The organism is Micromonospora sp. NPDC047548 (assembly GCF_040642975.1).
Lineage (GTDB): Bacteria > Actinomycetota > Actinomycetes > Mycobacteriales > Micromonosporaceae > Micromonospora.
This window is the reverse complement of record NZ_JBEYTI010000028.1, coordinates 1-56637: the sequence shown is the minus strand read 5'-3', so window position 1 is coordinate 56637 and position 56637 is coordinate 1. Positions and strand designations below refer to the sequence as shown.

Genomic DNA, 56637 nt, shown 5'->3' with positions numbered 1-56637 from the left:
ACTTCAGCGACGTCAACGGCGACGGCATCCAGGATCTGGTCAACGGCGCCAGCGTGCTGTTCGGCCGGGTGGGCACCAACGGTGTCCCGGTCTACGGGGTCAGCGGCGACACCCCCGTCCCGGTCGGCCAGGGCGAGGTCGACCCGACCGGCCTGTTCGACGGGTTCACCACGGACCGGGACCGGATGACCGACTCGTTCCCGCTGCTGGACAGCGTCCGCCGGTGGGTGGCGCCGTACGACGGCACGGTCAAGGTCGAGGGTGCGGTGCAGCTCTCCCCCGGCACCGCCGCCACGCGTGCCGAGTCGCGTACCGCCGACGGGATCCGGGCGGCGATCCAGAAGGAGGGCACCGAACTCTGGTCGGCGCGGATCGAGGCGGACGACGACGACGCGCACCCGCCGACCGGCGTGGACGCGGTCAGCGTGTCGCGCGGCGACCGGCTCTACTTCCGGGTCGGCTCGGCCGCCGACGGCGGACTGGACGAGGTCACCTGGGACCCGAAGGTGAGCTACGTCGGCGTGGGCGACCCGCTGGACGTCAACGGCCTGCCGTCGTACCGCTTCCAGGCCTCGCGCGACTTCACCCTGGGCGGCCGGGCCGCCACGGTGAAGGTGCCGCTGACCGGCACCATGCACCTCTCCGGCGACCTGGTGAAGGCCGGCGCCACCTCCGACGACGTGACCGTGCTGATCACCCGCAACGGCACGCCGGTGCTGGAGGAGACGCTGCCCGCGGCCACCACCGGCAGCGTGCCGGTGGACCTGGACGTGGACGTCCAGCAGGGGCAGACGCTGCAGTGGCGGATCCGGGTCGACTCCCCGGTCGACGTGGACCAGCTGACCTGGACCCCGCGCGCCTACTACACCGCCGCGCCGGGCGTCGACCGGCTCACCGACGCCAACGGCAAGCCCTTCATCGACGTGCACCCGCCGTACGCCCTCGACCTGTACCCGGTCGACGAGCTGACCGCGCCGCAGGCGGCGTACCCGGTCACCAGCGGCGGGACGCTGAGCGTCGAGCCGGCGCTGAGCTTCGCCTTCGGCGCCGAGCACCCCACCGCCCGGGTGGCGTTCACCGTCAAGCGCCGCGGCGAGCTGGTCGCCAAACGGGACTTCCAGGTCACCAACGGGGTGCTGACCTCGCCGGGGGCCTTCGACGTCAGCGCCGACACCGGCGACGAGCTGTGGTTCGACTTCAGCACCACCGACCCGAAGCTGCGCGCGTTCCTCACCGGCCAGTCCGTCACCGTGGGCGGGTCGAGCGCGCCGAGCGCCTTCCACAGCGCCGCCGAGGAGGGCGCCTTCCCGCAGCCGTACCGGGGCTGGGGCGCGGTCGGTTACAACGGCAACAAGGACCGGGCCACCCAGCCCATCGCCCAGGACGACCTGGTGGTCGACGAACACTACGGCGACCAGTTGCCGGACAGCGTCGACCCGCAGGCGCAGCAGGACGACTTCGCCGCCGACCCCCGCGTCGACCCGCCGAAGGTCACCCCGTTCACCCCGTCCCCGCAGGACGGGCGCTGGGGCGCCGGCGAGCACTCGTGGATCGCCCCGAGCAGCGTCAGCAGCTCCCGGCTGGGCGTGGACTCGATCAACCTGCCCCGGCCGCAGGACTTCGCCGGGGCGACCGCGGTGCCCCGGCTGTCCCGGTCGCAGCAGGTGTCGCTGACCGGCAGCGTCGGCGGCGGCATCGGGTCGATCGGAGGCAGCCTGGCCACCGGCGACAGCACCGGGCAGGTCGACTTCCTCGACCTCAACGGCGACCAGTTCCCCGACGTCGTCGGGGCCGGCGCGGTGCAGTACACCGACCCGGACGGCGCGCTGGGCGACACCCGGGGCACGCTGCCCGACGGGGCGGTGCGGCGCAGCACCAACGTCTCCGGCAACGCCAGCGCCGGCAGCGCGGCCCGGACCATCTCCACCGGCCGCGGCTACGACAGCCCGCCCGGCACCTCCGCCGCCACCAGCGCCCAGTCCGGCAACGACATGCCGCCGCTGGGCGTGGGCGGCAGCTTCGGCGGCACCCGCTCGGACGGCGCGTTCGACCTGCTCGACGTCAACGGCGACAGCCTGCCCGACCGGGTGTACGACAACGGCAGGGTCGCGCTCAACCTCGGGTACGCGTTCGCCGCCGCCGAGCAGTGGCGCAACCCGGCCGGCCTGAACAAGGGCAGCGGCACCAACGCCGGTCTGAACATCGGCTTCAACACCGACTTCTACGGCTTCGCCGGCGGCGCCTCGTTCAGCCAGGGCCGATCCTCCTCGGCCAGCACCCTCGCCGACATGAACGGCGACGGCCTGCTGGACCAGGTCCTCTCCGGCAACCCGATCCGGGTCGGCTTCAACACCGGCAACGGATTCGAGCCTCCGGTGCCGTTCCACGGCAGCCTCACCGACGTCAACGGCGACCGCAACGCCAAGCTGGGCGGCGGCGTCTACTTCACCTTCGGCATCTGCTTCACCGTGGTCTGCGTCGTGATCAACCCGGGCGCGGACATCGCCACCGGCGCCAGCCGCACCGAGCAGGCATTGCGGGACATCAACGGCGACGGCTACGCCGACCACCTCTCCTCCACCCGCGACAACCAGCTCGTGGTGGCCGAGAACCGGACCGGGCGGACCAACCTGCTCGCCGCCGTGGACCGGCCGCTGGGCGGCCGGATGGACTTCGACTACACCCGCGACGGCAACACGTACGGCCAGCCGCAGTCGCGCTGGGTGCTGTCGAAGGTCTCCGTGGACGACGGCCGGCCCGGCGACGGCCAGGACGTGCAGCTGGTCAGCTACGACTACGACGGCGGCGTCCACGACCGGCGCGAGCGGGAGTTCCGCGGCTACGGCACCGTGGTGGAGAAGCACCGCGACCACGGCAACGGCGATGCCGTGGGCCGCAGCGTCACCCGCACCTACCGCACCGACAGCTTCTACACCAAGGGGCTGTTGCAGAAGGAGCTGACCACCGACGGCACCGGCAAGCCGTACCAGGAGACGGTGCAGACCTACACCGCCCGCAACGTGTCTTCACCGGGCGCGCCGGCCGACCTGGCCAGCACCACGGCGACGCTGTTCCCGCAGCACACCCGCACCGACGTGAAGTACCACGAGGGGGCCGCCAGCCCGGGCAAGACCACCTACATCACCCGCGAGTACGACGAGGTCGGCAACCTCACCCGGCAGTTCGACGCCGCCGACACGGGCGCCGCCGACGACCTCGACGCGAGGATCGTCTACACCTCGCAGGACCCGGACTGCCAGGCCGCGTACCTCGTCGGGATGCCGAACCTGATCGACGTACGCGGCGACGGCACGCTGATGCGGCACCGCGAGTCGACGATCAACTGCGTCACCGGCGACCTCACCCAGGTGCGGGCCGCGCTCGCCGACGGCACCACCGCCACCACCGACCTGGAGTACTTCGGCGACGGCAACCTGAAGTCCGTGACCGGCCCGGCCAACAAGGCCGGCCAGCGGTACCGGTTGGACTACACCTACGACGACGTGGTCCACACGCACGTCGAGTCGATCACCGACAGCTTCGGCTACCGGTCGACGGCCACCCACAACCTCAAGTTCGGCCTGGTGGAGACCACCACCGACTTCAACAACCAGCAGATCCGCAACACCTACGACGCGGTCGGGCGGATCGACTCGGTCTCCGGGCCGTACGAGATCCCGGAGAGCCGGTTCACCATCGACTTCGAGTACCACCCGGAGGCGGCGTACCCGTACGCGGTCACCCGGCATGTGGACCGGCAGGCCGACGGCAGCGTCCGCGACGACACCATCGACACGATCACCTTCGTCGACGGCCTGAACCGCACCACCCAGACCAAGAAGGACGCCGCCGTGCCGGCCACGCCGGACGGCGCGCCCCAGGACGTGATGGTGGTCTCCGGCCGGGTGGCGTACGACTTCCTCGGCCGGGCGGTGCGGAGCTGGTACCCGGTCACCGAGCCCAAGGGCCCCGGCAACGTCACCTTCAATCCGGCGTACGACCCGGTCACCCCGACCGAGGTGCGCTACGACGTGCTGGACCGGACCACCCGCACCACCTTCCCGGACGGCACCGCCACCACCATGGAGTACGGCTTCGGCGCGGACCGGGACGGGGTGACCCAGTTCGAGACGGTGGTCACCGACGCCAACGGCAAGTCCAAGCGCACCTACACCGACGTCCGGCAGATCACCACGGCGGTCAAGGAGTTCAACCCGGCCGGCGGCCAGCCGGTCATCTGGACCAGCTACCGCTACAACCCGATCGGCGAGTTGATCGCGGCGACCGACGACAAGGGCAACGTCACCCGGTCGACGTACGACAACTTCGGCCGGCGGACGTCGCTGACCAGCCCCGACTCGGGCACCGTCTCCTCCACCTTCGACCTGGCCGGCAACCTGGTCGGCAAGGTCACGTCCAAGCTGGCGGCGGTGTCGAAGGCGATCGAGTACGACTACGACCACACCCGGCTCAAGGCGATCCGGTACCCGGTCTTCCCGGCCAACAACGTCAGCTACACCTACGGCCCGCCCGGCGCACCGGAGAACGCGGCCAACCGGATCACCGACGTGGTCGACGGCGCCGGCAAGGTCAACCGCCGGTACGGCCCGCTCGGCGAGCTGGTCAAGGAGACCCGCACCACCCCGGCCCAGGGCAGCCACATCCAGACCTTCACCACCGAGTACCGGTACGACTCGTTCAACCGGATGCTCTCGATGACCTGGCCGGACGGGGAGAAGCTCTCCTACCACTACAACAGCGGCGGCCAGGTCGACTCGGCCCGCGGCGTCAAGGGCGAGTTCAGCTACGACTACCTCAAGCGGCTGGACTACGACAAGTTCGAGCAGCGGATCCTGCTGGACACCGGCAACGGCACCCGTACCCGCTACTCGTACAACACCGAGGACCGGCGGCTGAGCAACATCCAGGCGAACCTGTCCAACGGCTACGTCTTCCACAACCTGGACTACAGCTACGACAACGTCGGCAACATCATGTCCGTCGTCAACGACACGGTGGCCCCGAGCGGCCCCGAGGTCGGCATGCAGGTCGGCGGCCCGAGCACCCAGAGCTACACCTACGACGACCTCTACCAGCTCACCCACGCGGAGGGCAGCTACCAGCCGCGCACCCCGCAGACCGACCGCTACCGGGTCGACCTGAGGTACGACAGCCTGCACAACCTCACCAGCAAGAGCCAGACCCACGAGCTGGTCAGCAACGGCAACACGATCGTCGAGGGCAAGCTCAGCTACAACTACGGGTACGCCTACGGCAGCGCGAAGCCGCACGCGCCGACCACCATCGGCATCTACACCCTGGCGTACGACGAGAACGGCAACCAGATCAGCCGGGAGCAGCAGCCCCGGCCGCGCCGGCAGATGATCTGGGACGAGGAGAACCGCCTCGCCTGCAGCCACGAGAACGTGCAGAGCAAGACCCTGCCGCAGACCCCGGCGTCCTGCGACAACGCCGGCGGCACCCCGAACAGCGCCCGCTACTACTACGACGACCAGGGCAGCCGGGTGGTCAAGGACGGGGCGCAGTTCCACATCTACCCGAACCAGAACTACTCCACCCGCGGCAACCAGGAGTACAAGCACGTCTACATCGGCCAGGACAAGCTGATCACCAAGCTGGTCGAGCCGCAGTTCCGCCGCGAGGACCGGCAGTACTACTCGCACAGCGACCATCTCGGGTCGACCGGGTTCGTCACCGACGACCAGGGCGGCATGACCGAGCACCTGCAGTACTTCCCCGGCGGCGAGACCTGGGTCAGCGAGCACTCGTCGCAGCCGGTGCCGCACCGGTTCACCGGCAAGGAGTACGACCAGGAGACCAACCTCTACTACTTCGGTGCCCGCTACTACGACCCGCGTACCCAGGTCTGGCAGACGCCCGACCCGGTGCTGGCGAACTACCTGGAGGGCAGCCCCAACGGCGGCGTGTACGCGTCGATGAACCTGGCGCTCTACACGTACGCCTACAACAACCCGATACGCCTGGGTGATCCCGACGGGAGGTTCCCCTGGAACAGGGTGCTCGGCGGGGTGAAACTCGTCGGCGGCGTCGCCGAGGCCGCCGCGGGCGTGGCGCTCGGGGCCGCCACGAGCTGGACGGGGGTCGGCGCGGTCGCCGGTGGTGCGGTCGCGGTGCACGGGGTCGACGTCGCCATCAGCGGCGCCCGGCAGTTGTTCAGCGGCGAGGAGACCAGCTCCTTCACCAGTTCGGGCCTCCAGGCGGCCGGGGTCAGCAAGTCGAACGCCGAACTGATCGACGCGGGCATCTCGATCGTCGGCAGCGCCGGCGCGAGCGTGGCCACCTCGGCGATCAAGGGCGCGGCCACCGCGGCGCCCAAGGTCGCGGCCCGCGCGGCGCCCAGCGCCACCGAGAAGGTGGTCGAGACGGCCGCCAAGATCCCCTGTGTCGGCAACAGCTTCGCCGCGGGCACCCGGGTGGTCATGGCCGACGGCAGCACCAAGCCGATCGAGGACGTCCGGACCGGCGACCTGGTCCTCGCCGAGGACCCGGAGACCGGTGAGCGCGGGCCCCGGGAGGTCACCCACCTGATCATCGGCCAGGGCGTGAAACACCTGGTCGACGTCGAGGTCAACGACGAGGTCATCACCGCCACCGACAAGCACCCGTTCTGGGTGGTGGGCGCCGGAGCCTGGGTCGACGCCCGGGACCTGACGGCCGGGGACACCGTCCGGCTGGCCGACGGGCGCACCGCCACGATCAACGCGGTCCGGCATTACACGCAGGTGGACCGGGTGCACAACCTGACCGTCGACGGCATCCACACGTACTACGTGGTGACCGGCGACGGCGGGGCCGGCGACGCCGTCCTGGTGCACAACGCCAACTGCTCCACCAACGCGAAGGTGCTGGCGCAGAACCTGTCGGCGGCGAACGTGGTCCGGCCGGCGGAGACCGCCGCGCACCACATCGTGGCCAGCGGCGCCAAGGCGGCGGCGCCGGCACGGGCGCACCTGGCCAGCCTCGGGGTGGGCATCAACGAGGCGGCGAACGGCGCCTACCTGCCCCGGTTCGTCAGCTCGGCCAACCCGCTCGGCGCGGCCGTGCACTCCACCACCCACAGCCCGGCCTACTACGCCGAGGTCAACCGGTTGATCCTGCAGACGAAGACCGCGGCCGAGGCACGCAACGTGCTGGCGTACATCGGTAGGCAGTTGGCGGCGGGGCCGTGGCCGTAGGCCGACCCACCGACGCCCGGGCCCGCGCCGTCGGGTCCGGGCGGGCAGGATGACGGCATGACCCGACGACTGCCGATCGAAGCCGCCGAGGCCGCGTTCCGCGACCTCGGCGGCTTCGCCGCGCAAGACCCCACCGTCCCGCCGCCGGCCCGGCTGCTGGACGCCGTGCGGCGGTTCGCCGCCGTCGAGTTCGAGGTGTCGACCGACCTGCCCGAGCAGGACGGCCTGCTGTTCCAGTACGCGGCGGTCGGCGCGGACGGCGACGCCGCGTTCGTGCTGAGCGTCGTCCGCCAGTTCGAGGTGGTCGACGCCGACGGCGACCACGAGGATTACGTCCAGCTGCACGCGGAATACCGGTTCGCGCCGGACCCGGAGTGGACCGGGCACCACGAGGACTGGTGGTTCCGGGACGGGCCGGAGCCGTTCGACGCCTGGTTCGCCCGGATCTCAACCCACCCGGTCTGGGGCCGCTTCCCCCGGTCGGCGCCGACCGGCTTCGAGATCTGCCAGGAGCGCGTCTGAGCGGCGTCCCCGGGCGGTCGACGGCCACCCCGGGGACGCGGCGGGACCGTCAGTCCAGGTCGGTGCAGACGTTGTGCGTCGTGCCTGGAGCATCGACACGGGCGCCTGCCTGACCCCCGGCCGCGCACCGTCGCCGTCTGGCAGGCTGGCCGGATGGAGGCAGCCGCGGTCTCCCCGGCGGTACGCCACGGGCCCGTGAACCGTGGACCGGCACTCATACCATCCGTGGGCATGGGTCGTGACCAGGTGGAACCACCATCCAGGAGCTCGGCCGGCAGCGGTGTCGGCTGGCAGGCGGGTCTCACGATCGCCGGGTTCTCCGGCTTCCTCGTTCCTGGAGGAACGCCCCGCCGGCCCGGTCGCGGCGCGGGTCGTCGACCGGCGTTCCGACGAGGCCTGGATCCCGAGCCTGGTGCCGCTCACCGCCGGCGGTGGCGGTCTGGCGTTCCTGGGCATGGCGGGGTGGGTCGTCTGCGGGGCGTTGCGCCCCGGCGACCCGGAGAAGAACCTGTCGAAGTGGGCCCGCCGGCGCCTGGAACGGCAGCGGCGGGTCCCGGCCGGTCCGCCGCAGCTGGGCAACCGGGCCCGCAGCCGACGCCGCAAGCCGCGCCGGTCCTCGACGTGACACGGTCCCCCGGTGCACGCACCGGGGGACCAATCAGGAAGGGATCAGAACACGGAAACGCCGTACTTGCTGAGCGCCTCCTTGACCGGCTGGAAGAAGGTCTGGCCGCCGGTGCGGCAGTTGCCACTGCCGCCGGAGGTCAGGCCGAGCGCGGTGCTGCCGGCGTAGAGCGGGCCGCCGCTGTCGCCGCCCTCGGCGCACACGTTGGTGGCGATCATGCCGCGCACGGTGCCCTCGGCGTAGCGGACGGTGGCGTTGAGGCCGGTCACCGTGCCGCCGTGGGTGCCGGTGGTGCTGCCCCGGCGGGTCACCGACTGGCCGACGTACGCGTCACCGGCGGCGGTGATGTCCTGCGAGCCGACGGAGCCGTCGATGGCGATCGAGGTGTTCGTGTAGCGCACGATGCCGTAGTCGTTGCCGGGGAAGCTGGTGCCGGTCCGGTCGCCGAGCTTGGTGCTCAGCGCGGAGTTGGCGTACCAGCTGGCCGACAGGTTGGTGCAGTGCCCGGCGGTGAGGAAGTAGTAGGTGCTGCCGCTGCGCACGTTGAAGCCGAGCGAGCAGCGGTAGCCTCCGCCGTAGATGGCGTCCCCGCCGGAGATCCGCATGCTCAGCGTCCCGGCCAGGTCCGTCGTCCGCGCGCTGCCGCCGGAGGCGGCCACGGCCGCCCGGATCCGGGCCCGGTCGGCGGCGTTGACCGTGCTGTCCACGCCGACGACGACCTGGTTGCTGACCGGGTCGACGTACGTCGCCGTGCCGGTCACGCCGAGGTCCACCCGGGACTGCGCGCGCTCCAGCGCGGCGGTGCTGCGGCCGACCAGGCGGGCCTGCCCGCCGGCGGCCCGGACCGCGGCGGCGGCCCGCGCGTCGGTCACGGCGACGACAGTACGCCCGGTGGCGTCGACGTAGGAGCCGGCGGTGCGGTCGGCGCCGAGCGAGGCCGTGAGGGTGGCGGCCCGTTCGGCGGACAGGGGTGCGGGGGCGGCGTGCGCCGGTGACCCGGCGACGGCGCCGGTGACCAGGGCGACGGTGACGGCGGACATCACACCACGTCGAGTGAGTCTCACGCGTTTCCTCCCAGGGAGGGCTGGACGGCCGGGTTTCGGCCGATCGATGAGTGCACATGCTTCTACCGGTGCCCGCCCAGATCCAGAGGCCGCAGCGCCCTTGTTCACCCCGGGCCGGACCGGACGTCGCCGCGTAACGCGCCGACATCGATCGACGCTGAACGAAGTAGGGCCCTCCTGCCGCCACGGCGGCAGAGGCTCCGGACCGCTTCCCTACGGATGGTCGACCTCGCCACCCCGGTCGGCTACTCTGCCGGCCATGACATCGACGCTGACCGAGGCGAGCGATCCGTACTGCCTGCGCGACGGGGAGAGCGCGGAGCTGCTCGCCGGCCATCCGTGGCGCCGGTTCACGGTGCTGGGCGACAGCGTGGCCGAGGGGATGTGCGAGCCGGTCGACGGGTACCCCGACCTGCAGTGGGCGGACCGGATCGCCGCCGAGCTGCGCGCGGCCCGCCCCGGGCTGGCGTACCTCAACCTGGGCCGGCGTGGGCTGCGGGCGCACGAGGTGCGCGCGGCGCAGCTGGACGCGGCGCTGGCGTTCGCCCCCGACCTGGCGCTGGTGGTCTGCGGCGGCAACGACGCGTTCCGTCCGGCCTTCGACGCGGACGTGGTGGATGCCGAGCTGGCCGCGATCGTCACGGCGTTGCAGGGTGCCGGCGCGGACGTGATCACGGTGGGCATGTTCGACGTCTCGCACAGCCCAGCCGTGCCCGCGCCCCGGCGGCCCGGACTGAGTGAGCGGATGCGACGTCTCTCATCCCACACCGGCCGACTGGCCGCGCGGCTGGGGACGGTGCACGTGCACCTCACCGACCACCCGGCCGGCGCGGACCCGACGCTGTACAGCAGCGACGGCCGGCACGGCAGCGCCCGCAGCGACGCCATCGCCGCCGCGGAGACCGTGCGCCGCCTCGGGGCTCACCTCGCCTCGCGCCGCCCGCTCGGCTGACGAGCCGGCCGGTGGCGGTGGCCGCGGCGGGCGGCCACCGCCACCGGAGTCGGTGCGGAGCGGGTCAGTCGGTGAGCAGGATACCGGTCATGAGGACGCCGCGGGCGAGGTTGAGCACGCCCTCGCAGCCCGGGTAGCCGACCCGGGCCAGGGCACCGGAGCCGGTGCGACCGAAGAGGTACGGGGCGACGCTGTACGGCACCTCGGCGGTGACGACCTCCCCGGTCTCGATCTGCACGAAGTCCATCGCCACCCGGTCCGCCGGCATGTACCGCTGGAGGATGTTGCCGCCCCGCGCCACGGCCGCGCGCACCCCGTCGGCCCAGGCCGCCGCGCTCATCTCCGGACCGATCAGCACGTCGTGACCGGCGGAGCCGCCGGCGGGCTTGGCCACCAGGTGCGCCTGCTCGAGCAGGGCCCGGTCCAGCTCGGCCTCGGTGAGCACCACCGTGTGCGGCACGTACCGGCGGATCAGTGCCTGGTCGTCGGCGGGCAGCTGGTCCAGGTCCTCGTAGAGCCAGGCGAAGTTGACCTTGTTACCGAGCAGCCACGCGGCGGCGCTGACGAACATCGGCAGGGTGCCCGCGGCGAGCGCCCCGGCCACCGCCTCCAGGCCGGCGCTCGGCGTGACCCGGTTGGGCACGAGGAGCCGGAACAGCGCGTCCACCGGCGCGCCGCCCACCACCAGCCGCCGGTCGGCGTCCAGGGTGGCGGTGGCGACCGGGGCGATGACCAGGTCGATGCCGAAGTGCCGGGCCCGGTCGGCGAGCGGGGAGAGGATCCGGATGAACGTCGCCGGGTCGTCCAGCCCCGGGTACTCGTCCTCGAAGTCCATCAGCAGCGCCACCCGGGCCCCCTCGGCCAGGCCCAACTCCTCACGGATCGCCACGAACCGCTGGTCGAGCAGGGACGGGGCGGGCCGGGCCGGCACGCCGTCGAGGAGACCGCGCTCCCGGTAGAGCTGGGCGAACCGCTGGATCACCGTGTCCGCGTCGAAGCAGCCGCCGAGGCTGCTGTCGATGTTGTACTCGACGATCCGCGGTTCCCCGCCGGAGAACAGCACGTCCGGCCGGTACGCGGCCAGCAGCGCCTCGGACAGCGGTTCGTCCTCGTCGAGCAGCCGGGTCTCCCCCACCGGCACGCCGAGCAGCCGGCGCAGCTCCCCCGCCGTGCGGGCGCGCCGCCAGCAGGCGTCCAGGATGAGCTGGGCGATCCGGTCGCAGACCTCGTTGAGCTCGCGGAACGAGTCAGCGGTCAGCACCGGCGGCCGGGCCAGCCGCCACTGCTTGTTGTACGTCGCCCGGCCGTGGAAGATCCGCTCCCACTCCTGCGCCCCGGCGGCCACCATCGCCCGGCGGGTGGCCTCCGGCAGTTCGGCCCACGCCCGGCGGGCCTCCGGCCACGGGTAGTTCACATCAATCATGATCCCTCCTTGGTCACGTGGTGGATGGCGGCGGCGAGAGCCTCCCGGCCGGGCTGCACGGCCCGGTCCAGCGCGGGCGCGAAGGGCAGCACCGCGCCGTCCGGGCGGGTCACCCGCCGGGGCGGGGCGGTCAGCGACACCCGCTCCACGACACTGGCGATGATCTCCCCGGCGATGCCGCAGGACCGGTTGGAGTCGTCGAGCACCACCAGCCGGCCGGTCCGGGCCACCGAGTCGACCAGCCCGTCGAGGTCGAACGGATAGAGCGTGCGCGGGTCGAAGACCTCCACCGACACCTGGTCGGCCAACTCCCCGGCGACCGCGAGCGCGTCGTACACCAGATGCCCGACGGCGACCACGGTCACGTCGTCGCCGGCCCGGCGCACCACGCCCCGCCCCAGCGGCACCGGGGCGAGGGTGGCGAAGTCGACGTCCTGCCGGACGTCGAGCGCGCCGGCCGGGGCGAAGACCACCACCGGATCGTCGTGCCGGATCGCCGTGACCAGCAGCCCGTACGCGTCGGTCGGGGTGGCCGGCACCGCGGTGACGATCCCGACGTGGGCGAAGAGCGAGTACGGGTGGTCGGAGTGCTGCCCCGCCCAGCCCGTCCGGGAGCCGGACCCGGGCACCAGGTAGGTGACCGGTGCGGCGCACTGCCCGCCGGTCATCAGCGGGAACTTGTGCGCGTGGTTGACGATCTGCTCGAAGACCAGGAACAGCAGCGACGGGATCTGGAACTCCACCACCGGGCGCATCCCGGCCAGCGCCGCGCCGGTGGCGAAACTGGTGAACGCCTGCTCGGACAGGGGCGTGTCCAGGACGCGCTCCGGCCCGAACCGCTTGAGCAGACCGGCGGTGATGTTCGACGCGCCCACCCGGATGTCCTCCCCGAGCAGGAACACCGCCTCGTCGCGGGCCAGTTCGTCGGCGAGCGCCCTGGTCAGGGCCTTGCGGTAGGACAGCCGTGGCATCAGCCACCTCCCGTCCGGGCGGTCAGCCCGCTGGCGTACAGGTGGTCCAGCGCGCCGGCCGGGTCCGGCTCGGGGCTGGCCAGGGCGAACGCGACGGCCGCGTCGAGCGTCGCCTCGACCGCCGCGTCGACGGTGGCCCGGGCCGCCGGGACGAGCCTGGCGCCCTGAATGTGCACCGGGTCGCGGGAGCGGCCCTCGGCCACCTCCTCGGGCGGGCGGTAGTCGAGGCGTACCGCGTGTTCGAAGGTGTGGTGGGCGTCGAAGCGGTAGGTGCGGGCCTCGACCAGCTCCGGGCCGCCGCCGGCGCGCATCCGCGCGACGGCGGCGGCCGTGGCGTCGCGTACCGTCTGCGGGTCCTGGCCGTCGACCACGGCGGCCGGCATGCCGAACGCCGCGGCCCGGCCGGCGATGGTGCCCGCGACCGCGCCGGCCACCGGCATGGTGGTGGCGTAGCCGTTGTTCTCGCAGACGAAGAGCACCGGCACCCGCCAGAGCGCGGCCAGGTTGAACGCCTCCAGCAGCATCCCCTCGTTGACCGCGCCGTCGCCGAAGAAGGTCACCCCCACCACGCCGTCGCCGCGCCGCCGGCGGGCCCAGACCGCGCCGGTGAGGATCGCCCCGGACGCGCCGACGATGGCGTTGGCGCCGAGCACCCCGACGGAGAAGTCGGCGGCGTGCATCGAGCCGCCCCGGCCCCGGTTCAGACCGGTCTCCCGGCCCAGCAGCTCGGCCATCATCCGGGCCGGGTCGGCACCCTTCGCGAGCACGTGCCCGTGCCCGCGATGGGTGCCGGTGACCAGGTCCTCGTCGCGCAGCGCGGCGCACACCCCGGCGGCGATCCCCTCCTGACCGAGGTACGGGTGGATGCCGCCGACGATCGCCCCGGAGCGGACCAGCTCGACGGCCCGCTCCTCGAACCGGCGGATCAGCCGTACCATGCGGTAGAGCCGGGACGGGTCGGCGTCGGTCACCTGTCGCGCCCCTCCTTCACCGCGGCGAGGATGTCGTCCCACAGCGCGGCCCGGGCGGCCAGCGCCAGGTTGACCGTGTCGGCGCACTCCTGCCACTTGACGTCGTCGTCGCCGCACAGGTCGGCCAGCATCTGCATCGCCATCGGGGTGTGCTGCTCCCCGTCGACCTCGATGTGCCGCTCCAGGTAGTCGACGAACGTGTGCAGCCGGCGGCTGCGCTCGTTGACGGCGACGACCTGGGTGAACATGTCGGGGATCAGGTCCTCCCGGCCGAAGGCGAAGGCGGCGGCCTGGCAGTGCACCGGGGTCGACTCGATGATCTTCCAGGTGGTGGCGGCGAACCGTGCGCTGGGGGCGGGGACGCCCGCCTCGACCATCGCGTCGGTCACCGGGCGGCCCGCCCGCAGCAGGTCGATCAGCGCGTCCACGGGGGCCGTGTCCGCGCCGGCCTCCCGCATGCCCTGCACGTAGAGCTCGAAGTGGCTGATGTAGCCGTCGCCGAGTTCGTCGCTCTCCTCCACCATCACGATGTCGTTGATCAGGCGGCGGCTGCCGGACGGGCCGGTGGGGATCCACGGCACGGTGACGCAGGTCAGCTGCCGCTGCAACGACTTCAGCAGCGACATGAAGTCCCAGACCGCGAAGACGTGGTGCGCCATGAAGGTGACCAGCGCCCCATGGGTGTCCAGGTTGGCGTAGAGCGGGTGCTTGACCACCACGTCGCGGCGGGCGGTCACCGCCTTCTCCAACCGCTCGATGCCCGGATGCGTCCTACCCCAGTCGTACCGTGACATGTCAGCCTCCCTGTTGGGCGCGGTCGCGCCAGATGACCGGGCAGTATTCGGGGTCCGCGTAGTCGGGCCGCCCGTCGTGGGTGCGGCGGACCAGCACGTCGTGGTTGTACGCGGCGAGCGTGCCGTCGGAGAGCGGGTACTCCCGCCAGGCGTTGTCGCCGTCCTGCAGGTGCAGCGAGACCGCCTGGCGCGGGCGGCCGCTGATGTTGGCGCCGCTGCCGTGGTAGGTGCGGCAGTGGTGGAAGCTCAGGTGTCCCTTGGGGATCACCATCGGGATCTTGCGGATCTCCGCGCCGTTGTGAGCGGCGTTGCGGGCCAGCATCTCCTCCAGCTGGCCGCGGTCGCGCTCGGCGAAATGCCGGACAACGGTGTCGTCCGTCCCGATCTCGGACCACCGGTGCGAGCCGTCGACCATGGTGATGGTGCCCATCTCCTCCCCGCAGTCGTGGAACGGGATGAAGGCGGTGAGCATCCGCTCCGAGGACGAGGACGCCCAGTAGTGCTTGTCGAAGTGCCAGGGCACGATGTTGGACGGCTCACCGGAGATCGGCGGCTTGTAGATCAGCGTGGACTGGAAAATGCGGATCTCGGCGGCCCCGGCCAGCCGGGCGGCGACCGCGCCGATCAGCGGCTTGCGCAGGATCGCCGCCAGCCCGTCGTGCTCGTGGTGGACGTAGTCGTTGTGCCGCTGCACCGGGCCGTCGGCCGGCTCCCAGTAGGCGAGCTTCGGCGGGCGCACCGGCAGCCGGCGGTCCCGCTCGCCGGCGTGGTACCGGTCGGCGGCGGCGGCGAGCGCGTCCACCTCCTCGTCGGTGAGCAGCTTCTTCGACAGGTACCAGCCGTGTTCGGCGTAGCGGCGCACGTCGGAGTCGGACGGCAGCAGCGCCTCCTCCTCGGCGGTCAGCGTCGGATGGAACTCCGTGGTGGTCATGCCCCAGCCCCTCCTGCCGTACCGGCCACGGCGGCGGCGCTCGCCCCCGCCGCGGCCAACTCCCGTTCCTTGGCCTCGTAGAGCGCCCTGATGTTGCCGCTGCCGAAGGTGCGCGCCCCGCGCCGCTCGATCAGTTCGAGGAAGAGGGTGCGGCGCACGTGCATCGACTCGGTGAAGATCTGCAGCAGCTGCCCGCCGTGGTCGGCGTCGACCAGGATGCTCAGGTCACGCAGCCGGTCCAGCGGTGCGTCGACCGGGCCGACCCGCCGCTCCAGGTCGTCGTAGTAGGCGCCGGGGGTGCCGGCGAAGCGCACCCCCCGGCCGGCGAGGGCGCCAACGGCGGTGACGATGTCGTCGGTGCGCAGCCCGAGGTGCTGCACCCCGGCGCCGTGGTGCTCGGTGAGGAACGAGTCGATCTGGCCGGGCCGCCGGCTGGCGTCCGGTTCCAGCAGCACCAGGGTGACCCGCCCGGACGGGCTCTGCACCACCTTGGAGTTCATCGCCTGGCCGGCGACCTCGACGTGCTCCTCGAAGATCTGCGCGAAGCCGAAGACCCGCTCGTAGTGCCCGACCGTCCCGTCGAGCTGCCCCGGCGGCACGCAGACCGCCAGGTGGTCGATCTCGGCGAGCAGCTTGTCGTCGTCCCCCGCCGGCGACGTCATCTCCACCGCCCCGGGCAGGAACTCCGCCCGGTCACCGCGCCGCTCGACCAGCCGGTGCAGCACGTCGCCGAAGCCGCCGACGTCGGCGGTCACCACCTCGGCGTCCGCGCCGGTCCAGGTCCGCGGCGCGCTCACCGCGGTCGCACCCCGGGCCACCAGCTCCGCGTACGCCCCGGCGGCGTCACCGACCTCCAACGCCACCACCGCGATACCGTCGCCGTGCCGCTGCACGTACGTCGAGGCGGGATGGGCAGCGGTCAGCCCGGAGGTGAGCACCATCCGGATGTCGCCCTGGCTGAGCAGCATTGAGCGCTGCCCGGCCAGCCCGGTCTCCGGTCCCCCCTGGCCCCGCAGTCGGAAGCCGACCGCGGTGCCGAAGTAGAAAGCGGCCTGCCGCGCGTCGCCCGCGTACAGTTCGATGTGGTCTATTCCACGGATGTCCATCTCCAGCCCTTCCCATCTGCCCCCGTGACCGCTGTCCGGGCGCGTACCGCCCGGGTTGGAGCGCCGCTCACCTGTCCGGCCCGGCGGCCCGAGCCCCGGCGGTGCGCCGCAGCAGCAGGCTGACGTTCTGACCGCCGAAGCCGAACGAGTTGGTCAGCGCGAATTCCGCCCCGGTGGCCCGGGGCTCGACGCGGATGTGGTCCGCCGGGCAGTCCGGGTCCGGGTCGTCGAGGTGGTACGTCGGCGGAAGCAGCCCGGTGCCGAGGGCCAGCGCGCAGGCCGCCGCCTCCACCACCCCGGACGCGCCGAGCAGGTGCCCGGTGAGCGCCTTGGTGGAGCTGACCGGCACCCCGCCGGCGCCGAAGACCCGGGCCAGCGCGGTGGTCTCGGCGATGTCGCCGAGCTTGGTGCCGGTGCCGTGCGCGTTGACGTAGCCGACGTCCGCGGCGGTCACCCCGGCGCTGGTCAGCGCCCGCCGCATGCACTCGGCCGCCCCCGCGCCGTCGGGCCGGGGCGCGGTCGGATGGTACGCGTCGGTGGTGGCGCCGTAGCCGGCCACCTCGGCGTACGCGGTGGCGCCGCGCGCCGCGGCATGCTCGGCGCGCTCCAGCACCAGCAGCGCCGCCCCCTCGGCGAGGACGAAGCCGTTACGCCGGGTGTCGAACGGCCGGCTGGCCCGGGTCGGGTCCGCCCACCCGCGGGCCAGCGCCCGGGCGTTGCCGAAGGTGTCGGCGAAGGTCGGGAACAGCGGCGCCTCGCTGGCCCCGCAGAGCACCACGTCGGCCTCCCCGTCGCGGATCAGCCGGACCGCGTCGGCGACCGACTGGGCGCCGGAGGCGCACGCCGTCCCCACCGCCGAGCTGTAGCCGCGGATGCCGTGCGCGATGGCGATCCGCGCCGACGGCATGTTCGGCAGGATCCCGGTCAGCAGGTACGGGCTGACCGCCGCCCGCCCCCGGGCGGCCCGCGCCACCACCTGCGACTCCAGCGTGGACATCCCGCCCACCCCGCCGACGATCACGCCGATCCGCGCCGGGTCAACGTCCCGACCGACCTCGATGCCGGCGTCGGCGAGCGCGTCGGCAGCGGTGAGCAGCGCCAGCACCACGATCCGGTCGAGCACCCTGGTCTCCGGGCCGGAGGCGACCGTACGCGGGTCGACCGGCGGCAGCAGCCCGGCGACCTCCAGCGACTCCCGGGCGGGGTGCCCCTCGGGCGGCCGGGCCAGCCCGGACTTCCCGGTGGTCAGCGCGTCGAAGGTCGCCTTCACGCCCCGCCCGACGGGGCTGAACAGCCCCATCCCGGTGATCACGGCGGTCATGACGGCTCCTCGGTCAGGTAGCGCTCGCGCAGCGCCACCTTGCGCACCTTGCCGGTGACGGTGACCGGGATGTCGTCGGAGGCGACCGGCACCACCCGGCGCAGGGTCGCGCCGACGTCTTCGCCGAGCGCGGCGCGGACCGCCTCGGTGCGGTCGGCGCCCGGGTCGGCGCCGGCGGCCAGTTCGAGCAGCACGTCGGTGACCACGGCCTCGGCGTCGGAGACCATCACCACCGTGCAGTCGGTGACGTCGGGGCAGGCGGCCAGGATCCGCTCCTCCGACAGCGCGGTGAAGAAGCGCCGCCCGTCGCCCACCTCGACCGAGTCGACGGCCCGGTCCAGGTGGTAGTAGCGGCCCTCGGCGTCGGCGCGGACCAGGTCGCCGGTGAGGTACCAGCCGCGCAGCCGGAACCGGTACGTGGTGACCGAGTCGTTCCAGTAGCCGCGGAACAGCGAGGGCGAGTCGATGCCCAGCCAGCCCACCTCGCCGGGCGGCAGCTCGTTGCCGTCGAGATCGTCGAGCACCGCCACCTTCGCGAACCGGTAGGGGCGGCCGACGCAGCGGCCGTACCGGTCGGTGTCGGCGGTGTGGGTGATGTGGAACATCGAGTGCCCCATCTCGCTGGAGCCGAGCCCGTCGATGAAGACCGAGCCGGGCACCCGCGCCACGCCGTCGCGGGTGACGGTGTCCCGGGCGCCGACCGCGACGAGGCGTCGTATGTGCGGCTCGTGCGAACAGTCGCCGGTGTTGAACCACAGCCGCACCGAGTCCAGGTCGTAGCCGGACAGGTCGAAGCGGGCCAGCTCCGCCCAGGTGACGGAGAAGCCGAACACGCCGTCCGGGCGCCAGCGCTGGATCGCGTCGAGCACCCGCTCGCCGCCCTGCTCGGACAGGAGCAGCATGTCCGCCCGGTTGCCCAGCGCCTGGTTGACCATCAGCACGGTGGCGGTGTGCGGGGCGGGCAGCGCGTTGAGAATCCGGCTGGTGCCCTGGGCCTGCGGCATGGACAGCAGATGCCGGGTGGCGGCGAAGAGGCTGGCGTGCGAGTGCAGCACCGCCTTCGGCACCCCGGTGGTGCCGGAGGTGTGGGTGATGACGATCGGATCGTCGTCGTGGTGGCGGTGGTGCGGCGGCGCGGCGGCCGGGTCGCCGACGCCCGCCTGGGCGGGCTCGCCGAGCAGCGGCGCGCCCAGGTCGTGCCCCGCGAGGGCCTCAGTGTGCGCGGCGTCGGCGAGCACCCCGGCGGCGCGCAGCCGGCGGATGTACTCGGCGGCGATCTCCGGGCGGAGTTTGCCGTTCATCAGCGCGGGGATCGCGCCGAGCCGGGTCAGCGCCAGGAAGCTGAGCACCATGTCGGCGGCGCCGGTCGCCCACACCGCGATCGGGTCGCGGGGCTTGACGCCACGCTGGTGCAGCCAGGCCGCCCGGGCGGCGACCCGCTCGTCGAGCCGGCCCAGGGTGAGCGGCTGCTCGGCGGGGTGCCCGTCGACCGGGGTGTCGAAGGTCAACCCCGGCCCCCGCGGGTCGGCCCCGTGCGCCAGCACCCGGGCGAGCACGTTGCCGGCGCCCAGTTCGGTGTCGGCGGCGAGCGCACCGCGCAGTCCCTTCGTCCTCATTGCCTCGTTCCTCCCCCCAGCAGCACCGCGACCGCCCCGGTGGGCGCACCATCGGGTGCCTCCTCGATCAGGACCAGCAACGCCTCGTCGGCGTCGCCGTCGTACAGCAGCAGGTCCGCCTCGGCCGTGCCGTCGGCGCGCGGGTCACCGGTGGGGCTCAGGCACACCACCGGGCCGTCCAGTTCCCAGCGCGCCGCGACGTGCCCGGCGACGCTGTTCGGCACCGACTGGAAGAAGAACAGCGGCCCGACCCGGCCACCGGCGGCGACCGTGGCCCGCACGTGCGCGCCGCTCGGCCGGTCACCGGCGGCGCTGACCAGCACCAGCGCGCAGCGGGTGCCCGCCGGCGCCGGGCGCGGGCCGTACCGGCGGGTCAGGCACCGGTCGGCGACCGCCGCCACCAGCGGGTGGAACGGCGAGTGCACGAAGCCGGGCAGCGCCGGCGGCGGGCCGTCGCCGGGCTCCGGCCAGCGCGCCTCGGCCAGCACGGCGCTCACGGCGCAGCCACCAGCAGCGCGGTGTTGGCGCCGCCGAAGGCGGCGTTGAGGCTGAGCGCGTACGGGGTGCCGATGGGCCGGGGCGCGTCGGTGATCACGTCCAGCGGGCAGGCCTCGTCGGGGCCGAGCCAGCCGGCGTTGACCGGCAGCTTCCCGTGCCGCAGCGCCTGCACGGTGACCACCAGTTCGAGCAGGCCGGAGGCCTCCAGGGCGTGCCCGTGCACCGATTTGGTCGAGCTGACCGGCACCCGGCCGGCGACGTCGCCGAGGGCCAACCACAGCGCGGCCGCCTCGGAGGCGTCGCTGAACCCGGTGCCGGTGGCGTTGGCGTTGACGTAGCCCACCGCCTCCGCGTCCCGCCCGGCCCTGCACAGGGCGGACCGCACCGCCCGGGCCAGTCCCCGCCCGCCCGGGTCCGGCTGGCACGGGTGGTACGCGTCGCCGGCCCGGCCCCACCCGCACACCGTGGCGACCGGCGCGGCACCCCGGCTCCGGGCCGCCCCGGCGGACTCCAGCACCATCGCGGCCACCCCGTCACCGAGCAGCAGCCCCTGCCGCCCGGCGCTGAACGGGCGTACCGCCCCGTCGGCGGCGAGCGCCCGGCCGGTGTCGAAGAGCGCGAACTGGTCCGGTTCGACCAGGTAGCCGGCGGCGACCACCACCCGCGCCACGTCGCCCCGGCGGATCATCGTGGCGGCGTCGGCCACCGCCGTGCTCGCGGAGACGCAGGCGCTGGTGTAGATCCGGGTCGGCCCGCCCAGGCCGCACCGCCGCGCCAGGTGCCCGGCGAGCGCCGGCACCTCCGGCCCGCCGCTCGATCCCCTGTCGAACGTCCCTGGGGCGGTCGGCCGACGTCCGGGGTTGGGCCCGCGTCCGGAGTTGGGCCCGCGTCCGGAGTTGGGCCCGCGTCCAGGGTCGACCGGCCCGGCGGGAGATCCGGTCGGCCCGGCATCAGGTGCGATCCTGGCCGGCCCGACCGCCGGCCGATCGCCCGCGAAGGCGACGGGCTGCGACAGCGGCCCGCCGTGGGTGGCGAGCAGCAGGGCGGAACCGGCGCGCGCCACCGCGTCCAGGCCGGCGGCCCGGCAAGCCGCGTCGATCGCGTCGGCCAGCTCGTCCGGCAGCGTCCCGACGTCGGGCAGGGTGGCCGCGACGGTCACCCTGCGGCCGGTGGTGTCGAAGCGGCGTACCGGCCGGAACGCCGGCGAGCCGGCGAGCACCCCGGCGAGCTGGGCGTCGGCGCCCCGGCCGAGGGCGCTGACCGCGTACACGCCGGAGATCGGTACGGGCTCCCGCTCAACCATCTGCGGGGCTGGTCAGTGAGGTGCGGAACACCGCCAGGGCGTCGTCGACGGTGCGGATCCCGGCGAGCTGGTCGTCGGTGAGGTCCAGCCGCCGGTCGTAGCGCTGCTCGACGAGGTGCACGAGCCAGGCGAGTTCCATCGAGCCGACCCGGTGCGGCACCTGGTCGACGGGTTTCGCGGTCAGCTCGGCGAGCATGCTCACCAGGTCAGCTCGCCCCAGGTCGGGCTGACCGGACATCAGCGGTTGCCGCTGGTCGACCCGGCGACCCGGTCGGCGACCATGCGGGTGAACTCGCCGACCGTCATCAGGGCCAGCTGCTCCGACTCGTCGTCGGCGAACTTCAGGCCGTACCGGTCCTCGACGCGGACGGACAGGTCGGCCAGCGCGAGGGACTCCAGGTCGACCCCGGACGGACCGAGGGTGGTCTCGTCGTCGATTCCCTCGACGTCGTAGTTCATGTCCTCGAGTTGCTCGATGACGAAGGTGCGGACCTCGTCTCGCATGGCTTTAACCTTTCTTCGTGGGCGAGCTACCGGTGTCCGGTCGGGACACCGTGCACGTGTGGGTGAGCGCTGCCTCCACCGGTCGGCCGGAGGTGACGCGGCGGCTGCTGCGGCGGGCGGGGTGCGCGCTGCTCCGCCGGGCGGATCGGGAGGTCGGGGTGGGCCACCGGCCCGACGGGCGGCCCTGGGTGCGGGCTGGCGCCGTGTCGCTGCCGGTCAGCGTCAGCCACGCGGAGGGCGTGGTGGTGGTCGCCGCCCGGCGGGCCGGGCCGGTCGGGGTGGACGTCGAGCGGCGTCGCCCGCTGCCCGCCCTGGCGCTGGCCCATCGCTGGTACGCCCCGCCGGAGGCGGCCTGGCTGGGCGACCTGCCGGACGCCACCCGGGTCGAGGCGTTCCTGCTGCTCTGGACGGCCAAGGAGGCGGTCGGCAAGGCGCTGGGCCGGGGCCTGCGCTCGGGCGGCCTGGGCCGCCGGATGCCGGTGCCCGACCACCCGCGCGAGCTGCTGCGCCCCCTGCCCGACGAGCCGGGCGTCCGGGTCGGGCACCCGGCGTGCGGCCCCGGGCTGGTGCTGGCTGTCGCGGTCGGCGGCGGCAGCCGCGCCGCGGCGCACCCGGGCTCCGGGGCGGATCCGGTACGCCGGGCCGCCCTCACCGGGGTCGAGGTGTCGGTGCGGTTCGAGTAGGGGCCGGTCCCCGGGTGTCCGCCGAGGGGGCCGGTCACGGCGTCGCCGCCCGCAGCGCGGTGACGGAACGGACCAGCTTGCCGGTGGTGGTGCGGGGCAGCTGCTCGACCAGGTGCAGGGTGCGGGGGCGCTTGTAGCCGGCGAGCCGCTCGGCGAGCAGCTTGTCCAGGACCTCCTCCGACAGCGGGCCGTCGGGTTGCACGTACGCGGTGATGCCGTCGTCATGGACGACCACGGCGGCGGCCACCCCGGGCAGCCCGGCGAGGGTGGCCTCGACCTCGGTGAGGTCCACCTTCATCCCGCCGACCGAAACCTGCGAGTCGAGCCGGCCCTTGACGGTGACGAGGCCCGTCGCGGGATCGACGGTGCCGGCGTCGCGGCTGTGCAGCCAGCCGTCGGCCCAGCGGGTCGGGTCGCTGAGCCCCACGTATGGCGACGCCGGGCAGCTCACCCAGAGCTCGCCGCCGGACTCGCGAACCTCGATCCCGGGGGCGGGCACGATCGACGGGCGGTGCCGCCCGTACAGGTCGGTGCCGATCACCCCGACCTCGGTCATCCCGTACATGTTGCCCAGCGGGACGCCGAAGTGGTCAGCGAACGCCTGCGCGGTAGCGGCCGGGACCAGCTCCCCGCCGGTGGTCATCCGCTTGAGCTGCGGCAGCGGGCCGTCCGGCCGGGTGGAGGCGAGCAGTCCAATATGGAAGGGAACGCCGAGCACGGTGGCCGGGGTGCCCTGGGCGGCGATGGCGGCCAGGATGGCGTCGCCGCCGAGCCGCTGCGGCGGGACCAGTTCCACCCCGGCGTGCAGACCGTAGAGCAAACCGCCGACCAGGCCGAGCACGTGCACCATGGACGGCAGCAGGATGATCCGTTCCCCGGGCAGCGCCACCCCGTCGATCCGGGTGTAGCGGTGCACCTCGGCGACCAGGTCCTCGGCGGTGCGACCAATCACCTTGGACGGCCCGGTCGAGCCGGAGCTGAGCTGGATCACCGCGTGCCCGCTGGTGGCCGGGGCGTCCGAGTGGGGCGTGACGCCCTCGGTGACGTCGACGAAGACCCGCAGCGCGCCGCCGCCGGTGCGAACCGGGGCGACGACCACCTGCGGGGTGAGCCGTTCCAGCGCCCGGTCCACCTCGTGGTCGGTGAGCCGGTGGTCGAGCAGCACCGCCTGGGCGCCGGTACGCCAGGTGGCCAGCAGGTTCACCACGTACGCCACCGACGGCGGCAGCCGCAGCGCGGCGGCCCCGCCGGGGCGCAGTCCGGCCTCGGCGAGACGGGTCTGCGCCTCGCCCACCAGGCGGCGCAGGGTGCCCCGGTCGACCGGCTCCGGCAGACGTAGACAGACGTCGGCCGGACGGCCCGTCAACAACACGTCGTCAACCCAACCCGGGTCCGGCGCCGGAGAATTTTCCGTCGGACGATTCATGGTCACTGCCGCCCACCGCCCAGCCTCAAACAGGGCGGAATCCGCCCATCAGGTGCGTCTATCGGGGTGCTGCCGGGAACACTACGACAGCCCGGAAACCCATTGCTAGATGCAAATGGTTAGATCGGAAAAGGCGGCTGGCTGGATTGCCGACGCTCGATCGGACAGGCAGGATCGGGCGCGTACGCCGGCTCGGTACACCGCCGGCCGGAGCCCCGTGCACGGCGCCGTCGGGCTTGTCCCGGTCTGGCCGGCGTCGCCACTCCCGGCAGGACGGCTCCCGGTTCGGACGGCTCCCGGTTCGGGCGGCTCCCGGTTCGGGCGGCTCCCGGTTCGGGCGGCTCCCGGTTCGGGCGGCTTGACTTCCACGTGGGACCGCCGCGCGCAACGTCGCCCCGACGACGGGCGGCCCGACGCCGCCCGCTCGGCTCGATCTTGGACAGTTGCCGTTCGTGGCCGACGGCAAGTGTCCAAGATTCGCGCCCGCACCTGTGCGGGAAGGGTGGGGCGGCGGGCGTGGCGGGTCGGGCGGGTGGTGGCGGGGTGCTGGGATGACGTGCTGCTGGTCGCCGAACCGGCGGCGACGGCAGCCAGACGGCGGTGTCAGTACAGCTGCACCAACCGGGGACATTGGTGGAGAGCCGCGCCCACGCTTTCCCTCTCGTCGACGCCTCCAACGCAGCTGCGGGATGGAGACTTACGAGGCCAACCGCTCACGTGCGTGGTGACCAGAGCTGGTTGGTTCAACACCACGTTCGGGCTGGTTGATCTCGGCCCACACCGCATCGAGGGAGAGGCCGAGGACATCGACGATCGCCGCGATGGTCGGGAAGGCAGGGGTCGCTACGCGGCCCGACTCGATCTTCCGGAGGGTCTCCGGTGAGACGCGTGCATCGAGCGCGGTCTCGAGGATCGAGCGCTCTCTCCTGGCGCGACGCAACAGGGCACCGAGGCGCTGTCCGCGCTCGACCTCTGCGGGTGTGAGCGGCAACCTGACCATGACTCCGATTCTAGTACCGGGATAGTATGGCCGGGATAGTTATTGGTTGCGTGAGGAAGGCGCCTCATGATCGAGATCCTGAACCCCACCGAACTGCCCAAAGCGAAGGAGGCAGGTGCCCTGGTCGCTGAGATTTTGCAGACGCTGAAGAGCCGCAGCGCAGTAGGTACCAACCTCCAAGACATCAACCGGTGGGCCAAGACCATGATCGCCGAGGCTGGAGCGCTGTCCTGTTACGTCGACTACGCGCCATCCTTCGGGCGCGGGCCGTTCGGCCACTACATCTGCACGTCCGTCAATGATGCCGTGCTCCACGGGCTGCCATACGACTACACGCTTGCCGACGGCGACCTGCTGTCACTCGACCTCGCCGTCTCCAAAGGCGGAGTCGTTGCAGACTCTGCCATCAGCTTCATCGTGGGCGACTCAAAGCCCCCGGAGAGCGTCGCGATGATCAGCGCGACCGAACGCGCGCTGTACGCAGGGATAGCCGCTGCCGGCCCTGGGGCTCGCATCGGCGACATCTCCCATGCCATCGGCTCAACCCTCTACGAAGCGGGATATCCGATCAACACCGAGTTCGGAGGTCATGGCGTCGGATCAACGATGCACCAGGACCCGCACGTTTCGAACACCGGACGGCCCGGTCGTGGATACCGACTGCGCCCTGGGCTGCTGCTGGCACTGGAGCCGTGGGTCATGGCGGACACCGCTGAACTCATCACCGATGCCGACGGGTGGACGCTCCGAAGTGCGACAGGCTGCCGGACAGCACACAGTGAGCACACGATCGCTATCACCAGCGACGGAGCCGAAATCCTCACCTTACCGAAGCAGGCGCACTCGTGAGGTCGGAGCCACGCGTGCCCCTGTGCCCGTGGCGCTTCATCGCTAATCACCGGTGAAAAGCCTGCGCCAGTCAGCCGCCCTTCACGCGATTGATCAACGTCCCGATCAGTACAGCTAGTGCGCGCCACCGAGGTTGAGCACGACCACCCCGGCGATGACCAGGCCGACGCCGACCACCTTGGTCACGCTCAGCGGCTCGCCGAGGAAGACCGCGCCGATGGCCACGATCGCCGCCGTGCCCAGCCCGGACCACACGGCGTAGGCGACGCCGACCGGGATCTCCCGCACGGCCAGGGCGAGCAGCAGGAAGGCGGCCAGGTACGAGACAGCGAGGCCGAGCGTCGGCCAGAGCCGGGTGAATCCGTCGGTGGCCTTGAGCAGGCTGGTGCCGAACACCTCGGCGGAGATCGCGAGCAGCAGGAACAGGTACGCCATGCCCGCGATCCTCCGCCACGCCGGTCAGCGGCGCACCACCTCGGGGCTGGGCATGACTGACGGAGCGCAACCGCCCTGGTGATCAACCAGGAGGACCACCCTGGCCCGTTGCTCGCTGTTCCCCTGCGCTCCCCGGTGCCGGTGGCGCGCCGCGCAGCACCAGCGCGCTGTTGAACCCGTCGAAGCCCCGCGCGCCCACCAGGGCGATCCGGCTGCGCGGCCGCCGGGGCGTACGCAGGAAGTCCAGCTCGCAGCCGGACGCGGGCTCCCGGGGCCCGGCCGACGCGGGCAGCGTGTCGTGCCCGAAGGCGAGCAGCGCGGTCGCGACGTCCAGCGCGGACCCACCCTGGTGGGCCCGGCCGGTCAGCGGCTTCTGGGTGCTCACCGGCGGCGGCCGGTCGCCGAAGACGGCGCGCAGCGCCTCGGCCTCGCTGCGGTCGTAGCGGGGCACCCCCAGCGCGTCGGGCAGCACCACGTCCACCTCGTCGGCGGCGACGCCGGCCCGGTCCAGGGCCAGCCGCATCGCCCGGGCGTACTGGTCGGGGTCGCCGGCGCCGTCGGGGCCGGTGTGCGCGGCGTCGTGGGTGGCCCCCCAGCCGCTGACCTCGCCGTAGATCCGGGCGCCCCGGGCCAGCGCGTGGCCCAGCTCCTCCACCACGAAGACGGCCCCGCCCTCGGCCGGCACGTAGCCGCTGGCGGAGCGGTCGAACGGCCGGTACGCCGCCTCCGGGTCGGAGACGTCGCTGAGCAGCCCGGAGCGGAGCTGGCAGGCCAGCGCGTACGGGCTCAGCGGACACTCGGTCGCCCCGGCGATCACCACGGAGGTGCCGCGACGCACGGTGCGTACCGCGTGGGCGAGGCTGTCCAGACCGCCGGCGGACTCGGCGACCAGCACCCCGCACGGCCCCTTGAACTGGTGGTGGATGGAGAGCTGTCCGACGCTGGCGGCATAGAACCAGGCGATCGACTGGTACGCCCCGACGGTGCGGGTCGGCCCGCCCCAGAGCCGTTGCAGCTCCCGCTGCCCGAACAGGTTGCCCCCGGACGAGCTGGCCAGGGTGACCGCCCAGCCGTACGGGTCGGGAGCCCGCTCGGGCAGGCCGGCGTCGGCCAGCGCCAGCCGGGTGGCGGCGAAGCCGAGGTGGGTCCACCGGTCGGTCTGCACGAGCAGCCGGTTGTCGGCGTACCCGGCCGCGTCGAAGTCGGTGACCTCGCCGGCGACCCGGGTCGGGTAGCTGGCCGGGTCGAACAGGGTGATCGGGCCGGTGCGCCGGGTGCCGTCGCGCACCGTGCGCCAGTGCGCGTCGACGCCGATGCCGCTGGGCGCCACCACCCCGATGCCGGTGACCACCGCCCGCGCGCTCACCCGGTCACCGCCCCCGGTGGGGTCCGCAGCCCGGTCACGCCGCCACCGCCAGCCGGCGGAAGAGCATCGCGGACTGGAAGCCGCCGAAGCCGCTGCCCACCGAGAGCGCCACGTCCACCGGGGTGTCCCGGGCCACGTTGGGCACGTAGTCCAGGTCGCACTCCGGGTCCCGGGTGGCCCAGTTGGCGGTGGGGGGCACCACGCCGTACTCGATCGCGAGGGCGCAGGCGGCCATCTCGATCGAGCCGATCGCGCCGAGCGAGTGCCCGACCATCGACTTGATCGAGCTGACCGGCACCCGGTACGCGGCCTCGCCGAGCGCCCGCTTGAACGCCGCCGTCTCGTGCCGGTCGTTCTGCCGGGTGCCGGAGCCGTGCGCGCTGATGTAGGAGACGTCCGACGGGGACAGCCGCGCCTGCCGCAGGGTGTCGCGGATCGCCAGGGCCATCTCGACCCCGTCGGGACGCAGGCCGGTCATGTGGAAGCCGTTGCTGCGGCTGGCGTACCCGGCCAGCTCGCAGTAGACGTGCGCGCCGCGCCGGCGGGCGTGTTCCCACTCCTCCAGCACCAGCACCGCGGCCCCCTCGGCGAGGACGAAGCCGTGCCGGTCGGCGTCGAACGGCCGGGAGGCGTGCGCCGGGTCGTCGTTGTCGGGGCTGGTCGCCCTGATCGCGTCGAAGGAGGCGACGGTGACCGGGGAGATGGGCGAGTCGGCGGCACCGGCGAGCACGATGTCCGCCTCGCCGTCGACGATCAACTGGTGGGCGTACCCGATGGCGTCGATGCCGGAGGTGCAGCCGGTGGAGATCACCTGCGCCGGGCCGTGGACCCGGTGCCGCACGGCCACGTCGGCGGCCAGGCTGCTCGGCACCAGCGCCGGGTAGAGGTACGGCCCGCCGAGGGAGTGGTCGACCAGCCAGTGCCGGCCGGAGTCGCTGACCCGCACGTACTCCTGCTCCAGGGCCATGGTGCCGCCGACCGCGGTGCCGAGCACCACCCCGGTCACCTGCCGCTCGGCGTCGGTGAGGTCCAGGCCGCTGTCGGCGAGCGCCTCGGTGGAGCAGGCCAGGGCGAACTGCACGTACCGGTCGGCGCGCTGCCGCTCGGCGAGAGTGAGCCCGGCGACGTCGGCGTCGAAGTCGCACTCGGCGGCGATCTGGGAGCGGAACGGCGACGGGTCGAAGGAGGTGATCCGCCGGGTCGCCGTACGCCCCTCGGTGATGGTCTTCCAGAACCTGTCCCGGGTGGCGCCGCCCGGCGCGACCACCCCGACGCCGGTGACGACCGTGCGGCGCCCGGTCACGACGGGCCCCGCTGTTCGACCAGTTCGGTGTCGACGTGGCCGAGTTCCGGGCGGGGTGCCAGGGGACCCAGGTGGAAGACCACCTCGGCGGGCTCGGCGCCGGTGTTGCGCAGCCGGTGCCGGACGTTACGGGGCACGAAGATCGCCTCGCCGGCCGCCATCGGCACCGGCTCGTCGTCCAGGTCGACGGTGATCGCGCCCCGCGCGAGATACAGGAACTCCTCGCTGTAGGGGTGGTAGTGCTCGGCGATCCGCTCCCCCGGCGCGAGCGCGGCGACGCCCATGAAGCCCGACGTGCTGCCGACCGTCTTCGGGCCGAGCAGCACCCGCAGCTCCCCGCCGCGCCGCCGGTCTGCGGTCACGTCGCGGGCGGCGACCAGCCCGCCGGCGTTCTCACTCATCGCCGCCTCCCGCGTACGCCCGCTCGACCCGTTCCTTGATGAGGGCCAACTGCACGCGGCTGTTGGCGTTGATCCGGGCGGTCATCCCGGCGTTGTCCACCGGCGCGGTGGGCTTCATCGCGAAGTCCTGCACCCAGGTCATCCGGACGCCTTCGGGCTCCTCGGTGTAGCTCCAGTGGATCCGCATGTACTCGAACGGCCCGGTCTCCACCCGGTACGCCCGCACCTGGTGGCTGGCGGGGTCGGCGGTGCGCTCGCTGACCCAGCTCCAGGCGATCCCGTTCTCGTCGGGGTGCATGGTGAGCCGGAAGCGGACGGTGTCGCCGTCGCGGTGCAGGATCTCCACCGCGGCGTACTCGGTGAACAGCTCGGTCCAGCGGGCCACGTCGTTGGTCCTCTCCCAGACCAGCGGCAGGGGCGCGGCGATGACGATGCTGTTCTCGGTGTGGCCCGGCGGCTGGGTGCGGCGGGCGACCAGGTCGGCGACGGCGGGGATGCTGAGCTGCCCGGACTGCTCGGGGATCTGCACCCGCCACCGGTCGGCCACCACGGCGGAGAGTTCCAGCAGGGCCAGCGAGTCCATGCCCAGTTCCTCCAGGGAGGCGGCGGGCGAGCGGGCGGCCGCGTCGGCGTCCAGGCCGCAGTGCGCCACCAGGATGTCGGTGATCTCGGTGGTGAACGGCTGGCCGTGGGTGACGGTCATCGGGTCCTCCTCGGAAGCGGTCAGGACGGGTCGGTGGTCGGTGCCGCGGTGGCGGCGACCGGACGGGCGGTGGGGCGGGGGCCGGGGATGGCGGGCCGCGCCGGGCGCGCGGGCCCGACCGCGCCGGGACGCGCGGCGGGGGCCGACGCCGGCGGTTGCGCGGCCGGGGCCGCCGGCGGATCGACCCCGGCCGGCGCCGGCGCGACGTGGGACGGCGGCGCGGCGACCTGCGGCGCGACGGCCTCGGGCAGCACCGCGGCCTCGGGCGGCGCGGCGGCGCGGCCAGGCGAGGCGACGGCCTCCGGCGACGGCGGGATGGTCCGGGGCGGTCGCCCGTCGGCGAGCAGGCGGTCGACCAGGGAGGTGGTGTAGCGGCCCTTGCGGAAGGCGGGATCGTCCAGGACCCGCCGGACGAACGGGATGGTGGTCCGCACCCCCGGCCCGGCGACGTCGAACTCCTCCAGCGCCCGCTCCAGCCGGTTCAACGCCAGTTCCCGGTCCGGCGCCCACACCGCCACCTTGGCCAGCAGCGAGTCGTAGTACGGCCCGACCAGGTAGCCGGGGTGGCCGTGGGTGTCGACCCGGGTGAACGGGCCACCGGGCGGGACGAAGCGGTCCAGCCGGCCAGGAGTCGGCGCGAAGTCGCGATCCGGATCCTCCACGTTGACCCGGCACTCCACGGCGACCCCGTGCAGCCGCACGTCCTGCTGCCGCGGCCGCAGCGGCAGGCCTGCGGCGATGTGCAGCTGCTCGTGGACCAGGTCGATCCCGGTGATCATCTCGGTGACCGGGTGCTCGACCTGGATCCGGCAGTTGATCTCCAGGAAGTGGAACCGTTCCTCGGCGTCCAGCAGGAACTCCACCGTGCCGGCGCCGGTGAAGCCGACCTCCAGCGCACCGCGCAGGGCGGTCTGCGCAATGGTCTCCAGCAGCCGGGCGGGCAGCGCCGGCGCGGGGGCCTCCTCCACCAGCTTCTGGTGCCGCCGCTGCACCGAGCAGTCCCGGGTGCCCAGGTGCACGCCGTTGCCGTACCCGTCGCAGAGCAGCTGCACCTCGACGTGCCGGGCGTCGGTCAGGTAGCGCTCGACGTACACCCGGTCGTCGCCGAAGGCGGCCTGCGCGGCGGCCCGGGTGCGCGCGTACGCCCGGGGCAGCTCGGCCGGGGACCGGACCACCGTCATCCCCCGGCCCCCGCCCCCGGCCGCCGCCTTCACGATCACCGGGTAGCCCACCTCGGCGGCGACCTGCGCCGCCCGTTCGGCGGTCGGCACCTGGCTGACGGTGCCCGGCGGCAACGGCAACCCCGCCCGGCTCATCAGCGCCCGGGCCGAGGACTTGTCGGCCAGCGCGGCCATCACCTGCGGCGGCGGGCCGATGAAGACCAGCCCGTTGTCGGCGCAGATCTCGGCGAAGTCGGCGTCCTCGGAGAGGAACCCGTAGCCGGGATGCACCGCCTGCGCCCCGACCTGACGGGCGGCCTCCACGATGGCGGCGGCGTTGAGGTAGCTGCGCCGGCTCAACGCCGGTCCGATCAGTACCGCCTCGTCGGCCAGGCGCACCGGCGCCGAGTCGGCGTCCGCGGTGGAGTAGACCACCGCCGTACGCACCCCCAGCTCCCGGCAGGCGCGCACCACCCGCAGCGCGATCTCACCCCGGTTGGCGATGAGCACCTTCTCGAACATCCCCGCCACCTCAGGCCGGGTCCAGCGCGACCAGCGGCTGGTCGTACTCCACCGGCCGGCCGTCGTCGACCAGGACCTCGACCACCCGGCCGGCCCGCTCGGCGGTCACCTCGTTCATCAGCTTCATCGCCTCGACGATGCCGACCACCTGCCCGGGCCGGACCAGGTCGCCGACGGTGACGAAAGGCGCGGCGCCCGGCTCGGGCGACCGGTAGAAGGTGCCCACCATCGGCGAGCGCACCTCGATCCGGCCGGTCGGCGACGCAGGCCGGGGCCCCGGCCCCTGCGGCGCGGGGGCCACCGCCGGGGCGTCCGGGGCCCGTCCGGTCTCCGCCGCGGCGGTTCCGTGCCACTCCACCTCCAGCACCGTGTCGCCGCTGCGCAGCCGCACCCGGCGTACCGGGCCGGCGACCTCGGCGACGAGCTGCCGGGCGTGCCGGCGCAGGCCGGCCAGCACCGCGTCCACCTCGTGGGCCGCCTCCGCGCCGTCCGCCGGCGACGGCGCGGCACCGGCCGGGACGGTCCCGGCGCTCACCGGGCACCCGCCCGGGCGCCGGCGCGAGCCGCGCCGAAGCGCCGGAAACGCTGGCGACGGCGCTGCACCAGGGTGGCGGGCGGCACGTCGAGCAGCGGCAGCAGGTGCGCCAGCACCACCTCGCGCAGCGCGCGGGCGGTCGCCTCCGGGTCGCGGTGCGCGGCCGGGACCGGCTCGGGGACGATGTCGTCGACGACGCCGAGCCGGCACAGGTCGGGGGCGGTCAGCCGCAGCGCGCGGGCGGCCTGCGGGGCGGCCCCCCGGTCCGGCCAGAGGATGGCCGCGCAGCCCTCCGGGCTGATCACCGAGTAGACGGCGTGCTGAAGCATCAGCACCCGGTCGGCGACGGCCAGCGCGAGCGCCCCGCCGCTGCCGCCCTCGCCGGTGATCACCGCGACCACCGGGGTGGGCAGCACGCTGAGGGACAGGATGTTCTCCGCGATCGCCGCCGCCTGCCCCTGCTCCTCGGCGCCGACGCCCGGGTCGGCCCCGGGGGTGTCCACCAGGGTGACCACCGGCAGGCCGAGCCGGGCGGCGAGCCGCATCAGCCGCAGCGCCTTGCGGTGCCCGGCCGGGCTGGCCATGCCGAAGTTGCGGGCCACCAGCTCGCCGGTGGTGTGGCCCTTCTGGTGGCCGATCACCATCAGGGGCCGGCCGTCGAGGCGGGCCAGCCCGCCGACCACCGCCGGGCAGTCCGCGCCGAGCCGGTCGCCGTGCAGCTCGACAAAGCCCTCGAACGCGGTGTCCAGGTAGTCCAGTGTGGTCGGCCGGCCGGGGTGCCGGGCCAGCCGTACCGTCTCCCAGGCGTCGACGCCCGCCGCCAGTGCGGCGTCGACCGCCGTGCCCGGCCGGTCCGCGACGGCGGCCGGGCGCGCGGGGGGCGCGGCCACCTGCCGGGGTACGGCGGGACGCCACCCGGGGCGGCGGCCGGCCCGGGCGGCGGCGAGCAGCGCCACCAGCCGCCCGCGCAGCGCGCGCCGCGGCACCACCATGTCCACCTGGCCGTGCCGCAGCAGGAAGGCCGCGGTCTGGAAGCCCTCCGGCAGCGCCCGGCCGGTGACCTGCCGGATCACCCGGGGGCCGGCGAAGCCCATCCGGGCGCCGGTCTCGGCGAGCACCACGTCGGTGTTGGTGGCGAACGACGCCGCCACACCCCCGTACGTGGGGTCGGTGAGCACGCTGACGGTGAGCAGCCCGGCCTCGCGCAACGCGGCGATCGCCTGGCTGACCATGGCCATCTGCATCAGCGACAGCACGCCCTCCTGCATCCGCGCCCCACCGGAGGCCGTCACCAGGACCAGCGGAACCCCGTCCTCCAGCGCCCGCTCCGCCGCCCGGGTGATCAGCTCGCCGACGGCGACGCCGAGGCTGCCGCCGAGGAACCGGAAGTCCATCACGGCCAGCGCGCACGGGTGCCGGCCGATGGTGGCGGTGCCACAGAGCACCGCCTCGGCCAGCCCGGTGCCGGCCCGGGCCGCGCTGAGCCGGTGCGGGTACGACAGCACGTCGACGAAGTCGATCGGGTCCACCTCGGCCGGCCGGTCCGGCAGCGGGGTGAACGACTCCGCGTCCACCAGCTGGCGCAGCCGCTCGGGGGCGGCGAGCCGGGCGTGCTCCCCACACTCCGGACAGACGTCGAGGTTGCGGCGCAGCCGCTTGCGGTACAGCAACGACCCGCAGCCGGCGCAACGGGACCACAGCTCCCCCTCCCGGGGGGCGGTGGCGGTCACGACCGCCGCCCAGCGGGGGCCGTCGCGTCGAAGCGGTAGAAGCAGCGCGCCATCGCGTCGCGGGGCTCCCGCCAGGTCGGCAGGTACGGCGAGATGTACGGGCGCAGCCGCGCGCTGACCCGCTCGAACTCCGGGTGCCCCCGGGCCGCCTCGACCGCGCCGGATGCCGGTGACTCCGTCTCCAGCAGGTGCACGTAGAGGTCGTGCAGCCGGTAGAGCGACCGGTGCCGGACGCCGACCAGGTGCGGCAGCTCCGTCGCGTCGGACTCGGCGAAGATCTCAGCGACCTGCGCCTCGGCGGTGGGAACCACCTTCGCGACGATCAGCGAACGGTCCATGGATGGGCCTCCCCCCACGGCCCGGCGACGCGGGTGCGGACCGCACCGCCCGAGCCGGACGACTGCCGACACGATGCTCGGGTCGCCGTCACCGGGGCGTCACCGGCGGGCAGCGGCCGGCGACGACGTGTAGTGACGATGCGTTGACGGACCTCGGGTATCCGCTGTGCGACCAGGCCCACCGTCGCGCTTCATCCGCAGTTCAGAAGGGATTTCATGGCCACGCCTGCGCTGGCGCGGCGTCCCGCACGACATTGACCGAGAGTGACCACGATTGATAATCTTCGTCCTGGTCAGCCCGGTGGCCACGGCGCGCGACGCCGCGCCGTGGCGGAGCGACCCGACATTGGGGTCATGGGCAGCCGCACCGGGAACAGCCGAGGATTCGGGACGCGTTCCGCAGGGGGTGCCGCCGTGGCCGCTGATCCGTCCATGCCGACCACCGGGCACCCACCCGGCACGGACATCTCGCTGCACCTGCTCGGCGGCTTCCGGTTGTTGCACGACGGCGCGCCGATCGTGGTGCCCCGCGGCCTGCAACGGGTCATCGCGCTGATCGCGTTGCGTCCGGGCGCCACCCGCAGCCACCTGGCCGGCCTGCTCTGGCCCGACGCGCCGGAGGACCGCGCGCTGTCCTCGCTGCGCACCGCCCTGTGGCGGCTGCGCCAGGACCCCTGCTGCCCGTTCACCACGTCCGGCGACACCGTACGGCTGGAACCGGTCGTCCGCGTCGACGTCGACGAGCTGGTCGGCACGGCCGCCCGGGTCCGCGACGGCGACGACCCGCGCGCCGCCGCCGCGCTGGCCGCCGGCCGGCACGACCTGCTCCCCGGCTGGTACGACGACTGGGTCCTCGCCGACCGGGAGCGGCTGCGCCAGCTCCGCCTGCACATGCTGGAGGAACTGGCCGGCCACCACCTGGCGGCCGGCCGGCACGGGGAGGCGCTGGAGGCCGCGCTGGAGGCGATGTCCGCCGAGCCGCTGCGGGAGACGCCGCACCGGCTGGTGGTGCGCATCCACCTCGCCGAGGGCAACGCGTTCGAGGCGGTGCACGCCTTCTACGTCTACCGGGACCTGCTGCTGCGGGAGCTGCGGCTGGAACCGTCGGCGGCGATGACCGCGCTGCTCGGCGAGACCCTCGCGCCGATCCGCGAGGCCACCCGGGAACGGCCCGACGGTCCCCGCCGGCCACCCGACACCCGGGTCGCGCCCGGGGGCAGCTGACCGCCGTCACCGGCCGCGCGGCACGAATGACGGCAAGGTGACAGCCGGACCGGCACGGTGGGTCGCACAGCAGTCCGTGGTCTCCGACCTGGGCGGAGCGCCACCGGCGAGAGGGGTCCCATGAGTCGTCTACTGATCGTCAGCAGGATCCTCCCGGGCTCGGAGGGTCGGGTGGCGCAGATCTTCGCCGAATCCGACGCGACCGAGCTGCCCGCCCTGACCGGCGTCCGGCACCGGTCCCTGTACTGCCTGCACGACCTGTGCGTACACCTGATGGAGACGGAGGACGTGGACCCGGACGCGCTGGCCGGCGCCCGCAACCATCCGCTGTACCTCCAGGTCAACGAACGGCTCTCCGCGCACACCTCCCCGTACCTGCCGACCTGGCGTTCGCCGCGGGACGCGATCGCCGGCTGCTTCTACCGCTGGGACTCCGCCGACGTGCCGGCGCCGCGTCCGGCCGGGTGAGGGGAACGGACGCCCTGCCGTCCCGGGAGTTGCTGGCCCGCACGTTCGTCAACGGCTTCGCCATCTACCGGGGCGAAGAGGATGAGCCGGCCGGTCGGGCCCGACGACGGCACCTCGCCGCGGCCTGGCCGGATCCACCCGTTTCCGTACCGTCGGTCATCCCGTCGCCACCCGCCGACACGGTGTGTCCCACCTGCGTCGCAGTGTCCGGACCTCCCTGTCGTCCGGCACGCGCGTGTGCGAAGCTGCGGCGGGTTTTTTCACGACTTTCACCGACGTACGCAAGAGGGAGGTTCGCCGTGCCGTCGACTTTCGGGCAATGGCTGATCGTGATCCTGGCCCTGGTGCTGGGCGGAGCCGGGGGCTGGCTGTGGCGCGGCCGGCAGGCCGCGGCGGCCGCCGGGCAGCCGGAGCCCATGATGGAGGGTGCCCCGGTGGTCGGGCTCTCCGGGGAGGAGAAGGCCGCCGCCACGGTGACCGCGACCGTCGATGACCGGACCGTGGAGCCGGTCGGTGTCGCGCAGACCGGGGACGAGGCGACCCCGCAGGTCGCGCCGGTGACAGCCGACGAGGAGCCGGTCGCCGCCGAGAGCGACGACCAGGTCGCCCGGGTCGACGGCACCGAGACCGCCGAGCGCCCGGCCGAGGTGGACGCGTCCGCCGCTGCCGACGCGCCGGTCGAGACTCCCGCCGCTGCCGAGGCCGAGGCCGCGGAGCCGGCGATGGTCACGGCGGTGATCCCCGCTCCCCGCGACCCGGTGGAGGACGACGCGCCGGCCGCATCCGGCGAGCTGGTGACCGCCGACGCGGACGTCGTGGCCGCGCCGGCTGCCGAGGCGGCCCCGGCCGGGGACGCGCCGGCAGACGACTTCCGCCGCATCCAGGGCGTCGGGCCGAAGATGGCCGCCGCGCTGCAGGCCGCGGGGATCCGCACCTACCGCCAGTTGGCCGAACTGGACGAGGCGGCGCTGCGCGACACCATCCGGGCCGCCGGGCTGCGCGCCGCGCCGAGCGTGGCCACCTGGCCGCAGCAGGCGAAGATGCTGACCGGCACCGACGCGGGCGGGGTGCTGTCCGAGCCCGCCGCCGACCAGATCTGAACACCACGCGGGACGGTGACCGCGCCCAGGCGCGGTCACCGTCCCGCACCCTGTCCACCTCGACACCCACCGGCCGGCCCCGCACCCGCTCTCTGCCGCCGCAGTTTGGCGGCGGCGCAGGTCAGACCGTGGCGGCGTACTCCTCGACGACGGCGGCCAGGGTACGCCGCGCCTCCGCGGCGCGTGCCGGGTCCGCGTGGTCGAACGTGATCAGCGCCTTCCACAGCGCCCAGCCGCGCCCCCGGTTCCAGGTCGCCTCGTCCACGGCGAGCGCGTCGCGGAAGGCCGCCCGGCTCGCGCCGGTGAGCAGCGTCCAGGCGACCGTCACGTCGCAGGCCGGATCCCCCACCCCGCAGCAGCCGAAGTCGATCACGGCGGCCAGCCGGCCGTCGCGTACCAGCAGGTTGCCGAAGGCGACGTCGCCGTGGAACCAGACCGGCGGATCGTGCCAGGTGGAGCGCAACGCCAGCTCCCAGATCCCGGTGACCGACTCTCCCGGGATCCGGTCGCCCAGCGTGGCGATCGCGGCCCGGGTCTCCGCGTCGTACGTCCGAAGTGGCCCTCCGCGCCAGGCGCTGTGCGGCCCGGCGGCCGGCCCCGACCCGGCGTCGATCCGATGCAGGGCGGCGAGGAAACCGGCGAGCCCGGTGGCGAACGCGGTCAGGTCGGCGATCCCCTCCAGCCGGGCCTGCCGGCCCTCGATCCACCGGTACACCGACCACCCGAACGGGTAGCCCTCGGCGGGCCCGCCCTGGGCCAGCGGGGTGGGCACGGGAAGCGGCAGGTGGGGGGCGAGCACCGGGAGCCAGCGCTGCTCCTTGGCCACCTGCCCGGCGTAGCCGGGACCGCTGGGCAGCCGTACCGTCATCTCGTCGCCGAGGTGGAAGGTCCGGTTGTCCCAGCCGCCCGCCTGCACCGGCCGGACCGGCAGCTCGGCCCAGTGCGGGAGCTGCCCGGCGACCAGGCGGCGCACCAGGGCGACGTCGATGTGCGGCGGAGAAGCCGGGTGTGGGGGTGCGGTGGGTTCGGGTTGCGCGTCCATCCGGTCCAGGCTGGCGTGGCCGACCCCGGACGGCAACCGGAATTCGGCGCTGGCCCTGCTGACCCTCGCCCCGGCGGTGCTCTTCCTGCCGCCGCCCGTCGGCGTACAGGTCCACGTACACAGCCAGGTACGCCCTGGCGCAAAGATCCACATGTAGAGGAGATCGACGTCGGCCGCCTTGAGGGCTGCTCGGTCACGAAGCGCTCGCCCGCTTCATCGTCGACCAGCAAGTTGTCGATCAGCCATTCAACCGCCCGGCACTGCGCCCGCACGTCCCGGAAGGCGTACCACGCCGGCAGTAGGTGCGGATACTCCTCGTGCAGCTCGTCTCTGAACCGGCGGAAGGCGCCCTTGCCTTGGATGGCACGTGCAAGTCTGCGGCCGGCCGCCTCGTCGCTGACCCTCTCGGCGAAGTCAGCCATGTCCTGATACCAGACGTAGGACGGCAGCGGATCGATGCAGACCAGGTCGAGGTCGTCAAGGTCCCCGGGCGTTTTTCCGTCGATTCCACCGTCCGCCGTCCAGACCACGATTTCGCCGGTCTGCGGGTTGATCAGCCATCGGTGCTCGCAGTCGGTCTGGTCGGCGAGCGCGGTGGCGATCTCCTCTAGGTCAAGCCTGCTCAGGTCAAGCATCCAGTCACGATGAACCTGCTTCGAACGAACGAGCATCCCTACTACGCGGCCGACGTGCCGGCCTGCGTCGGTCGGGCCGCCGCCGAAGCGCGGGTCAGCCTGAGGAGCTGAACCCGGCTTGTATCAAGTCATTGACACAAGCGTCGCTGTCGGCCATGCTCGCTTGTATCAAACGCTTGACACAAGGGGTGGTCATGGTAGTTACGGTGATCCTTGGACTCCTGCTGGTGCCGCTGCTCGGCGTCGCGCTGGCCGGCCCGTCGGCGGCGGGCGAACCCGCGACCGACCACATCCGGCGGACCACCCGACGCTGGCGGTGGGCCGGCCTGACCCTCGGGGCGGTGATCGCCGCCGTCGCCGCCGGCTACGACCCGCTCGGGCGCGGCATCCTGCTGGCCGCACCGCTGTTCGGGCTCTGCGTGCTGGCCGGGGTCGTGGCGGGAGAGAGCCGCGTCGTCCGCCCCACCGGCACCGCCCGCCAGGCCGCCCTGGAAACCCGGCAGGGCCGGCACTACCTGCCACGCCGAGCGTTCCGGGCGGTCCTCGCCGCCGGCGCCGCCCTGGCCGCCCTGCTGGCCGCGACCACCGCCGCCGGCTCCGCCGACGACCTCGGCCGCGCCGGCCGCGTCCTCGCCTACGACTGCGGCGAGATCACCGGCACCCACGGCCCGTGGGTCGGATCCTTCTACAGCCTTCCGCTCACCCTGGTGGTCGGCCTCGGCGTGCTGATCGCCGCGCTGGCCGTGCACCGGCTCGTCGGGCGTCCCCGCCCCCAAGCCGCCGCCGGTGACCTGGTGCTCGACGACGCCGAGCGGCGCCGCTCCGCCACCGCTGTCACCGGCGCCTGCGGCGTGCTGCTCACCATCCCGCTGATCGGGGTCTCCCTCGTCACCGCGGCCGGGTTGCTGGCCAACCCGTGCCGGCCCCAGTGGTGCACGGCCGCCGCCTGGCTGCTGCTCCTGCTCATCCCGGCCTGGACCGTCCTGCTGGCCTGGAGCGCCGCCGCCGTCCTGAACCCCGGCGCCCGCGCCACCCGGCCTGCCCCGGTGGCGGCGTGAGCGAGCCACCGACCCTGCGGGTCGACACCCAGGACCCCACACCCCCGTACGAGCAGCTACGCCGGCAACTGGTCGAACTGATCCACTCCGGCGTGCTCCGGCCGGGCGACCGGCTGCCACCGCTGCGACAACTCGCCGGCGACCTGGGCCTGGCCGTCGGCACCGTGGCCCGCACCTACCGCGAGCTGGAGACCGCCGGGCTGGTCCGGTCCCGGCGCGGCGGCGGCACCCACGTGGCGGACCAGGCGCCCGCGCCGCGAGCCGACGAGCGCCGTCAAGCCCTCGACCGGCACGCGACCGCCTACCTGCGGCAGGCGCGGCTGCTCGGTGCCGACCGGGAAGCCGCCCTCGACGCCGTACGCCGGGCCTGGCCCGCCGACGGGTGACCTCAGACCCGGCGCACCGGGATCCACAGCTCCGCGTCGGCCTCCGTGCCGTCCGCCGACACCCGGACCTTCGAGATCTCCGGACCCGGGCGGCTCTCGTACGGATTCGACGGGAACCACTGGGTGAACACGTCCCGCCACAGATACTGCACCGCCTGCGGGAACGCCCCGGAGGACTGGAACACCGCCCACGAGCCGGCCGCGACCGGCAGGCTGTCCAGGTCCTCCGGCGCGTCCGCGCCGGTCACCACCCCGTGCCAGTAGTCCAACTCGGTGCCCTCCGCCCGGTCGCCGGCCAGGTCGTCGCTGACGTTGACCATCCCGCGCGGCTCCTGGTCCGACAGCGCCTCGATCCGGCGTACGGTCTCCTGACCGATGCCCTTCACGAACGCCACGATGGCCGGATTCATCCCCTCGTGGACCAACGGGACCCGGGCCTTACGCCCGACCAGGCGGAAGACGTCCTTCTCCACGATCCGATACTCCATGCTGCTGCTCCCTTCGACGACGAGCCGGAAGGACATCCGGGGCTGGGACCGCAGCGCCGCCCCCGTACGCCGGGCCTCGCCCGGACCGACCCCGTGCACGGCCCGGAACGCCCGCGCGAACGCCTCGTTCGACCCGTACCCCCAGCGCACCGCGACGTCGAGCAGCGGCACCTCCCCGGCGAGGACCTCCGCGCCCGCGACGGTGAGCCGCCGCCGGCGCACGTACTCCGACAGCGGGATCCCGGCCAGGACGGAGAACAGCCGCCGGAATGGTGCTCCGCCACGCACGCGATCCGCGCCAACTCGGCGACGTCGACCGGCTGATCGAGGTGCCGTTCGAGGTGGTCCATGGCCTGATTGAGCCGCTCCAGCACCCGGTGCTCCTTCCTCTTCCACCACCGACGCTAGGGGCCCGCGACCTGCCTCACCCGATCCCACGCAACCTGATCCGATCGGGTCAGCATGCCTGGCCGGATTCACGTCACGTACGCGTGTCGCCTAGGGAGAAGTTAAGCCGTACCTGGCTCTGCACCAGAGCCGGTACGCCGACACCGCCCTTCGCCGCCGCCGGCGCGATGCTGGTGCTCGTCGGCGTGGCGGTCGCGGACACCCTCCACAGCGCCGGCAAGCCGCCCGAGCCGCCCCGCCCGCCGCACTGATCCGGCCAGTGTGCCGGTGACCGTTCCGGATGTCGTTTATCCGTTCGTCGCGTCTGGGTACAAGGTGCGTCACCTCGAAACACCACGACCCGGGAGGCACCCCATGCGCGGCACGTCGATATCCGGAGTTCTCGTCGTCATCTGGCTGCTCATCGGCGCGATCGCCGCCGGGCAGCGCGGCTACTACAGCAACGACGACACCAACTGCGCGGAGGCCGGCACGATCCTGGTGACCATCGTGGCGGGGCCGCTGAACTACATCGGCGCCAACCCGAAGGTCGACTGCAAGCTCCCCGAGCCGTCCAGGTAGTTCCGCCGGCTTCCGGCCCGCGCCCGTACCCCCGCGGCGCGGGCCCTTTCGTGTCCGCTCCTGATCACGTCCGTCACCACCTCTGCGGCATCCTAGGAGGCTGGGCAACGACTCGCGTTTGCCGGGGCATGGGCCGGGAAGGGCACCGGTTCGAAGCGCTGGACGGAACGGAGACGCGGCATGCAGATCGGCTACAAGCTGGCCTCGGAGGGGTACGGCCCCAGGAGATCGTCCGGCAGGCCGTCCGCGCCGAGCAGGCCGGCTTCGACTTCGTGGAGATGAGCGACCACTTCCACCCCTGGCTCGACGTGCAGGGCCACTCGTCGTTCACCTGGAGCGTGCTGGGCGCGATCGCCGCGAAGACGAGCAGCCTGGGCCTGGCGACCGGGGTCACCTGCCCCACCGTCCGGTACCACCCGGCGATCATCGCGCAGGCCGCGGCAACCATGGCACTGATCTCCGACGGCCGGTTCACCCGTTCGCTGGGCTGAGCCGCGGCGGGGCGTACCTGGCCGCCGGTGCGCGGGCGGCCGACCGGTCGCCGCTCACGCCGGACAGGGCCCGGCCGGCGCAAGCGGTCGGCGATCCCAGGCCAGGTCTCCTCAGCCGACGTGGATGCCCGGTCGGCGCGACGGGTCCGGCTCGCTCTTGCGGATGATCTCCCGCACCACCGGTGGCGTGTCGCCCCGGCCGAGGATGAGATAGCGCAGCAGGTGGGCGATCGGGTTGCCCTCGGACCACTCGAAGTGCGCGTGCGGGCGTACGCCGGTGCCGTCGCGCAGGGCGAGCAGGATCGCGGCGATGGCGTTCGGGACGGCCGGGCTGCCGGCCCGCAGCACCCGGTACCCGCCGACCTCCACGCCGTGCACCCGCAGCACCTGGCTGAACTGGGACGGGTCCACCACGTCGATCTCCAGGAAGAGCACGTCGGCGGCGCCGGGCACCGGGTTCTTGCCGCGCTGCGCCCGCTCCTTGACCCGGTACTCCTTGACCGCGCCGCTGTGGCGCTTGTTGGCGATCAGGTGCAGCCGGCCGTCGTGGGACAGCGAGTCGGCGATGAACCGCCGGGCGGCCGGGTCGAACTCGATCCGCTCCGCCCGCAGCTCGGTGGTGCGGGAGACCCGGGAGATCAGCGAGACGGCGATGATCCCGGCGATGAACAGGGCCGAGATGGCGATCCCGTCCGGCTTCTCGATCACGTTCTCGGTGAGGGCGTAGAGCAGGACGGCGGTGAGCACGCCGAAGCCGACGCCGGCGATCCGGTTCCGGGCCCGCGCGGCCGCGATGGTCACCGCCACCGCGCCGGAGACCATCATCGCCAGGATCCCGGTGGCGTACGCGCCCGCCTGGGCGTTGACGTCCGCCTGGAAGGCGACCGTGATGGCGATGCTGATGAGCGTGTAGACGATCACCACCGGTCGCACCGCCCGGCCCCACTCCGGCGCCATCCCGTACGAGGGCAGGTAGCGCGGCACGATGTTGATCAGACCGGCCATGGCCGAGGCGCCGGCGAACCAGAGGATCAGCACGCTGCTGATGTCGTACACGGTGCCGAACGCCTCGCCGAGGTGCTCGTGGGCCAGCCAGGCCAGGGCCCGCCCGTTCGCCGCGCCGCCGGGCCGGAACTGCTCCGCCGGGATCAGCACCGTGGTGACGAAGGTGGTGCCGATCAGGTAGACCGACATGATCAGCGAGGCGGTGGCGAGCAGCTTGCGGGTGTTGCGGATCCGCGCCTCGAGGCGCTGCTGCGAGTCCGCGCCCTCCCCCTTCACCAGGGGCATCATGCTGACCCCGGTCTCGAAGCCGGACAGGCCCAGCACCAGCAGCGGGAAGGCCAGCACCGCGGGTCCGAGCAGGTCACCGAGGCCGGTGCCACCGGCGGTCAGCCTGGCCGTCCAGCCGCCCACCAGGGACGGGTTCGCGGCCACCTCGGCCAGCCCGACGACCACGATCACCGCGTTCAGCCCGAGGAAGACCGCGACCAGCGGGATGGCCACGTTGACCGCCTCGCTGAAACCCATCAGGAACACCCCGCCGAGGACCAGCAGCAGCACCACGGTCGCCGCGACCGCGGCGACCGGGCCGTGCGGGAAGGATGCCGGCAGGTACGGGTTCTCCAGCACGTGGACCGTGGCGTCGGCGGCGGACAGGGTGATCGTGATGATCCACGAGGTGGCCACGAAGCCGAGCAGCACCAGCACGAAGATCTTGCCGCGCCAGAACGGCAGCAGCCGCTCCAGCATCGCCACCGAGCCCTGCCCGTGCGGGCTCTCCCGGGCCACCCGCCGGTACATCGGCAGCATCCCGAACAGGGTCAGCGCCACGATGAGCAGGGTGGCCAGCGGGGAGAGCGCCCCGGCGGCCAGCGCCGCGATGCCGGGCAGGTACGACAGGGTGGAGAAGTAGTCGACGCCGGTCAGGCACATCACCTGCCACCAGGGGTGGCGCGTCTGCGCGCCCTCCTCGGCCTCCGGACCGACCGGCTGCACCCGGTGTGCGAAGAGCCAGCGCCGCAGCGGGTCGGCGGGCGGCCGGGGCTGGGCGTGGCTCTCCACGCGCTCGGGGACCACCACCGGCCCCGTCCGGGTGCGCTCGCCCTGGCCCGGCTCACGGGCCGCCCGGACTTCGCGCCCCGGACCGGCCGGCGCGGTCGTGTCGCGCCGCCCCCGGGTACGCCGGGGCGTCGCCCCGTCCCGCCCGTCCACCATGCCCGTCCCACTCTCTACGGTCCTGCACCGACCGTAGGCGGTACCCACGGTGCCGCTGGACGGAACCGGCAAGCCGGGAGATCGCCGCGGGACCGCGGACCGTCCGCGTCGCACCGGTTGCCGCGGCGCCCGCCGCCGTCCTGCCTCAGTTGGGGGCGGGCATGACCCGCGGCGTACCCGGTGCGGGCCGGCCGGCACCCGGCTCACTCCAGCGCGCGGGTCCAGTCCTCGACGTACGCGTCCAGGTACGCCGCCGCAGCTCGCCAGTAGGCGCCGTCGGCGGTGAAGATCCGGGCCCAGGGCTGCATCCCGTCGCGGGCGCCGTCGCGCAGCAGCGCGTACATCGCCCAGGCGCGGCGCCCCAGCGTGGCGGCCAGCGCCGGGCGGGCGGCGCCGTCCAGGCCGTAGCCGTCGACCAGGGCGCGCAGCCGCCGCGCCGACTCGGCGACCGGGCGGTCCGGCCGCATCCCCGCCATGGCCTGCGCGGCGTACGCCAGCTCCCAGCGCCGGGTGCCGGGGCCGGCGCCGTCCCAGTCGATCAGCACCCAGCCGCGGTCGGCGCGGACCAGGTTCCACGGCGCGGCGTCGTGGTGGCAGACGAGGTCGGCGCCGTCCGGGGCGATGGCCACCCGCCAGCCGGCCGGCTCCGGGGGCACGAACCCCGCCACCGCGGTGTCGGTCCACGGCCCGACCGGCCGCCGCACGGTGTCGCCGACGCGGACCACGCCGGCGGTGACGTTGCCGGCCAGGGGCTGTTCGTCCAGGGACATCCCGCCATCCTGCCGGGCGGGACGCGCCCCCGCGCCCCGGTTTCCCGGAGCGCGGGGACCCCCGTCGCCGGCTACTGCAGGAACGCTCCCAGCGGCGAGAGCAGCAGCCGGCCGAGCGCCGCGGCGTTGTCGTCCAGCCGCGTGCGCTCGCAGTCGCGGGCGTGCGGGTCGTGCCGGCACCGCCAGATCTTCTGGGCGTTGCGCCAGGCCACGTCCCGGGTGTATTCCACCAGCTCGCCCTGGTACCAGTCGTCGACGTCCCCGTTGAGCATGTCGATCAGCAGCTGCCACCGCTCCAGGTAGCCGCGACGCAGCGCCGGGATCTTGTCGGCGAAAATATCGTTGATCTTGAGGTAGTCGCGGTGCTGCTCGCTGCCGTCGACCGGCTCCGACTCCAGGTGGTCGAAGGTCGTCACCAGCGCGAACGGCAGGTCGAAGTTGATGTGCGCGTTCACCCCCGCCGCCGCCGACGGCAGCGGCCGGGCGTCCGGGCCACGCATCCGCTTGAACAGGCACGACCACGCCTTCGGGGTGGTCGGGCTGGACTCGGTCCACAGCCGCAACGCATCGAAGTAGCGGGTGGCGAACTCCACGTCGAGCCGGGACAGGAACACCGGGTCGGCGAAGAAGTCGTCGTACAGCCCCTCCAGCACGCTGGTGGTGATGGTCAGGTACAGCTCGTTGAAGTCGGCCAGCGGGCAGCTGCGCTCCAGCGGAGGCAGCCGCACCAGCAGGTCCTGGAGCTTGGTGAGGTGATCGACCACCGCCGGCACGTCACCCGGATGGTCCGCCAGCAGACCGACGATGTCGGCGTGGACCGGGCCCCAGACCGGTTCCGTCATGTCTCCTCCACAGTGGTCCGGGGCACCCCCGTGCCGTCGGTGTCGCTGGAAAGCCTTTCAGCGACACCGACATACCGGATCGGTAGAACGACGTATTCGTCCCGGCCCGGTCGCGCGTCAGTCGGCGCGGTTACGCAGGTGGATCGCGCTGGCCTGCACCCGGGTGCGCACCTGGAGCTTGTCGAAGATGTGCGAGACGTGCACCCCGATGGTCCGCTCGCTGATGAACAGCCGCTGGCCGATCTCCTTGTTGGTCAGCCCCTCGGCCACCGCGGCGAGCACCTCGCGCTCCCGGGCGGTCAGCACCGCCAGCTCGTCGCTGACCGGCCCCGCGCCGGTCGCCCGGCCGCCGGCCGGCTGGGCACGCTCCTCCAGCTCGACCCGGGCCCGCCCCGCGAGGGTCCTGATCTCGCTGGTCAGCGGCACCGCGCCCAGCCCCTGCGCCATCTCGTACGCCCGGCGCAGCAGCTTCGCCGCGGTCGCGCTGCGGCTGCGCCGGGCGAGCAGCGCCTCGGCCTGCCGCAGCCGCGAGTACGCCGCCGGGTACGGGTGGTTGCGCCGGTCCCACTCGGCCACCGAGCGGGCCCACAGGTCGGGGTCGCCCCGCCCGTCGAGCCGGCTCAGCTCGGCCGTGCACAGCGCCAGGAACCCCTCCGCGCCCAGGCGTACCGGCCGGACCGCGTGGGCGCTCTTGCGGGCCACCCGGTCGACCACCTCGCGCAGCCGCCGGACCACGGTCTCGTCGACCGGCACCGTGCGGCTGGCGTGCGCCTCCGCCTCGGCGCGCAGACCGTGCCAGGCGAGGGTGGCCAGCAGCACCACGTCGTCGGAGCGGCTCTCGGTCAGGCCCCGCTGCACGGCCTGCCGGGCCAGGTCGTGCCGGCCCTGCCACATCGCCAGCCCGGCCCGCAGGATCAACATCGGCAGCACGTGGCGGGCCCCGCCACCGGCCAGCACGGTGGCCACCGCCTCCAGGTCCCGGTCGGAGGCCTCCACGTCGCCGTATCCGACGGAGAGCCGGCACCGGGCCAGCAGCAGCTCGACCGCGTCCGCGCCGGACGGGCGGTGCCGCAGCGCCGCCGCGACGACCTTCTCCGCCTCGGCCCACTGCCCGACCCGGAACAGCCCGTTGGTGGCGATGGCCAGCAGTCGGGTCTCATAGGTGCGCCCCAGACCCAGCTCGGCGACCCGCTCCGCGCCCCGGCGGGCCACCACCACGCCCTCCTCGAGGATGTTCAGCGGCCCGGTCAGCAGCTCCGCCAGGTGCAGGTACGCGCATGCCACGTCCTCGGGCCCGCCGGCCCGCTCGGCGATCTCCAGCGCCCGCCGCACCACGGCGAGGCCGGCGTCCGGGTCCTCCAGGAACGCCTCGCTGAAGCCGAGCGCCGAGCTGGCCAGCACCACCTCGGTGGTGCTGCCGTCGACCTCGGCCGCCAGCTCCAGCGCCTCCCGGGCCCGGACGCCGGCGTCGGCGTACCGGCCCAGGTGCAGCAGCAGCTCGGCCAGGCGGGCCGCGGCGGTGGCCCGTTCCCGGGAGGTGCAGTCGACGGCCTCCAGGACGCGCTGGTACTCCGCCTCGGCGGGGGCGGACCGCCCGGCGGCGGCAAGATAGCGGGCCCGCCGGATGCGCAGCGCGCAGGAGGGCTCGACGTCGTCGCCGCCGGCCAGCTCGGCGAGCAGGGAAAGGGCCCGCGCGTGCTCGCCGCACTGGTGGGCGGTCTCGGCCGCGTGCTCCAGCAGCACCGCCCGGTCGACCTGCACCGGCGCGGCCTCCGCCGGCCCGGTGACCGGGGTGGTGGCCAGCTGCAACGCCACCGACCAGTGCCGGTGCGCCTCGGCGAAACCGTGCAGCCGCTCGGCCTCCCGGGCGGCGGCCATCGCCGCCGGCAACGCCCGACCAGGCTCGCCGGCCAACCGCCAGTGGTGCGCCAGCCGGGCCTGGTGCAGCTCGGCCGGCGCCCGGGTGAGCGCCTCGGCGTAGCGCCGGTGCAGGGCGGAGCGCTCGGCGGGCAGCAGCTCGTGGGCGAGCACCTCGGCCACCAGGCGGTGCCGCAGCCGGTAGCCGTCGTCGGCGCCGACCAGCAGCCGGTGCGCCACCGCCGCGCGGGCCGCCTCGATCAGCTCCTGCTCGGGCAGGCCGAGCACCTCGGCCAGCAGCCAGTGCTCGACCGGCTCGACCCCGGCGGCCACGGCGTGCACGACCGCGTGCGCGTGCTGGGGCAGCGCGTCGACCCGGGACAGGAAGATCTCGCGCAACGTGTCGGAGAGCCCGTCGCGGCCGTCGCGCAGGTCGCGGGCCAGCTCCTCGACCACGAACGGGTTGCCGCCGCTGCGCTGCCAGACCTGCTCGGCGGCCTCCGGCGTGGCGGGCGTGCCGACGATCGCGGCGACCAGCCGGTCGGTGTCCGCGCGGTCCAACGGGGCCAGGTCGAGCACTCGCACCGAGCGCAGCCGACGCAGCTCGGTGAGCACCCGGCGCAGCGGGTGGGCGCCCTGCAACGACTCGGCCCGCACCGCGGCGAGCACGGAGAGCTGGAGGTCACCCAGGCCGGCGAGGAGATAGAGCAGCAGCTGCCGGGTGCTCCGGTCGACCCACTGCAGGTCGTCGAGGACGAGCACCAGCGGGCGGCCCTCGGCGATCAGGCTCAGCCCGCGGGACACCCGCTCCAGCAGCGCGCCGCCGTCCGGCGTGGCGGTCTCCTCGGCGAACATCCGCAGCAGGCCGCGCACGGCCGACGAGGTCCGCGCCTGGGTGGCGGTCAGCTCGGCGTCGAAGCGGCGCAGCGCCTGCAGCACCGGGTGCAGCGGTGAGGCGTCGCCGATGTCCAGGCAGGAGCCGGTCAACACGACGGCTCCCGCGTCGCGCAGTCGTGCCTCCACCTCGTGCAGCAGCCGGGTCTTGCCCACCCCGCTCTCGCCGTTGACGAAGACCGCCGCGGTCTGCCCGGGCCCGAGGTCGTCGAGCAGCGCGGAACGCAGCGCCGTCAGCTGGTCGGCACGGCCGACGAGCGGCGCGGTGTCCACATCGGTGGCCATGTCCGCAGCCTAGCCACAGGTCCCCGCACCGTTCTACGGGCTTGATCCCGCAGTGGTACTCCTCGCGTCAACATTGCGACTAAAGGTTGCGGCCGGCCGACATACGTCGTTCTGCAGATCCCCCGACGGACCGGTGGTGACAGTCTCCGGAGTCGTCAGGCACCACTGCTGGGGGGAAAAGGGTGGGTGCGATGCCACTGTCCACGGTCGCCACCGGTCAGGAAGACGTCACCATGTCGCCCTGGCCGGTGCCGGAGGAACGGCGCGTGGTCACCGTGCTGTTCGCCGACATCGTCGGCTCGACGGCGCTGACCGAACGGCTCGACCCGGAGGACGTCCGGGCGCTGCAACGCGCGTACTTCGACACCGTCGCCGGGGTGCTGCGGCACTGGCACGGCGTGGTCGAGAAGTACGTCGGCGACGCGGTGATGGCGCTGTTCGGCGCGCGCCGCTCCGACGGGCTGGACGCGTACCGGGCGGTCCGGGCCGGGCTGGAGATCCAGCGGGCACTGGACCGGCGGCCCATGCCGGGGGGCGTGCGGCTGCAGGTCCGGGTCGGGGTGGCCACCGGTGAGGCGGTGGTCGACCTGGCCGCCGCCCACGACGGCGGCCACGGCGCGGCCAGCGGCGCGGTCACCACCACCGCGGCCCGCTTGCAGGAGTACGCCCCGGCGGGCGGGGTGGTGGTCTGCGCCGCCACCCACCGGGCCACCGCCGACCTGGTCGAGCAGCACGCGCTCGCCCCGGTGGTGCTGGCCGGAAAGGCGCTGCCGGTCGACGTCTGGCGGGTCACCTCGCCGGGCCGGCCCCGGCCGCCCCGGCACGAGGGCCCGCTGGTGGGCCGGCGCCGGGACCTGGCCACCGCCCAGGACCAGCTCGTCCGGGCCGCCCGGGAGCACCGTCCACAATGGGTGTCCCTGGTCGGTCCGGACGGCATCGGCCGCAGCCGGCTGCTGCACGAGCTGCGCCGGGCGCTGCGGGAGGTGGACGGGGTGGCCGTGCGCTGGTGCGTGGCGCACTGCCCGCCGTACCCGCAGGGGGCGCTGGGGCCGGTGGCCGAGCTGGTGCGGGACCTGGCCGGGGTGCGCGAGGACGACGCGCCGGCGGTGGTCCACCGACGGCTGGCCGCCCTGGTCGACGGGCTGGTCGCACCGGCCCGAACCACCCCGACCGTCGCCGCGCTGGCGGCGCTGCTCGCCGCGCCGGAGGGCACGGCCACGCCGACCGGCGGCCCGGCCGCCTGCCGCCAGGTGCTGCTGGCCCTGGCCGCCCGGCAGCCGGTGGTGGTCGCGGTCGACGACCTGGACCGGGCCGCGCCGGAGCTGGGCCGCTTCCTGCGGGCCCTCTTCGCGGCGGCCACCCTGCGCGGACTGCCGCTGGCCGTGGTCGCCACCCACCGGCCGCACCTGGCCGACCCGGTGCCCGTGCCCGACGACCGCCGGTGCCGGGTGGCGCTGGCACCGCTGGGCGCCATCGACACCGGCCGGCTGCTGCGCCGGCTGCTCACCCGCGCCGGACGGCCAGCCGCGCTGGCCGGCCGCCTGCTGCCGCTGGTCGCCGGCATCCCCGGGTACGCCGGCGCGTACGTCGCGGCGACCGGCGACGGTGACCGGGAGCCCGGACTGCCGGAGGCGGTGCGCCGCACGGCCTCCGCCCGGCTGGACCTGCTGAACGGCGAGCGGCGGGCGGCGCTGATGGCGGGCGCCGCCCTGGGCGTCGGCTTCACCGCGCCGGCCGTCGACCGGCTGCTCGGCTGGGCGCCCGGGCGGGCGGCGACGCTGCTGCGCCGGCTCGCCGGCGAGGACGCGCTGGTCCGGCGCGACCGGCACGGCCGGTACGAGATCGTGGACCCGGCCCTGCGCCGGGCCGCGTACGACCGGCTGCCCCGGGCGGTGCGCGCCGAGTTCAGCCGTCGGGCCGAGCAGTGGCGGCGGTCGACGGCGGCGGGGCACGCGGGCCGCGGTCGGCCGGGCATCCCCGACGCACCGCACGCCGCGGCCCACCCGGTCGACGCCATCACCGGCGCGGATCGCGGCCCCGCCCACGCCGTCCCGGCGGCAGCCCCCGTCCGGGCGCCGGATGAGCGCGCCGTCCCCGCCGCCGGCGCGGTCCGTGAGCTGGTCGCGTCAGGCGCCGGCGGGCCGGGGGCCGCCCGGACCGGACGGGTCCCGTCACCGGCCCGGCCAGCGTTGCCGCCGCGCGACGCGGCGGGCCGGGACGGGCGGAACCAGGTAGACAGGTTCCGCGTCGACCACGGTGGTGGGCCACCGTCCCGCTGGGGACATGAGGCCGGTGGCGGGCCGCCGACGCCGATCCTCCCCCGGCTCCCCGCCTGGCCGCACCGGCTCGCGCCGTCGTCCGACGCCGTCGCGTTCCCCGACCGCCCCCTCCGCTCCGTGCCCCGGGTGGGTGTGGGCGGGCACCCACCGTCGCCCACCACCGGGGTCGCCGGCCCAGGCACCGCCGCCACCGTCCTGGCACTGCGGGCGGGCACGGCGGCCGGGCACGGCAACCGGACGCGGCGGCACGGCGACCCGTCACCAGGGCGGGCCGCCTGAGGGAGCGTCTCCGCCGTGGGTCAGCCCGCCTGCGGCCCACCCGCCTCGGCGAGGAAGGCCAGCACCCGCTCCCAGGTCCGCTCGGCGGCCTGCGGGTCGTGGTCCGGCACGTCCGGGTCGGTGAAGAGGTGCCCGGCCCCCGGGTAGCGGAACACCTCCAGCCGCACCCCCGCCCCGGTCATCGCCCGCTGCCAGTCGGCGAATTCGCCCGGCGGCTCGTACTCGTCGGGGTCGGCGAGGTGCAGCTGCACCGGCAGGCCGGGGCGGACCGCGGCCGGGTCGGCGCCGGTGCCGTGCAGCAGCAGCAGCGCGGCGGCGTCGGGCCGCTCGGCCAGCAGCGCGCCGGCCACCCCGGCGCCCATCGACCAGCCGGCCAGCACCGTCTCGGGCGGCAGCGGGGCCAACGCGGCGCGGCCCCGACGCAGGACCTCGTCCCGGCCGATCTTGTCCAACAGCGCGAAGCCCGCCTCCACCGTGTCGGCGGGCGGCTCGCCGTACAAGTCGGGGGTGACGACCCGGTGCCCGGCCGCGCGCAACCGGTCGGCCTGGGCCAGCACGGCCGGGCGGAGCCCGTACACGGAATGGAAGAGCACGATGTGTGTCATCCGGCCATCGTGCCGCAGGCCGCCGACAGCGGCGGCGCGCCGCGCGGTCAGCCCCCGGTGCCGCGGGCCAGCGTCCGGCTACGGCCCCGGAACTCGGCGACCACCTCGTCGCCCCGGGAGACGGTGACGTCGTAGATGCCGCTGCGGCCGTAGCGGGTGCGCTCGATGGCGCGGGCGGTCAGCACGTCGCCCTCGCGGACCGGGCGGAGAAAGCTGATCTCGCCGCCGGCGGCGACCGTCGCCGGGCCGTGGCTGTTGCAGGCCAGCGCGAACGCCGTGTCGGCGAGCAGGAAGACGAAGCCCCCGTGGCCGATGGCGTGCCCGTTGAGCATGGCCGCGGTCACCCGCATCCGGGCCACCGCGGCGCCGTCGCCGGCGGAGACCAGCTCGATGCCCAGGGCGCGGGAGGCCACGTCCGCGTCGAACATGTCGTGCGCGGCGGTACGCCCCGCTGCCATCCGGCCGTTCTCCGCCACCTCAGCCCGCCCGCCGCTGGTCGACGATCCGCCGCATCTTGCCCATCGAGCGTTCCACCCCGTCCGGGGCGATCACCTCCACCGCGACGCTGACCCCGATGGTGTTCTTCACCTGCTCGACCAGGGTTCGGCCAGCGCGGGCGGCCTCCTCGACGCCCGCCCCGCCGCGCCGCTCCACCTTGACCGTCAGGGTGTCCATCCGCCCCTCACGGGCCAGCACGCACTGGAAGTGCGGCGACAGCGCGGGCGTACGCAGGATCAGCTCCTCGATCTGGGTCGGGAAGACGTTCACCCCACGCACGATCATCATGTCGTCGGTCCGGCCGGTGATCTTCTCGATCCGGCGCATCGGCCGCGCCGTGCCGGGCAGCAGGCGGGTGAGGTCCCGAGTGCGGTAGCGGACCACCGGCATCGCCTCCTTGGTCAGCGAGGTGAGCACCAACTCGCCCTGCTCGCCGTCGGGCAGCACCGCGCCGGTGACCGGGTCGATGATCTCGGGATAGAAGTGGTCCTCCCACAGGTGCAGCCCGTCCTTGGTCTCCACGCACTCGGTGGCCACCCCCGGGCCCATCACCTCGGACAGGCCGTAGATGTCCACCGCGTGCAGGTCGAGGCGCTGCTCCATCTCCCGGCGCATGTCCTCGGTCCACGGCTCCGCGCCGAAGATGCCCACTCGCAGCGAGGTGGCGCGGGGGTCGACGCCCTGTCGCTCCAGCTCGTCCACGATCGCCAACATGTAGCTGGGGGTGACCATGATGACCTCGGGCTGGAAGTCCCGGATCAGCATCACCTGCCGCTCGGTCATGCCGCCGGAGACGGGGATGACCGTGCAGCCCAGCTCCTCAGCGCCGTAGTGCGCGCCCAGGCCGCCGGTGAACAGGCCGTAGCCGTACGCCACGTGCACCCGGTCGCCGGGCCGGCCACCGGAGGCACGGATCGACCGGGCCATCAGCCGCGCCCAGGTACGCAGGTCCTCCTTCGTGTAGCCGACCACGGTGGGGCGGCCGGTGGTGCCGGAGGAGGCGTGCAGCCGGGCGACCCGCTCGCGGGGCACGGCGAACATGCCGAACGGGTAGTTCTCCCGCAGCTCCGCCTTGCCGGTGAACGGGAACCGGGCCAGGTCGGCCAGCTCCCGGCAGTCGTCCGGGTGCGCGCCGGCCGCCTCGAACGCCCGCCGGTAGTGCGGCACGTTGTCGTACGCGTGCCGCAGCGACCAGCGCAGCCGGTCGAGTTGCAGCGCACGTAGCTCGTCGACGCCGACCCGTTCGACGGGTTCCAGCTCCTCCGGCGAGGGGGTGCGGTCCTGCACGGTGCCTCCTGTGCACGCGGGTACCGGCGCGGGTCCGCGCCGAGCCGACGTTGCGTACCGTACGCCCCGCGCCGGACCACCAACCAGCGCGACGGCGGTCGGTGAGCCCCCGCGCCCCGACCTCGGCCGCCCGGCGGGGGTCGAGAAACGGACGCGGACCGCTGGTGAGGCGTGCGGGGCACGGGACGGGGCGACGATATGCTCGCGGGCAGACCCGGCGGTGGGGCCTGCCGTCCCCGCCGCGGTCGGGAGCACCGCGCGTACGCCGACGGTCCCTGCCAGTGGTCCCCGTACTGGTGGGAGGTCAGGTGTCCGCACCCCGGCGGATCGACCCCGACGTCGATCTGCGCGTACCCGCCGACCGCACCGAGCTGGCCGCGCATCCGGCCGCCGTGCTCGGCGCCGTCGCCGCGGGTGGGGTGCTCGGCGCGCTGGCCCGGGCCGGGATCCAGGCGGCGCTGCCGCATCCGCCCACCGGCTTCCCGTGGGCGACCTTCGGCGTCAACGTGACCGGGTGCCTGCTGATCGGGGCGCTGATGGCGGTGCTCGGCCGGCGCGACGCCGCCCCGCTGGCCCGCCCGTTCCTCGGCGTCGGCGTGCTCGGCGGGTTCACCACCTTCTCCGCGTACGTGGTGGACGCCCACCGGGCGGTCGTGGCCGGCGCCGCGCCGACGGCGCTGGCGTACCTGGCGGCGACGCTGGTCGCCGGGCTGCTGGCGGTCTGGGCCGGGGACGCGCTCGCCGGCCGGCTGCTCGACCGGAGGGCCGGCCGGTGACCGTCCTGCTCATCGCCGTCGGCGCGGCGCTCGGCGCGCCGCTGCGCTACCTGACCGACCGGGCCGTGCAGGCCCGGCACGACTCGGTCTTCCCCTGGGGGACGCTCGCCGTCAACGTGGCCGGCTCGCTGCTGCTCGGCGCGGTGCTCGCCGTCCCCGCCGGTCCGGCCGTCACCGCCCTGGTCGGCACCGGCTTCTGCGGCGCGCTGACCACCTGGTCCACCTTCGGCTACGAGACGCTGCAGCTGGCCCGCTCCGGCGCCCGGCGCCACGCCCTGGCCAACGTGCTGGCCAGCGTGCTCGCCGGGCTGGCCGCCGCGTCCCTCGGCTACGCGGTGGTCCGGGCCCTGACGGGCTGACCTCGACTCCCGGCCCGGCGACCGGCCACGCGTGCGCTTGCGGTCCGGCCGCTCGCCCTGCCCGGGCGGGCACCATCACCGACCGGCCGGCTGAGCGGCGGCCGGGAGCGGGACGTAGCCGGTCTCCCGCGTCAGCCGCGCCGCCCGCTCGTCCAGCTGGACCGCCTCCCCGGCGTCGCCGAGCCGCTGGCGGGCCCGGGCCAGCGTCCGGGACACCCGGATCTCGATCAGCCGGTACCCCGCCCGGGTCGCCAGCTCCCGGGCGGCGTCGCCGTGCCGGCGCGCCCCGGCCGGGTCGCCGCCGGCCAGCAGCGCGCCGGCGAGCCCGGCCAGCGCGCTCGCCTCACACCAGCAGAACCGGGTACGGCGGGCCAGCTCCAGCGCCTGCCGGTGGTGCGCGGCGGCCTCGTCCGGCCGGCCCAGCTCCGCCAGGACCCGACCCAGCGCGTCCAGCACCCACGCCTCGGTGCCGGTGTCCCCGATCTCCCGGGTCAGCTCCACCGCCCGGACGACGTCCGCCCGGGCCGGCTCCGACCGGCCCGTGCCGGCCCGCAGCAGCGCCCGCCCGGCGAGGGCGGTGGCCTCGCCGTACCGGTAGCCGAGCTCGCGGTTGGCGGTCAGGGCCCGCTCGTACAGCTCCGCTGCGGCCCGGTGGTCGCCCCGGTCGCGGTGCACGCTCGCCAGGTCGACCAGCAGCACCGCCACGTTGTACCGGGCCCCGGCCCGTTCCCCCCGCTCCAGCGCCTCCCGGAAATGGTCGTGGGCCTCCCCCAACGCGCCCAGCTGCCAGTACGCGAACCCCAGGTTGGCAAGCGACATCACCTCGCCCCCGTCGATGCCCAGCCGCCGATTGAGCTCCAGCGACGCGTGGGCGCAGCTGATCGCCGCCTGCGCGTCGCCGAGCCGCTGGTGCACCGCGCTGAGGTTGTTGAGCATCCCGGCGCGGCCGTCCTGCCAGCTGTCGACGGCGTTGACCCGAAGCCCGTCGACGAGGTGCGCGCGGGCCTCGTCGTAGCGCCCGCTGTTGACGTGGGCCAGCGCCAGGCTCTGGTGCATCGCGGCCTGTGCCCGAACGTCGCCCTCGGCGCGGGCGGCGTCCAGCCCGGCGGTCGCCGCCGCCAGCCACTCCTCCTGCCGGCCCCGCTGGTGGAAGTACGCGCGCAGCGCGTCGGCGAGGTGCCAGGCGTAGCAGCGTGGACCGCTGCCCGCCGCCCGGTCGACCGCCGCGGTCAGGTTCGACCACTCGGCGTCCAGCCAGTCCGAAGCGCCCTCGGTGTCGGGGAAGGGGTCCTCGGCCACCGTCCTGGGTAGCCGGACGAAGTGCGGGATGAGCCGCCGGCTGGCCGCGTCGGCCGTGTCCAGGTAGTGGGCGAAGAGCCGCCGGCGGGCCGCCTCCCGCCGGGTCGGGTCCTCCTCGGCGGTGACCCGGTCGACGGCGTACCGGCGCAGCAGGTCGTGGAAGCGTTGACATTCTCTCCGTCCTAAAGGACGGAGATTCCCTCCACGCTGCGTGTGGAACACACGGCGTCTGGGTGGATTACCGTTTCGCCGCGCGGTGC

General features: G+C 74.1%; 51 protein-coding genes and 2 pseudogenes (1 of these 53 only partly in view). 18 read left to right on the top strand and 35 right to left on the bottom strand.

The window, feature by feature from the left end:
* The 3 genes from ABZ807_RS24085 to ABZ807_RS24075 form a co-directional block, all read left to right on the top strand.
* Positions 1-7217 carry the 3' portion of a SpvB/TcaC N-terminal domain-containing protein gene (locus tag ABZ807_RS24085; protein ID WP_357162083.1) on the top strand. The gene continues 2080 nt to the left of window position 1, outside the view, so only the last 7217 of its 9297 coding nucleotides appear in the window; its start codon lies beyond the left edge, outside the window; it ends in the stop codon at positions 7215-7217.
* Positions 7218-7274: 57 nt separating this feature from the next.
* Positions 7275-7739 carry a hypothetical protein gene (locus tag ABZ807_RS24080; RefSeq protein ID WP_357162080.1) on the top strand — a complete coding sequence of 155 codons (465 nt, stop codon included), beginning with the start codon at positions 7275-7277 and terminating at the stop codon, positions 7737-7739.
* A gap of 280 nt (positions 7740-8019) precedes the next feature.
* Entirely contained in the window at positions 8020-8364 is a 345-nt protein-coding gene (locus tag ABZ807_RS24075; protein WP_357162077.1) for a hypothetical protein, read from the top strand.
* A gap of 44 nt (positions 8365-8408) precedes the next feature.
* Here the strand turns inward: ABZ807_RS24075 and ABZ807_RS24070 are convergent, their stop codons facing one another.
* A complete protein-coding gene (locus tag ABZ807_RS24070; protein ID WP_357162074.1) occupies positions 8409-9404 on the bottom strand; it encodes a S1 family peptidase in 996 nt (331 codons plus the stop codon).
* A 283-nt stretch (positions 9405-9687) separates the two neighbouring features.
* Here ABZ807_RS24070 and ABZ807_RS24065 point away from each other — a divergent pair, with 283 nt between their 5' ends.
* Positions 9688-10380, top strand: a complete 693-nt coding sequence (locus ABZ807_RS24065; protein ID WP_357162071.1) for an SGNH/GDSL hydrolase family protein — start codon at positions 9688-9690, stop codon at positions 10378-10380.
* 64 nt (positions 10381-10444) lie between these two features.
* Here the strand turns inward: ABZ807_RS24065 and ABZ807_RS24060 are convergent, their stop codons facing one another.
* From ABZ807_RS24060 to ABZ807_RS24005, 12 genes are all read right to left on the bottom strand, one after another.
* Positions 10445-11803 (bottom strand): hypothetical protein, encoded by a 1359-nt coding sequence (locus ABZ807_RS24060; RefSeq protein WP_357162068.1) that lies wholly within the window; start codon positions 11801-11803, stop codon positions 10445-10447.
* On the bottom strand, positions 11800-12774 hold the full coding sequence (locus tag ABZ807_RS24055) for a transketolase C-terminal domain-containing protein (RefSeq protein WP_357162065.1): 975 nt from the start codon (positions 12772-12774) through the stop codon (positions 11800-11802). The genes ABZ807_RS24060 and ABZ807_RS24055 overlap by 4 nt, the downstream gene beginning before the upstream one ends.
* The gene (locus ABZ807_RS24050) at positions 12774-13745 is read right to left on the bottom strand and encodes a thiamine pyrophosphate-dependent dehydrogenase E1 component subunit alpha (protein WP_357162062.1); all 972 of its coding nucleotides are present in this window, start codon (positions 13743-13745) and stop codon (positions 12774-12776) included. Before ABZ807_RS24050 ends, ABZ807_RS24055 begins: the two co-directional genes overlap by 1 nt.
* Positions 13742-14539: a DUF3050 domain-containing protein gene (locus ABZ807_RS24045; RefSeq protein WP_357162059.1), complete on the bottom strand. Its 798-nt coding sequence runs from the start codon at positions 14537-14539 to the stop codon at positions 13742-13744. The genes ABZ807_RS24050 and ABZ807_RS24045 overlap by 4 nt, the downstream gene beginning before the upstream one ends.
* 1 nt (position 14540) lies before the next feature.
* On the bottom strand, positions 14541-15470 hold the full coding sequence (locus ABZ807_RS24040) for a phytanoyl-CoA dioxygenase family protein (protein ID WP_357162056.1): 930 nt from the start codon (positions 15468-15470) through the stop codon (positions 14541-14543).
* A complete protein-coding gene (gene hppD / locus ABZ807_RS24035; RefSeq protein ID WP_357162053.1) occupies positions 15467-16576 on the bottom strand; it encodes a 4-hydroxyphenylpyruvate dioxygenase in 1110 nt (369 codons plus the stop codon). Before hppD ends, ABZ807_RS24040 begins: the two co-directional genes overlap by 4 nt.
* Before the next feature lie 67 nt (positions 16577-16643).
* Positions 16644-17897 carry a beta-ketoacyl-[acyl-carrier-protein] synthase family protein gene (locus tag ABZ807_RS24030; protein WP_357162050.1) on the bottom strand — a complete coding sequence of 418 codons (1254 nt, stop codon included), beginning with the start codon at positions 17895-17897 and terminating at the stop codon, positions 16644-16646.
* Complete coding sequence (locus ABZ807_RS24025) at positions 17894-19513, bottom strand: class I adenylate-forming enzyme family protein (RefSeq protein ID WP_357162047.1); 1620 nt, start codon at positions 19511-19513, stop codon at positions 17894-17896. Before ABZ807_RS24025 ends, ABZ807_RS24030 begins: the two co-directional genes overlap by 4 nt.
* A complete protein-coding gene (locus ABZ807_RS24020; protein ID WP_357162044.1) occupies positions 19510-20010 on the bottom strand; it encodes a beta-ketoacyl synthase chain length factor in 501 nt (166 codons plus the stop codon). Before ABZ807_RS24020 ends, ABZ807_RS24025 begins: the two co-directional genes overlap by 4 nt.
* On the bottom strand, positions 20007-21314 hold the full coding sequence (locus ABZ807_RS24015) for a beta-ketoacyl synthase N-terminal-like domain-containing protein (RefSeq protein ID WP_357162041.1): 1308 nt from the start codon (positions 21312-21314) through the stop codon (positions 20007-20009). Before ABZ807_RS24015 ends, ABZ807_RS24020 begins: the two co-directional genes overlap by 4 nt.
* On the bottom strand, positions 21307-21552 hold the full coding sequence (locus ABZ807_RS24010) for a hypothetical protein (RefSeq protein WP_088961673.1): 246 nt from the start codon (positions 21550-21552) through the stop codon (positions 21307-21309). The genes ABZ807_RS24015 and ABZ807_RS24010 overlap by 8 nt, the downstream gene beginning before the upstream one ends.
* Positions 21552-21818 (bottom strand): acyl carrier protein, encoded by a 267-nt coding sequence (locus tag ABZ807_RS24005; protein ID WP_357162037.1) that lies wholly within the window; start codon positions 21816-21818, stop codon positions 21552-21554. Before ABZ807_RS24005 ends, ABZ807_RS24010 begins: the two co-directional genes overlap by 1 nt.
* 17 nt (positions 21819-21835) lie before the next feature.
* Between ABZ807_RS24005 and ABZ807_RS24000 the strand changes: the two genes are divergently transcribed.
* A complete protein-coding gene (locus ABZ807_RS24000; protein ID WP_357162034.1) occupies positions 21836-22501 on the top strand; it encodes a 4'-phosphopantetheinyl transferase superfamily protein in 666 nt (221 codons plus the stop codon).
* A gap of 34 nt (positions 22502-22535) precedes the next feature.
* On the opposite strand, the gene ABZ807_RS23995 is transcribed toward ABZ807_RS24000, so the two are convergent.
* Positions 22536-23927: a long-chain fatty acid--CoA ligase gene (locus ABZ807_RS23995; RefSeq protein WP_357162031.1), complete on the bottom strand. Its 1392-nt coding sequence runs from the start codon at positions 23925-23927 to the stop codon at positions 22536-22538.
* Between the two features lie 697 nt (positions 23928-24624).
* On the bottom strand, positions 24625-24927 hold the full coding sequence (locus ABZ807_RS23990) for a helix-turn-helix transcriptional regulator (RefSeq protein WP_357162028.1): 303 nt from the start codon (positions 24925-24927) through the stop codon (positions 24625-24627).
* Between the two features lie 66 nt (positions 24928-24993).
* Between ABZ807_RS23990 and map the strand changes: the two genes are divergently transcribed.
* Entirely contained in the window at positions 24994-25776 is a 783-nt protein-coding gene (gene map, locus ABZ807_RS23985) for a type I methionyl aminopeptidase (protein ID WP_357162025.1), read from the top strand.
* A gap of 114 nt (positions 25777-25890) precedes the next feature.
* On the opposite strand, the gene ABZ807_RS23980 is transcribed toward map, so the two are convergent.
* From ABZ807_RS23980 to ABZ807_RS23940, 9 genes and pseudogenes are all read right to left on the bottom strand, one after another.
* Positions 25891-26211 carry a multidrug efflux SMR transporter gene (locus tag ABZ807_RS23980; RefSeq protein ID WP_357162022.1) on the bottom strand — a complete coding sequence of 107 codons (321 nt, stop codon included), beginning with the start codon at positions 26209-26211 and terminating at the stop codon, positions 25891-25893.
* 82 nt (positions 26212-26293) lie between these two features.
* Positions 26294-27577, bottom strand: coding sequence for a beta-ketoacyl synthase N-terminal-like domain-containing protein (locus tag ABZ807_RS23975; RefSeq protein WP_357162019.1), 1284 nt, complete (start codon positions 27575-27577; stop codon positions 26294-26296).
* A gap of 34 nt (positions 27578-27611) precedes the next feature.
* Positions 27612-28880, bottom strand: a complete 1269-nt coding sequence (locus tag ABZ807_RS23970; RefSeq protein ID WP_357162016.1) for a beta-ketoacyl-[acyl-carrier-protein] synthase family protein — start codon at positions 28878-28880, stop codon at positions 27612-27614.
* Complete coding sequence (locus tag ABZ807_RS23965) at positions 28877-29281, bottom strand: cupin domain-containing protein (RefSeq protein ID WP_357162013.1); 405 nt, start codon at positions 29279-29281, stop codon at positions 28877-28879. The genes ABZ807_RS23970 and ABZ807_RS23965 overlap by 4 nt, the downstream gene beginning before the upstream one ends.
* Positions 29274-29984, bottom strand: coding sequence for an SRPBCC family protein (locus ABZ807_RS23960; RefSeq protein ID WP_357162010.1), 711 nt, complete (start codon positions 29982-29984; stop codon positions 29274-29276). Before ABZ807_RS23960 ends, ABZ807_RS23965 begins: the two co-directional genes overlap by 8 nt.
* 335 nt (positions 29985-30319) lie before the next feature.
* Positions 30320-31666: pseudogene (locus ABZ807_RS23955) on the bottom strand (acetyl-CoA carboxylase biotin carboxylase subunit); the annotation flags it as partial.
* A 10-nt stretch (positions 31667-31676) separates the two neighbouring features.
* On the bottom strand, positions 31677-32132 hold the full coding sequence (accB, locus tag ABZ807_RS23950; RefSeq protein ID WP_357162120.1) for an acetyl-CoA carboxylase biotin carboxyl carrier protein: 456 nt from the start codon (positions 32130-32132) through the stop codon (positions 31677-31679).
* A 65-nt stretch (positions 32133-32197) separates the two neighbouring features.
* A complete protein-coding gene (locus ABZ807_RS23945) occupies positions 32198-33931 on the bottom strand; it encodes an acetyl-CoA carboxylase carboxyltransferase subunit alpha (RefSeq protein ID WP_357162007.1) in 1734 nt (577 codons plus the stop codon).
* The gene (locus ABZ807_RS23940) at positions 33928-34269 is read right to left on the bottom strand and encodes a TcmI family type II polyketide cyclase (RefSeq protein ID WP_357162004.1); all 342 of its coding nucleotides are present in this window, start codon (positions 34267-34269) and stop codon (positions 33928-33930) included. Before ABZ807_RS23940 ends, ABZ807_RS23945 begins: the two co-directional genes overlap by 4 nt.
* A gap of 414 nt (positions 34270-34683) precedes the next feature.
* On the opposite strand from ABZ807_RS23940, the gene ABZ807_RS23935 reads away from it, so the two are divergent.
* The 3 genes from ABZ807_RS23935 (at position 34684) to ABZ807_RS23925 (ending at position 37061) form a co-directional block, all read left to right on the top strand.
* A complete protein-coding gene (locus ABZ807_RS23935; RefSeq protein WP_357162001.1) occupies positions 34684-35493 on the top strand; it encodes a BTAD domain-containing putative transcriptional regulator in 810 nt (269 codons plus the stop codon).
* 120 nt (positions 35494-35613) lie between these two features.
* Positions 35614-35961, top strand: coding sequence for a TcmI family type II polyketide cyclase (locus tag ABZ807_RS23930; RefSeq protein ID WP_357161998.1), 348 nt, complete (start codon positions 35614-35616; stop codon positions 35959-35961).
* Positions 35962-36260: 299 nt separating this feature from the next.
* Positions 36261-37061: a helix-hairpin-helix domain-containing protein gene (locus tag ABZ807_RS23925; protein WP_357161995.1), complete on the top strand. Its 801-nt coding sequence runs from the start codon at positions 36261-36263 to the stop codon at positions 37059-37061.
* Between the two features lie 121 nt (positions 37062-37182).
* Here the strand turns inward: ABZ807_RS23925 and ABZ807_RS23920 are convergent, their stop codons facing one another.
* Positions 37183-38034, bottom strand: a complete 852-nt coding sequence (locus ABZ807_RS23920; RefSeq protein WP_357161992.1) for an aminoglycoside phosphotransferase family protein — start codon at positions 38032-38034, stop codon at positions 37183-37185.
* On the bottom strand, positions 37926-38525 hold the full coding sequence (locus ABZ807_RS23915) for a UPF0158 family protein (protein WP_357162117.1): 600 nt from the start codon (positions 38523-38525) through the stop codon (positions 37926-37928). The genes ABZ807_RS23920 and ABZ807_RS23915 overlap by 109 nt, the downstream gene beginning before the upstream one ends.
* Here ABZ807_RS23915 and ABZ807_RS23910 point away from each other — a divergent pair.
* The 3 genes from ABZ807_RS23910 (at position 38421) to ABZ807_RS23900 (ending at position 40182) form a co-directional block, all read left to right on the top strand.
* A complete protein-coding gene (locus ABZ807_RS23910; protein WP_357162128.1) occupies positions 38421-38714 on the top strand; it encodes a hypothetical protein in 294 nt (97 codons plus the stop codon). The genes ABZ807_RS23915 and ABZ807_RS23910 overlap by 105 nt on opposite strands.
* 230 nt (positions 38715-38944) lie before the next feature.
* The gene (locus tag ABZ807_RS23905) at positions 38945-39796 is read left to right on the top strand and encodes a hypothetical protein (RefSeq protein ID WP_357161989.1); all 852 of its coding nucleotides are present in this window, start codon (positions 38945-38947) and stop codon (positions 39794-39796) included.
* Positions 39793-40182, top strand: coding sequence for a GntR family transcriptional regulator (locus ABZ807_RS23900; RefSeq protein WP_357161986.1), 390 nt, complete (start codon positions 39793-39795; stop codon positions 40180-40182). The genes ABZ807_RS23905 and ABZ807_RS23900 overlap by 4 nt, the downstream gene beginning before the upstream one ends.
* Positions 40183-40184: 2 nt before the next feature.
* Here ABZ807_RS23900 and ABZ807_RS23895 read toward each other — a convergent pair.
* Positions 40185-41044 (bottom strand): annotated as a pseudogene (locus tag ABZ807_RS23895) (AraC family transcriptional regulator).
* A 117-nt stretch (positions 41045-41161) separates the two neighbouring features.
* On the opposite strand from ABZ807_RS23895, the gene ABZ807_RS23890 reads away from it, so the two are divergent.
* The 3 genes from ABZ807_RS23890 (at position 41162) to ABZ807_RS23880 (ending at position 42130) form a co-directional block, all read left to right on the top strand.
* Positions 41162-41329 (top strand): hypothetical protein, encoded by a 168-nt coding sequence (locus ABZ807_RS23890; RefSeq protein WP_357161983.1) that lies wholly within the window; start codon positions 41162-41164, stop codon positions 41327-41329.
* Positions 41330-41432: 103 nt separating this feature from the next.
* Positions 41433-41639 carry a hypothetical protein gene (locus tag ABZ807_RS23885; protein WP_357161980.1) on the top strand — a complete coding sequence of 69 codons (207 nt, stop codon included), beginning with the start codon at positions 41433-41435 and terminating at the stop codon, positions 41637-41639.
* Positions 41640-41767: 128 nt separating this feature from the next.
* Positions 41768-42130, top strand: a complete 363-nt coding sequence (locus tag ABZ807_RS23880) for an LLM class flavin-dependent oxidoreductase (protein WP_357161977.1) — start codon at positions 41768-41770, stop codon at positions 42128-42130.
* 111 nt (positions 42131-42241) lie between these two features.
* On the opposite strand, the gene ABZ807_RS23875 is transcribed toward ABZ807_RS23880, so the two are convergent.
* From ABZ807_RS23875 to ABZ807_RS23860, 4 genes are all read right to left on the bottom strand, one after another.
* The gene (locus ABZ807_RS23875; protein WP_357161974.1) at positions 42242-44347 is read right to left on the bottom strand and encodes an amino acid transporter; all 2106 of its coding nucleotides are present in this window, start codon (positions 44345-44347) and stop codon (positions 42242-42244) included.
* A gap of 203 nt (positions 44348-44550) precedes the next feature.
* On the bottom strand, positions 44551-45117 hold the full coding sequence (locus tag ABZ807_RS23870) for a phosphotransferase (protein ID WP_357161971.1): 567 nt from the start codon (positions 45115-45117) through the stop codon (positions 44551-44553).
* 71 nt (positions 45118-45188) lie between these two features.
* On the bottom strand, positions 45189-45959 hold the full coding sequence (locus ABZ807_RS23865; protein ID WP_357161968.1) for a DUF5995 family protein: 771 nt from the start codon (positions 45957-45959) through the stop codon (positions 45189-45191).
* A 117-nt stretch (positions 45960-46076) separates the two neighbouring features.
* On the bottom strand, positions 46077-48995 hold the full coding sequence (locus ABZ807_RS23860; RefSeq protein ID WP_357161965.1) for an AAA family ATPase: 2919 nt from the start codon (positions 48993-48995) through the stop codon (positions 46077-46079).
* A 191-nt stretch (positions 48996-49186) separates the two neighbouring features.
* Between ABZ807_RS23860 and ABZ807_RS23855 the strand changes: the two genes are divergently transcribed.
* Entirely contained in the window at positions 49187-51553 is a 2367-nt protein-coding gene (locus tag ABZ807_RS23855; protein ID WP_357161962.1) for an adenylate/guanylate cyclase domain-containing protein, read from the top strand.
* A gap of 20 nt (positions 51554-51573) precedes the next feature.
* On the opposite strand, the gene ABZ807_RS23850 is transcribed toward ABZ807_RS23855, so the two are convergent.
* The 3 genes from ABZ807_RS23850 to paaK are packed head-to-tail and all read right to left on the bottom strand — an operon-like array spanning position 51574 to position 53943.
* Positions 51574-52158 carry a dienelactone hydrolase family protein gene (locus tag ABZ807_RS23850; RefSeq protein WP_357161959.1) on the bottom strand — a complete coding sequence of 195 codons (585 nt, stop codon included), beginning with the start codon at positions 52156-52158 and terminating at the stop codon, positions 51574-51576.
* 47 nt (positions 52159-52205) lie between these two features.
* On the bottom strand, positions 52206-52616 hold the full coding sequence (gene paaI / locus ABZ807_RS23845) for a hydroxyphenylacetyl-CoA thioesterase PaaI (RefSeq protein WP_357161956.1): 411 nt from the start codon (positions 52614-52616) through the stop codon (positions 52206-52208).
* Positions 52617-52635: 19 nt separating this feature from the next.
* Complete coding sequence (gene paaK / locus ABZ807_RS23840) at positions 52636-53943, bottom strand: phenylacetate--CoA ligase PaaK (protein WP_357161953.1); 1308 nt, start codon at positions 53941-53943, stop codon at positions 52636-52638.
* A gap of 296 nt (positions 53944-54239) precedes the next feature.
* On the opposite strand from paaK, the gene ABZ807_RS23835 reads away from it, so the two are divergent.
* Positions 54240-54719 (top strand): CrcB family protein, encoded by a 480-nt coding sequence (locus tag ABZ807_RS23835; RefSeq protein ID WP_357162114.1) that lies wholly within the window; start codon positions 54240-54242, stop codon positions 54717-54719.
* The gene (gene crcB / locus ABZ807_RS23830) at positions 54716-55078 is read left to right on the top strand and encodes a fluoride efflux transporter CrcB (protein ID WP_357161950.1); all 363 of its coding nucleotides are present in this window, start codon (positions 54716-54718) and stop codon (positions 55076-55078) included. The genes ABZ807_RS23835 and crcB overlap by 4 nt, the downstream gene beginning before the upstream one ends.
* A 75-nt stretch (positions 55079-55153) precedes the next feature.
* Here crcB and ABZ807_RS23825 read toward each other — a convergent pair whose 3' ends face one another.
* Positions 55154-56599: a tetratricopeptide repeat protein gene (locus ABZ807_RS23825; RefSeq protein WP_357161947.1), complete on the bottom strand. Its 1446-nt coding sequence runs from the start codon at positions 56597-56599 to the stop codon at positions 55154-55156.
* Between the last annotated feature and the right edge of the window lie 38 nt (positions 56600-56637).

Excerpts from the sequence above, each read along its gene's own strand:
- ABZ807_RS23855 (WP_357161962.1), top strand. The coding sequence starts at position 49,187 with ATGCCACTGTCCACGGTCGCCACCGGTCAGGAAGACGTCACCATGTCG.
- ABZ807_RS24005 (WP_357162037.1), bottom strand. The coding sequence starts at position 21,818 with ATGCGAGACGAGGTCCGCACCTTCGTCATCGAGCAACTCGAGGACATG.
- ABZ807_RS24055 (WP_357162065.1), bottom strand. The coding sequence starts at position 12,774 with ATGCCACGGCTGTCCTACCGCAAGGCCCTGACCAGGGCGCTCGCCGAC.
- ABZ807_RS23865 (WP_357161968.1), bottom strand. The coding sequence starts at position 45,959 with ATGACGGAACCGGTCTGGGGCCCGGTCCACGCCGACATCGTCGGTCTG.
- ABZ807_RS23860 (WP_357161965.1), bottom strand. The coding sequence starts at position 48,995 with ATGGCCACCGATGTGGACACCGCGCCGCTCGTCGGCCGTGCCGACCAG.
- ABZ807_RS23980 (WP_357162022.1), bottom strand. The coding sequence starts at position 26,211 with ATGGCGTACCTGTTCCTGCTGCTCGCGATCTCCGCCGAGGTGTTCGGC.
- ABZ807_RS24010 (WP_088961673.1), bottom strand. The coding sequence starts at position 21,552 with ATGTCCGGTCAGCCCGACCTGGGGCGAGCTGACCTGGTGAGCATGCTC.
- ABZ807_RS24015 (WP_357162041.1), bottom strand. The coding sequence starts at position 21,314 with ATGGTTGAGCGGGAGCCCGTACCGATCTCCGGCGTGTACGCGGTCAGC.
- ABZ807_RS23930 (WP_357161998.1), top strand. The coding sequence starts at position 35,614 with ATGAGTCGTCTACTGATCGTCAGCAGGATCCTCCCGGGCTCGGAGGGT.
- ABZ807_RS23850 (WP_357161959.1), bottom strand. The coding sequence starts at position 52,158 with ATGACACACATCGTGCTCTTCCATTCCGTGTACGGGCTCCGCCCGGCC.
- ABZ807_RS24080 (WP_357162080.1), top strand. The coding sequence starts at position 7,275 with ATGACCCGACGACTGCCGATCGAAGCCGCCGAGGCCGCGTTCCGCGAC.
- ABZ807_RS24025 (WP_357162047.1), bottom strand. The coding sequence starts at position 19,513 with ATGAGGACGAAGGGACTGCGCGGTGCGCTCGCCGCCGACACCGAACTG.
- ABZ807_RS23880 (WP_357161977.1), top strand. The coding sequence starts at position 41,768 with ATGGGCCGGGAAGGGCACCGGTTCGAAGCGCTGGACGGAACGGAGACG.
- ABZ807_RS23915 (WP_357162117.1), bottom strand. The coding sequence starts at position 38,525 with ATGGCTGACTTCGCCGAGAGGGTCAGCGACGAGGCGGCCGGCCGCAGA.
- ABZ807_RS23965 (WP_357162013.1), bottom strand. The coding sequence starts at position 29,281 with ATGAGTGAGAACGCCGGCGGGCTGGTCGCCGCCCGCGACGTGACCGCA.
- ABZ807_RS23875 (WP_357161974.1), bottom strand. The coding sequence starts at position 44,347 with ATGGTGGACGGGCGGGACGGGGCGACGCCCCGGCGTACCCGGGGGCGG.
- ABZ807_RS24070 (WP_357162074.1), bottom strand. The coding sequence starts at position 9,404 with ATGTCCGCCGTCACCGTCGCCCTGGTCACCGGCGCCGTCGCCGGGTCA.
- ABZ807_RS23960 (WP_357162010.1), bottom strand. The coding sequence starts at position 29,984 with ATGACCGTCACCCACGGCCAGCCGTTCACCACCGAGATCACCGACATC.
- ABZ807_RS24065 (WP_357162071.1), top strand. The coding sequence starts at position 9,688 with ATGACATCGACGCTGACCGAGGCGAGCGATCCGTACTGCCTGCGCGAC.
- ABZ807_RS23995 (WP_357162031.1), bottom strand. The coding sequence starts at position 23,927 with ATGAATCGTCCGACGGAAAATTCTCCGGCGCCGGACCCGGGTTGGGTT.
- map (WP_357162025.1), top strand. The coding sequence starts at position 24,994 with ATGATCGAGATCCTGAACCCCACCGAACTGCCCAAAGCGAAGGAGGCA.
- ABZ807_RS23990 (WP_357162028.1), bottom strand. The coding sequence starts at position 24,927 with ATGGTCAGGTTGCCGCTCACACCCGCAGAGGTCGAGCGCGGACAGCGC.
- ABZ807_RS23870 (WP_357161971.1), bottom strand. The coding sequence starts at position 45,117 with ATGTCCCTGGACGAACAGCCCCTGGCCGGCAACGTCACCGCCGGCGTG.
- hppD (WP_357162053.1), bottom strand. The coding sequence starts at position 16,576 with ATGGACATCCGTGGAATAGACCACATCGAACTGTACGCGGGCGACGCG.
- ABZ807_RS24040 (WP_357162056.1), bottom strand. The coding sequence starts at position 15,470 with ATGACCACCACGGAGTTCCATCCGACGCTGACCGCCGAGGAGGAGGCG.
- ABZ807_RS24030 (WP_357162050.1), bottom strand. The coding sequence starts at position 17,897 with ATGACCGCCGTGATCACCGGGATGGGGCTGTTCAGCCCCGTCGGGCGG.
- ABZ807_RS23885 (WP_357161980.1), top strand. The coding sequence starts at position 41,433 with ATGCGCGGCACGTCGATATCCGGAGTTCTCGTCGTCATCTGGCTGCTC.
- ABZ807_RS24045 (WP_357162059.1), bottom strand. The coding sequence starts at position 14,539 with ATGTCACGGTACGACTGGGGTAGGACGCATCCGGGCATCGAGCGGTTG.
- paaI (WP_357161956.1), bottom strand. The coding sequence starts at position 52,616 with ATGGCAGCGGGGCGTACCGCCGCGCACGACATGTTCGACGCGGACGTG.
- ABZ807_RS24060 (WP_357162068.1), bottom strand. The coding sequence starts at position 11,803 with ATGATTGATGTGAACTACCCGTGGCCGGAGGCCCGCCGGGCGTGGGCC.
- ABZ807_RS23940 (WP_357162004.1), bottom strand. The coding sequence starts at position 34,269 with ATGGACCGTTCGCTGATCGTCGCGAAGGTGGTTCCCACCGCCGAGGCG.